Source organism: Leptolyngbya sp. GGD (assembly GCF_026735145.1).
Lineage (GTDB): Bacteria > Cyanobacteriota > Cyanobacteriia > Leptolyngbyales > Leptolyngbyaceae > Leptolyngbya > Leptolyngbya boryana.
The window spans coordinates 1-57,671 of sequence record NZ_JAPQKE010000001.1; the positions used below are offsets into that span (position 1 = coordinate 1).

General features: G+C 46.5%; 52 protein-coding genes and 1 riboswitch. Of the genes, 25 read left to right on the forward strand and 27 right to left on the reverse strand.

Annotation, left to right across the window (positions count from 1 at the left end; translation table 11 throughout):
- Nucleotides 1-148 precede the first annotated feature (148 nt).
- Nucleotides 149-532 carry a single-stranded DNA-binding protein gene (locus OU814_RS00005; protein ID WP_268179516.1) on the forward strand — a complete coding sequence of 128 codons (384 nt, stop codon included), beginning with the start codon at nucleotides 149-151 and terminating at the stop codon, nucleotides 530-532.
- Between the two features lie 50 nt (nucleotides 533-582).
- Here OU814_RS00005 and OU814_RS00010 read toward each other — a convergent pair whose 3' ends face one another.
- Nucleotides 583-1,995 (reverse strand): glycosyl hydrolase family 57, encoded by a 1,413-nt coding sequence (locus OU814_RS00010; RefSeq protein ID WP_268179518.1) that lies wholly within the window; start codon nucleotides 1,993-1,995, stop codon nucleotides 583-585.
- Between the two features lie 146 nt (nucleotides 1,996-2,141).
- On the opposite strand from OU814_RS00010, the gene glgA reads away from it, so the two are divergent.
- A complete protein-coding gene (gene glgA / locus OU814_RS00015; RefSeq protein WP_268179520.1) occupies nucleotides 2,142-3,617 on the forward strand; it encodes a glycogen synthase GlgA in 1,476 nt (491 codons plus the stop codon).
- A gap of 75 nt (nucleotides 3,618-3,692) precedes the next feature.
- On the opposite strand, the gene OU814_RS00020 is transcribed toward glgA, so the two are convergent.
- The 3 genes from OU814_RS00020 to OU814_RS00030 form a co-directional block, all read right to left on the reverse strand.
- Nucleotides 3,693-5,495 (reverse strand): M3 family oligoendopeptidase, encoded by a 1,803-nt coding sequence (locus OU814_RS00020; protein ID WP_268179522.1) that lies wholly within the window; start codon nucleotides 5,493-5,495, stop codon nucleotides 3,693-3,695.
- 96 nt (nucleotides 5,496-5,591) lie between these two features.
- On the reverse strand, nucleotides 5,592-6,500 hold the full coding sequence (puuE, locus tag OU814_RS00025; RefSeq protein WP_268179524.1) for an allantoinase PuuE: 909 nt from the start codon (nucleotides 6,498-6,500) through the stop codon (nucleotides 5,592-5,594).
- A complete protein-coding gene (locus OU814_RS00030; RefSeq protein ID WP_268179526.1) occupies nucleotides 6,500-6,922 on the reverse strand; it encodes a hypothetical protein in 423 nt (140 codons plus the stop codon). The genes puuE and OU814_RS00030 overlap by 1 nt, the downstream gene beginning before the upstream one ends.
- Before the next feature lie 151 nt (nucleotides 6,923-7,073).
- On the opposite strand from OU814_RS00030, the gene OU814_RS00035 reads away from it, so the two are divergent.
- From OU814_RS00035 to OU814_RS00045, 3 genes are all read left to right on the forward strand, one after another.
- Complete coding sequence (locus OU814_RS00035) at nucleotides 7,074-7,511, forward strand: DUF3574 domain-containing protein (RefSeq protein WP_199329389.1); 438 nt, start codon at nucleotides 7,074-7,076, stop codon at nucleotides 7,509-7,511.
- Nucleotides 7,512-7,829: 318 nt separating this feature from the next.
- Nucleotides 7,830-7,973: riboswitch (cobalamin riboswitch) on the forward strand.
- Between the two features lie 104 nt (nucleotides 7,974-8,077).
- Complete coding sequence (locus OU814_RS00040) at nucleotides 8,078-8,533, forward strand: hypothetical protein (RefSeq protein WP_268179530.1); 456 nt, start codon at nucleotides 8,078-8,080, stop codon at nucleotides 8,531-8,533.
- 37 nt (nucleotides 8,534-8,570) lie between these two features.
- Entirely contained in the window at nucleotides 8,571-9,392 is an 822-nt protein-coding gene (locus OU814_RS00045) for an acyl-CoA desaturase (RefSeq protein WP_017291172.1), read from the forward strand.
- Between the two features lie 153 nt (nucleotides 9,393-9,545).
- Here the strand turns inward: OU814_RS00045 and OU814_RS00050 are convergent, their stop codons facing one another.
- Both OU814_RS00050 and OU814_RS00055 read right to left on the reverse strand, forming a co-directional pair.
- A complete protein-coding gene (locus OU814_RS00050; RefSeq protein ID WP_017291171.1) occupies nucleotides 9,546-9,935 on the reverse strand; it encodes a RidA family protein in 390 nt (129 codons plus the stop codon).
- Nucleotides 9,932-10,360 carry an NUDIX domain-containing protein gene (locus tag OU814_RS00055; RefSeq protein ID WP_017291170.1) on the reverse strand — a complete coding sequence of 143 codons (429 nt, stop codon included), beginning with the start codon at nucleotides 10,358-10,360 and terminating at the stop codon, nucleotides 9,932-9,934. Before OU814_RS00055 ends, OU814_RS00050 begins: the two co-directional genes overlap by 4 nt.
- A gap of 102 nt (nucleotides 10,361-10,462) precedes the next feature.
- On the opposite strand from OU814_RS00055, the gene malQ reads away from it, so the two are divergent.
- The 3 genes from malQ to OU814_RS00070 all read left to right on the forward strand — a co-directional run bounded on the left by malQ (nucleotide 10,463) and on the right by OU814_RS00070 (nucleotide 13,193).
- Nucleotides 10,463-11,971 (forward strand): 4-alpha-glucanotransferase, encoded by a 1,509-nt coding sequence (gene malQ / locus OU814_RS00060; RefSeq protein ID WP_268179537.1) that lies wholly within the window; start codon nucleotides 10,463-10,465, stop codon nucleotides 11,969-11,971.
- Between the two features lie 120 nt (nucleotides 11,972-12,091).
- Nucleotides 12,092-12,460, forward strand: coding sequence for a response regulator (locus tag OU814_RS00065; protein WP_268179539.1), 369 nt, complete (start codon nucleotides 12,092-12,094; stop codon nucleotides 12,458-12,460).
- A gap of 205 nt (nucleotides 12,461-12,665) precedes the next feature.
- Nucleotides 12,666-13,193, forward strand: a complete 528-nt coding sequence (locus OU814_RS00070) for a nucleoside monophosphate kinase (protein ID WP_017291167.1) — start codon at nucleotides 12,666-12,668, stop codon at nucleotides 13,191-13,193.
- 20 nt (nucleotides 13,194-13,213) lie between these two features.
- Here the strand turns inward: OU814_RS00070 and OU814_RS00075 are convergent, their stop codons facing one another.
- Complete coding sequence (locus tag OU814_RS00075) at nucleotides 13,214-13,423, reverse strand: hypothetical protein (protein ID WP_017291166.1); 210 nt, start codon at nucleotides 13,421-13,423, stop codon at nucleotides 13,214-13,216.
- 56 nt (nucleotides 13,424-13,479) lie between these two features.
- Between OU814_RS00075 and OU814_RS00080 the strand changes: the two genes are divergently transcribed.
- On the forward strand, nucleotides 13,480-13,767 hold the full coding sequence (locus OU814_RS00080; RefSeq protein WP_017291165.1) for a DUF3288 family protein: 288 nt from the start codon (nucleotides 13,480-13,482) through the stop codon (nucleotides 13,765-13,767).
- Between the two features lie 56 nt (nucleotides 13,768-13,823).
- Here OU814_RS00080 and OU814_RS00085 read toward each other — a convergent pair whose 3' ends face one another.
- Nucleotides 13,824-14,522 (reverse strand): hypothetical protein, encoded by a 699-nt coding sequence (locus OU814_RS00085; protein WP_017291164.1) that lies wholly within the window; start codon nucleotides 14,520-14,522, stop codon nucleotides 13,824-13,826.
- Nucleotides 14,523-14,701: 179 nt separating this feature from the next.
- Here OU814_RS00085 and OU814_RS00090 point away from each other — a divergent pair, with 179 nt between their 5' ends.
- From OU814_RS00090 to OU814_RS00110, 5 genes are all read left to right on the forward strand, one after another.
- A complete protein-coding gene (locus OU814_RS00090; protein ID WP_190649741.1) occupies nucleotides 14,702-15,211 on the forward strand; it encodes a peptidoglycan-binding domain-containing protein in 510 nt (169 codons plus the stop codon).
- 60 nt (nucleotides 15,212-15,271) lie between these two features.
- Nucleotides 15,272-15,532, forward strand: a complete 261-nt coding sequence (locus tag OU814_RS00095) for a DUF4351 domain-containing protein (protein WP_268179543.1) — start codon at nucleotides 15,272-15,274, stop codon at nucleotides 15,530-15,532.
- A gap of 88 nt (nucleotides 15,533-15,620) precedes the next feature.
- Nucleotides 15,621-16,976, forward strand: a complete 1,356-nt coding sequence (locus OU814_RS00100; protein ID WP_268179545.1) for a serine/threonine protein kinase — start codon at nucleotides 15,621-15,623, stop codon at nucleotides 16,974-16,976.
- 70 nt (nucleotides 16,977-17,046) lie between these two features.
- Nucleotides 17,047-19,275, forward strand: coding sequence for a hypothetical protein (locus tag OU814_RS00105; RefSeq protein WP_268179547.1), 2,229 nt, complete (start codon nucleotides 17,047-17,049; stop codon nucleotides 19,273-19,275).
- Between the two features lie 57 nt (nucleotides 19,276-19,332).
- On the forward strand, nucleotides 19,333-20,232 hold the full coding sequence (locus OU814_RS00110) for an amino acid ABC transporter substrate-binding protein (protein WP_190649734.1): 900 nt from the start codon (nucleotides 19,333-19,335) through the stop codon (nucleotides 20,230-20,232).
- A gap of 230 nt (nucleotides 20,233-20,462) precedes the next feature.
- On the opposite strand, the gene metH is transcribed toward OU814_RS00110, so the two are convergent.
- The 3 genes from metH to OU814_RS00125 all read right to left on the reverse strand — a co-directional run bounded on the left by metH (nucleotide 20,463) and on the right by OU814_RS00125 (nucleotide 26,710).
- Nucleotides 20,463-24,095, reverse strand: a complete 3,633-nt coding sequence (gene metH / locus OU814_RS00115) for a methionine synthase (RefSeq protein WP_268179549.1) — start codon at nucleotides 24,093-24,095, stop codon at nucleotides 20,463-20,465.
- A gap of 245 nt (nucleotides 24,096-24,340) precedes the next feature.
- A complete protein-coding gene (gene ftsH3 / locus OU814_RS00120; RefSeq protein ID WP_017291153.1) occupies nucleotides 24,341-26,182 on the reverse strand; it encodes an ATP-dependent zinc metalloprotease FtsH3 in 1,842 nt (613 codons plus the stop codon).
- A gap of 213 nt (nucleotides 26,183-26,395) precedes the next feature.
- Nucleotides 26,396-26,710: an ATP-dependent metallopeptidase FtsH/Yme1/Tma family protein gene (locus OU814_RS00125; protein ID WP_268179553.1), complete on the reverse strand. Its 315-nt coding sequence runs from the start codon at nucleotides 26,708-26,710 to the stop codon at nucleotides 26,396-26,398.
- Between the two features lie 95 nt (nucleotides 26,711-26,805).
- Between OU814_RS00125 and OU814_RS00130 the strand changes: the two genes are divergently transcribed.
- Both OU814_RS00130 and OU814_RS00135 read left to right on the forward strand, forming a co-directional pair.
- Nucleotides 26,806-27,990: a TPR domain-containing glycosyltransferase gene (locus tag OU814_RS00130; RefSeq protein WP_268179555.1), complete on the forward strand. Its 1,185-nt coding sequence runs from the start codon at nucleotides 26,806-26,808 to the stop codon at nucleotides 27,988-27,990.
- Complete coding sequence (locus OU814_RS00135) at nucleotides 27,987-28,766, forward strand: aminotransferase class IV (RefSeq protein ID WP_268179557.1); 780 nt, start codon at nucleotides 27,987-27,989, stop codon at nucleotides 28,764-28,766. Before OU814_RS00130 ends, OU814_RS00135 begins: the two co-directional genes overlap by 4 nt.
- On the opposite strand, the gene OU814_RS00140 is transcribed toward OU814_RS00135, so the two are convergent.
- The 3 genes from OU814_RS00140 to OU814_RS00150 all read right to left on the reverse strand — a co-directional run bounded on the left by OU814_RS00140 (nucleotide 28,756) and on the right by OU814_RS00150 (nucleotide 32,458).
- Complete coding sequence (locus tag OU814_RS00140) at nucleotides 28,756-30,729, reverse strand: tetratricopeptide repeat protein (RefSeq protein ID WP_268179560.1); 1,974 nt, start codon at nucleotides 30,727-30,729, stop codon at nucleotides 28,756-28,758. The genes OU814_RS00135 and OU814_RS00140 overlap by 11 nt on opposite strands.
- A gap of 87 nt (nucleotides 30,730-30,816) precedes the next feature.
- The gene (locus OU814_RS00145) at nucleotides 30,817-31,704 is read right to left on the reverse strand and encodes a S1 RNA-binding domain-containing protein (protein ID WP_268179562.1); all 888 of its coding nucleotides are present in this window, start codon (nucleotides 31,702-31,704) and stop codon (nucleotides 30,817-30,819) included.
- A 40-nt stretch (nucleotides 31,705-31,744) separates the two neighbouring features.
- The gene (locus tag OU814_RS00150) at nucleotides 31,745-32,458 is read right to left on the reverse strand and encodes a dienelactone hydrolase family protein (RefSeq protein WP_268179564.1); all 714 of its coding nucleotides are present in this window, start codon (nucleotides 32,456-32,458) and stop codon (nucleotides 31,745-31,747) included.
- A gap of 393 nt (nucleotides 32,459-32,851) precedes the next feature.
- Here OU814_RS00150 and OU814_RS00155 point away from each other — a divergent pair, with 393 nt between their 5' ends.
- The gene (locus OU814_RS00155; RefSeq protein ID WP_017291146.1) at nucleotides 32,852-33,841 is read left to right on the forward strand and encodes a GntR family transcriptional regulator; all 990 of its coding nucleotides are present in this window, start codon (nucleotides 32,852-32,854) and stop codon (nucleotides 33,839-33,841) included.
- A gap of 80 nt (nucleotides 33,842-33,921) precedes the next feature.
- Here the strand turns inward: OU814_RS00155 and OU814_RS00160 are convergent, their stop codons facing one another.
- The 11 genes from OU814_RS00160 to OU814_RS00210 all read right to left on the reverse strand — a co-directional run bounded on the left by OU814_RS00160 (nucleotide 33,922) and on the right by OU814_RS00210 (nucleotide 48,852).
- Nucleotides 33,922-34,098, reverse strand: coding sequence for a hypothetical protein (locus tag OU814_RS00160; RefSeq protein ID WP_017291145.1), 177 nt, complete (start codon nucleotides 34,096-34,098; stop codon nucleotides 33,922-33,924).
- Nucleotides 34,099-34,350 (reverse strand): DUF2281 domain-containing protein, encoded by a 252-nt coding sequence (locus OU814_RS00165; protein WP_268179567.1) that lies wholly within the window; start codon nucleotides 34,348-34,350, stop codon nucleotides 34,099-34,101.
- 367 nt (nucleotides 34,351-34,717) lie between these two features.
- Nucleotides 34,718-35,197 carry a GNAT family N-acetyltransferase gene (locus OU814_RS00170; RefSeq protein WP_268179569.1) on the reverse strand — a complete coding sequence of 160 codons (480 nt, stop codon included), beginning with the start codon at nucleotides 35,195-35,197 and terminating at the stop codon, nucleotides 34,718-34,720.
- Between the two features lie 168 nt (nucleotides 35,198-35,365).
- Complete coding sequence (gene topA / locus OU814_RS00175) at nucleotides 35,366-37,507, reverse strand: type I DNA topoisomerase (protein WP_268179571.1); 2,142 nt, start codon at nucleotides 37,505-37,507, stop codon at nucleotides 35,366-35,368.
- 102 nt (nucleotides 37,508-37,609) lie between these two features.
- Nucleotides 37,610-38,026, reverse strand: coding sequence for an alternative ribosome rescue aminoacyl-tRNA hydrolase ArfB (gene arfB, locus OU814_RS00180; protein WP_190649715.1), 417 nt, complete (start codon nucleotides 38,024-38,026; stop codon nucleotides 37,610-37,612).
- A 221-nt stretch (nucleotides 38,027-38,247) separates the two neighbouring features.
- Nucleotides 38,248-40,698: an ATP-dependent Clp protease ATP-binding subunit gene (locus OU814_RS00185; protein ID WP_268179573.1), complete on the reverse strand. Its 2,451-nt coding sequence runs from the start codon at nucleotides 40,696-40,698 to the stop codon at nucleotides 38,248-38,250.
- A gap of 176 nt (nucleotides 40,699-40,874) precedes the next feature.
- On the reverse strand, nucleotides 40,875-41,051 hold the full coding sequence (locus OU814_RS00190; RefSeq protein ID WP_017291139.1) for a Sec-independent protein translocase subunit TatA/TatB: 177 nt from the start codon (nucleotides 41,049-41,051) through the stop codon (nucleotides 40,875-40,877).
- A gap of 78 nt (nucleotides 41,052-41,129) precedes the next feature.
- A complete protein-coding gene (locus OU814_RS00195; protein ID WP_268179576.1) occupies nucleotides 41,130-43,595 on the reverse strand; it encodes a beta strand repeat-containing protein in 2,466 nt (821 codons plus the stop codon).
- A 122-nt stretch (nucleotides 43,596-43,717) separates the two neighbouring features.
- Nucleotides 43,718-47,173, reverse strand: coding sequence for an AAA-like domain-containing protein (locus tag OU814_RS00200; RefSeq protein ID WP_017291137.1), 3,456 nt, complete (start codon nucleotides 47,171-47,173; stop codon nucleotides 43,718-43,720).
- Nucleotides 47,174-47,484: 311 nt separating this feature from the next.
- Nucleotides 47,485-48,429: an SPFH domain-containing protein gene (locus OU814_RS00205; protein ID WP_017291136.1), complete on the reverse strand. Its 945-nt coding sequence runs from the start codon at nucleotides 48,427-48,429 to the stop codon at nucleotides 47,485-47,487.
- A gap of 12 nt (nucleotides 48,430-48,441) precedes the next feature.
- Nucleotides 48,442-48,852, reverse strand: a complete 411-nt coding sequence (locus OU814_RS00210) for an NfeD family protein (RefSeq protein ID WP_017291135.1) — start codon at nucleotides 48,850-48,852, stop codon at nucleotides 48,442-48,444.
- Between the two features lie 176 nt (nucleotides 48,853-49,028).
- Here OU814_RS00210 and OU814_RS00215 point away from each other — a divergent pair, with 176 nt between their 5' ends.
- Together OU814_RS00215 and OU814_RS00220 are read left to right on the forward strand one after the other, a co-directional pair.
- Entirely contained in the window at nucleotides 49,029-50,900 is a 1,872-nt protein-coding gene (locus OU814_RS00215; RefSeq protein WP_268179579.1) for a PP2C family protein-serine/threonine phosphatase, read from the forward strand.
- 100 nt (nucleotides 50,901-51,000) lie between these two features.
- On the forward strand, nucleotides 51,001-51,222 hold the full coding sequence (locus OU814_RS00220; protein ID WP_017291133.1) for a ferredoxin-thioredoxin reductase variable chain: 222 nt from the start codon (nucleotides 51,001-51,003) through the stop codon (nucleotides 51,220-51,222).
- Here the strand turns inward: OU814_RS00220 and OU814_RS00225 are convergent, their stop codons facing one another.
- Nucleotides 51,223-51,450 (reverse strand): hypothetical protein, encoded by a 228-nt coding sequence (locus tag OU814_RS00225; RefSeq protein WP_017291132.1) that lies wholly within the window; start codon nucleotides 51,448-51,450, stop codon nucleotides 51,223-51,225.
- A 156-nt stretch (nucleotides 51,451-51,606) separates the two neighbouring features.
- On the opposite strand from OU814_RS00225, the gene OU814_RS00230 reads away from it, so the two are divergent.
- The 5 genes from OU814_RS00230 to OU814_RS00250 all read left to right on the forward strand — a co-directional run bounded on the left by OU814_RS00230 (nucleotide 51,607) and on the right by OU814_RS00250 (nucleotide 55,720).
- Nucleotides 51,607-52,950 (forward strand): sensor histidine kinase, encoded by a 1,344-nt coding sequence (locus tag OU814_RS00230; RefSeq protein WP_268179582.1) that lies wholly within the window; start codon nucleotides 51,607-51,609, stop codon nucleotides 52,948-52,950.
- Nucleotides 52,951-53,037: 87 nt separating this feature from the next.
- A complete protein-coding gene (locus OU814_RS00235; RefSeq protein ID WP_190649702.1) occupies nucleotides 53,038-53,766 on the forward strand; it encodes an LmeA family phospholipid-binding protein in 729 nt (242 codons plus the stop codon).
- 13 nt (nucleotides 53,767-53,779) lie between these two features.
- Nucleotides 53,780-54,304 carry a DUF2231 domain-containing protein gene (locus tag OU814_RS00240; protein ID WP_017291129.1) on the forward strand — a complete coding sequence of 175 codons (525 nt, stop codon included), beginning with the start codon at nucleotides 53,780-53,782 and terminating at the stop codon, nucleotides 54,302-54,304.
- A gap of 103 nt (nucleotides 54,305-54,407) precedes the next feature.
- A complete protein-coding gene (locus OU814_RS00245; RefSeq protein WP_268179584.1) occupies nucleotides 54,408-54,761 on the forward strand; it encodes a hypothetical protein in 354 nt (117 codons plus the stop codon).
- An 86-nt stretch (nucleotides 54,762-54,847) separates the two neighbouring features.
- Nucleotides 54,848-55,720 carry an SDR family oxidoreductase gene (locus OU814_RS00250; RefSeq protein WP_268179585.1) on the forward strand — a complete coding sequence of 291 codons (873 nt, stop codon included), beginning with the start codon at nucleotides 54,848-54,850 and terminating at the stop codon, nucleotides 55,718-55,720.
- Here the strand turns inward: OU814_RS00250 and OU814_RS00255 are convergent.
- A complete protein-coding gene (locus OU814_RS00255) occupies nucleotides 55,646-55,996 on the reverse strand; it encodes a hypothetical protein (RefSeq protein ID WP_268179586.1) in 351 nt (116 codons plus the stop codon). The two genes, OU814_RS00250 and OU814_RS00255, sit on opposite strands and share 75 nt — an antisense overlap.
- A gap of 384 nt (nucleotides 55,997-56,380) precedes the next feature.
- On the opposite strand from OU814_RS00255, the gene OU814_RS00260 reads away from it, so the two are divergent.
- On the forward strand, nucleotides 56,381-57,640 hold the full coding sequence (locus OU814_RS00260; protein ID WP_268179588.1) for an RNA polymerase sigma factor: 1,260 nt from the start codon (nucleotides 56,381-56,383) through the stop codon (nucleotides 57,638-57,640).
- The last annotated feature ends 31 nt before the right edge of the window (nucleotides 57,641-57,671 follow it).

The window sequence follows — 57,671 nt, forward strand, 5'->3', positions numbered from 1 at the left end:
ATCATTAGAAAGAAAACGTGCTTTAAGATTTTTCTTAGAGCGCGTTTTTAACTTTAAATCCGCTAGATAGCAAAATTTTGAGAGAAGACGGGCACTATGGTTCTACAAAGTTTATTTGCTAAACACGATTTAAAGCTGGAGATTTTTCATGTCGAGTGCTGGACTCAATCAATGGATTGTTAGCGGCAATTTAGCGGCTGATGCAACCGTGAAAACAGTAACGCTTAAAGATGGTAGAGAAGCGAAAGTTGCAGAAGCAACAATCTATGTTCGGAAGTCTCGCAATCGGGAAGAATCTTTTACAGTGTCTTTGAGCATTTGGGAGAAATCGACAGCTTGGCGAGTATTGCCATATTTGAAGAAAGGGTCGTTGATTATTTGTACTGGGGCAGTTGAGCCGAATCCATTCATTTCAAGTAATGGAAATGTTCCAAGAGCAGGATTGCAGATGACTGTTATTGATATTCATCTCGATCAGGTAAAAGAAGAAGAGATGGAAGATGCAGAAGAAGCTGTTGCAGTTCCGGCTTAGAAAAAATAATTTGAAATGAAAAGCGATCGCAGAAGTGCGATCGCTTTTTGCTAGCTTAATACAGACTTACCTCTGCGATAAATCTCACGTGCGTAATCCGTCCATGCTCCTTGTCCCCAATATCGAAAGCAACTTGTTTGAAGCAACAAGTTATAGAGTAAAGCTTCTTGATAATGAGGATGACTAGTATCAATTTGATGAAACAATGCGCTCAGTTCTGTCATCGGTTCTAGAACATTCTCATAGCCTTTTACCCAGCTGAGATCATTTGTCCAAGAAGCTCCATCAATGTGAAAGCGATCGTCATTTTGTTTGAGATTCGCGATCGCTTGCTCTACAGTTTCAGCATGATGATCAACTCGTTGCCAGATTTTGTGTTGTTGGACGGCTTGAACTTTTGGATAGTCGTTGGGGCTAATGCCTGATGCTTCAAGTAGCTCTAAATATTCAGTTCCATTGATTGCAACAATGCCTGAATTGTTATTGCCGGAATCTCGGATTTCGTGGTAAATGCGAAAGAAATCACGCGGATATTCATTCATCATTACGCCGCCATTTTCACCATCAGCAATTTGGGAAACTAAAGATGGAATTTGGGTGTGATTGAGTTGTTGTTTTGCTCGTGTTTTTGCCTCAAAGTAAGGCTGCATTTGAGCCACTAATTTTGTATCTGAACCTTGAGTTTTGATTAATGCAGTAATTGAGATTGTTTCGTGATTTGAATTGCGCGCGACCAGTTGATTAGGAATGTATTTCTGGTCATGAGGTAGGGGCGAACCATCGAGACATTCTACAGAATGTTCTTGGACAAGCAGCCATTGATAACCACATTCTTTTAAGGCTTTAATGTATTGAAAGAGTGTGTCGGGGTGATTTGGGAGGTGCATTTCTGGGGGAGAGAAGCCTCTGACACGCTTGAGAGCCTCGTCGCCGAAGATAGATGCAAAATGATGTTGCCAAGCCTGGATATGGAGTTTCAGGTCAGGAATGGGCGTAGAAGGGACAACGGCATGACTCCACATCGTTCCGAGCCATTCGACGTAGGGTTGAAATTCGCGATCGCAGGTAATTCGCTTGAGATGATTCAAAATGTCGTCACGCCCCATTTGCTGAAATCCCCAGAGGAGATTACCAGAATAGTCGAGCATAATGCGAGGATTGCAGCCTTGAGAAACCAGTTCAGGAATAAATTCTCCTATACGGCTATAGCACCAAGCGAAGGGAGCTGCGTTGTGGTTATCGCCATCGTTTGGATGCTCGAACATATGCTGGAGATTGCTGATCAATTCGCCGTTTCTGCCTGCGGGGATCGTGGGCTGGTGCATGTGGAGGGCACAAGCGAAGGCGGATTGGATAGAGTCAATGCGGAGATTTGTGGTGGGAAGGAAAACGGGATCAGAGGAATAGGAGATTTCCGAACCGCAGATCGGTGGGAAACTAGAGGTCGTCAGCGTGGTTGCCATGGGGAGATCCTTGAGTCTGTAGGGTCAGATCTTAGATCAGACGTTCTCAAAAGAGGTTTAAGTTTTGAGGCGACTTGCAAAAAATCAAGGTTACGTATTGAATAAAGACATCAAAAAATGAATTTTTGTTAACTAGGGGGATAGAAATGTATATTGTGCAAATTGCCTCCGAGTGTGCGCCAGTGATTAAGGCGGGCGGTTTGGGGGACGTGGTTTATGGTCTGAGCCGGGAATTGGAGAATCAAGGGCATTGTGTAGAGTTGATTCTGCCTAAGTATGACTGCATGCGGTACGACCATATCTGGGGGCTGCACGATGCATATCGAGATTTATATGTCCCCTGGTTTGATGGGTGGGTTCATTGTTCGGTGTATTGCGGCTGGGTGCATGGTCGGGTTTGTTTCTTTATTGAGCCGCATTCGGAAGATTTTTACTTCGATCGAGGAGTCTATTACGGTTGCGATGATGACAACATGCGGTTTGCATTCTTTAGCAAAGCGGCATTAGAGTTTTTGCTTCAAAGTAATAAGCGACCCGATGTAATTCATTGTCATGATTGGCAAACGGGCTTGGTTCCGGTGATGCTATTCGAGATTTATAAGTATCACGGAATGGCAAATCAGCGAGTTTGCTATACGATTCATAACTTTAAGCATCAAGGATTTGCGGGGACGCAAGTTCTCGAAGCAGTGCAGTTGAGACGACCTGAATACTATTTCAGCTATGACAAATTGAGAGATAACTTTAATCCGTTTTCGATCAATTTTATGAAAGGTGGAATTGTTTATGCAAATGCAGTAACAACTGTCTCACCTCATCATGCCTGGGAAGCTCGACATACAGATGTGAGCTATGGATTAGGACATACTTTAGAAGTCCATCAAGATAAGTTCTCTGGAATTTTGAATGGATTGGATTATGGCTTCTGGAATCCTGAGAACGATCGATATCTGCCTTATCATTACTCGGCGGAAACATTTGATCAAAAGGCTTATAACAAAAAGGCTCTGCGAGAGCGATTGTTGTTAGAAGATTCAGATAAGCCGATCGTCTGTTTCATTGGACGATTAGATGATCAAAAAGGGGTGCATTTGGTGCATCATTCGATTTACTATGCCTTAGAAAGAGGGGCACAGTATGTTTTATTAGGATCGGCAACGGAGTCGTCGATCGACAAATGGTTCAGACATGAGAAAGAGTTTCTGAATAATAATCCCGATTGTCATATTGAGCTTGGATTCAATGAGGAGTTATCGCACTTAATCTATGCAGGCTCAGATATGATTGTTGTGCCGAGTAACTTTGAGCCTTGTGGTCTGACACAGGTGATCAGTTTGAAGTATGGAACTGTGCCGATTGTTCGAGGCGTGGGAGGGTTGATCAATACGGTATTCGATCATGATTATGATCAAAATCACCCACCTGAAGAGAGAAACGGATTTGTATTCTATGACAAGGATAACTATGCCTTAGAGTCCGCGATGGGACGAGCTTTTGATCTTTGGGGACAGAATCGGCAGGTCTTTAATCAGTTGGCGATTCAGGGAATGAAGTATGACTATTCTTGGACGGAATCAGCTAAAGAGTATGCGGAATTATATAACAATATTCGGCATAAGTAGCAGTTGACAGAGCTGGATAAATTCTGAGAAGCTCCAGTGAATTACAGTTCACTGGAGCTTCTTTGTTTAAGTCATTTACAGGCTAGCTTGCAACTGATCTAGTAGCTTCTCAACATAGGTTAAAGCTCCCCGGATTGTTGCGGGATCTTCAATGTCAACGCCAACATACTGACGCAGTGCAGTCACTTGGTCTAGGCTGCCACCTGCGGCAAGTAGCTCTAAATACCCAGGAATAAAGTCTTTCCCAACTTCGAGATACTTCTGATAACAAGCAAGACTCACAATGTTTGATGCTGTGTACTGATAGCAGTAGAAGGGCTTGAAGTAGATATGTCCGATTCTTGCCCAATCGTATTGATGTTCAGGCAGAACTTCAACTGCATCACCACAAAGAGTTTGATATAATTTCATCCATTCTTGGTTGACAAAGGAGTGATCAAAACTGCTTTGAGCGGCACGTTCATGAACAGCTAGCTCTAGACGGCTAATTGTGCTTTGTCGGAATAATAGATTTAACTGATCTTCAAGTTGTCGTGTGATCAATGATTTCGTCAAAGCCTTATCGTCTTTAGCTTGTTTCAGCAGATAGTCTAGCAACAGCAATTCATTGAATGTTGATGCGATTTCAGCTAGCACCATTGGAGGATTGCTGTTGAAGTAGGTTTGTCGATCGTCAATCCAAGCAAAGTGCAATCCATGACCCATTTCGTGTGCTAGGGTGAACAACGAATTGTAGTCATCGGTGTATGACATCAATAGATAGCTATGTTTGCCGTAGGTGTAGGAACAGAATGCACCACCACGTTTGCCAGGGCGGACTTTTGCATCGACCCAGTTTTTCACGAAGAATTCTTCTGCTCGACGGGCATAGTTCGGATCAAACTGATCTAATGCAGAAAGTAGCGTTTCGACTCCTGTTTTATAGGTGACAGGTGGGGTTGCTTCAGTTCCCCAGGGAGCATAAAGATCGGCTGTGCGGATTTTTTGTCCTAGAGCTTGACCTTTTAGAGTGTAGTAGCGCTGGAAAAGATCAAAGCGATCGCCTGTACCCTGCATAATCGCTCGAAATACAGGTTCAGAAACTTCATCTGCTAGCAGTTGCTTCTGCAAAGTAGACTCATAGCCGCGCATCTGATTTTCGATCTTGTGATCTTGTGCTACGGAATTCAAAATGTAAGCATACAGCGAATTATGCTGTTTCATGACTTTCCGAACAGATTGATAGCCTGCGGTTCGGATTTCTGCGTCGGGGTGATAGAGCAATGCACTCAGTTCTGATTCGGTGCTGACGATGCGACCATCGGGAGTTGTTATAGGTTCGTATTCTTGTTCGCCCAGGTGAACTGATCTCAGTTGGATAAATGCTTGTCGTCCCGTTAAGCTATCTTGATTGCGAGTCTGTTCAACTTCTTCAGAGAGTGTATGGGGTCGATACTTTGCAATGCGATTGAGATAATGCTGATAGGTTGCTAGGATAGGAGCTTTTTGTAGGGTTTCAAATTTGGCAGCATCTAATTTTTGCAGTTCGAGATCAAAGAAAAGAAGCTGGTTTTCAACGCCTGTGAGCGCTTCCATGACTTTATCTAGAAATTGCTTGGCTTCGGTATTGCGGGTGTCGGCGGAGAAGATGAGCGAAGGAAACGCATAGAGATAGCCGGATTTTTCAGCGATCGCTTCTAATGTTTTAAAACACTCTGCTAATTGATCGGCGCTCAAATCTTTCACCTTGCCGCGATGTGCATCCCTAAACTCGCTGGCTTGTTGCTGCAACGACTCTAAATCTTGAGAGAAATTTGGATCGCTGAAGTTTTGATATAAATCAGATAAATCCCATTCTTGTGGATTGTCCAACTGCATCCGGTCAATCGCTTGTGTCATTCCATTAGCTCCTTAAACGGACTCATTATGATTACGCTTTGATTTCGATAGTAACACAGTAATCAATTTTGAACGGGAAGGCATCCGCGTTCTGGGTTATTTCGGTTGGTGATGTTCGTGCCAGTGTCGAGCAATATCAATTCGACGACAGAGCCAAACGCGATCGTGCTGCTGCACATAGTCCAAAAATCGCATCAGTGCAGCGGCTCGTCCAGGTCGTCCAACTAAGCGACAGTGTAAGCCAATGCTCATCATTTTTGGTGCAGTTTCACCTTCTGCATAAAGCACGTCAAACGCATCACGAAGATAGGCAAAAAACTGATCGCCAGAGTTAAACCCTTGAGACGTGGCGAACCGCATATCATTGTTGTCCAACGTATACGGGATGATCAGATGCGGCTTTTGGTCGGTATTGACCCAGTACGGGAGATCATCGGCATAGCTGTCAGAACTGTAGAGAAAGCCGCCTTCCTCAATTACAAGTTTGTCGGTATGCTCGCTGCTGCGCCCGGTGTACCAACCGAGTGGGCGACTGCCTGTGACACGGGTGTGAATGTCGATCGCTAATTTGAGATGCTCTCGTTCAGCTTCTTCTGAGAAGTCTTTGTATTCAATCCAGCGGTACCCATGACTGGCAATCTCCCAATCTGCGGCTTTCATCGCAGCAACGGCTTCGGGATTTCGCTCTAATGCCATAGCGATACCATAGACGGTGACTGGAATTCTGCGTGATGTAAACATGCGATATAACCGCCAAAATCCGGCACGGCTGCCGTATTCGTAACAAGATTCCATATTCATGTGGCGCATTCCCTGGAAGGGAGCCGCGCCAACAATTTCTGACAAGAATGCTTCCGAGGCGGGATCACCGTGGAGGACGCAGTTCTCGCCGCCTTCTTCGTAGTTGATGACAAATTGAACTGCGATTCTGGCTTGATCTTTCCATTGGGGATGGGGTGGATTTTGTCCGTAACCCACGAGATTGCGCGGATATGAATCAGGCATCAGCAATTGACCGATAAAAGTTGCTGATTCAGAAATATAACAAGATCTCGGACGGTATGCAGCATACCAATATCCAAACGATCGCGAATTTCAATGCCAAAGCGATCGTGAAAGTCCTCACATAAGGTACATTCCCAATCGAACCAGCACACCAGAGGAAGTTGAAGATCCTCGGTTAAGCGATCGCTTGGGGTAATTTTTGCGAATTGCAACCCGGAATACGCTTCCATTTGCTGATAAACGAAAATTGCCAGATCTTGAGAAATTGAAAGCGGTTGCCAAAATGAGCGATACCAATCCTCGGATGTGCGAGTGGGGCGAGTTCGCATTGCCTGATTGATCTGTCGTCGAATGCTGAGGTCAGGACTCAGATCGGCGTAGGTTCTGATATTTAGAACGATATTATCTAGCTTGCGCCACATGCTCCCTATTATCCGTTTGCCATCGGTTTGTCTCAGTATTCCCACTCAGAGATCGATTCAAGCTATCGATTTTTTGAGGTTTTACAAAATCTAGGGATTGCATGAAGAATTCCACTTCAACGTGAGAGAAGAGAGAGTTGAGGTTGATGTGATGAAATCTAGATTCCACTTAATTTTAGGAGTGGCAGTCGGGCTGATTGTGCCGCTGCTGGTTTTCGCAAAGGTTGATGAATCTGTGGATCAATCTTGCCAGTTGCAACCGCATGGCAAGGCTTTTATGCGAACAGAGTTATTTTTTGGATTCGCGAAACCCGATCGCTCAGAAGTGACTCAGGTTGAATTTCAGCAATTTGTCGATCGCGTTGTGACTCCGCTATTTCCTGAAGGGCTGACAAGGGTAGCCGCGAAGGGGCAATATCGGAATTCGCAGGGTAAGGTTGTGGCAGAAAACTCTCAACTTTTGACGCTACTGTATCCGATGAATGTTGAGAGTAGCAAGAAGATTGATCAGATTCGAGCCGCTTATAAACAGGCATTTCAGCAAGAATCTGTATTGCGCGTGGATGAGCGATCGTGTGTTTCGTTTTAATGGTCAACTTGATAGTTTAATTTCTGAACGAGTCTCATCTTTATCGGGCATAGCGTTAGAGTTTTACGCGACACGATAGCTCAGAGGCAACGGTTCCGAGGAATCGCGGCTTTTTAGATCAGCGAACAATAGGACGGCTAACTAGCGATTTGGTATTCTCGTCAACAACATGGAATGTAACCGATATGTGGATCTGTGCAAAATGTGAGAGCCTTCAGAGACTACTTTAGTAAACGATTTAGATGATTGGCTCATTTTCAATCCAGTTTGAGTGGGTGAAGTGCGGCAAAGATGAGTCTAATTTTGCTTGATCGTGCTACTCTCTAGATGAGTATCGGTTCTGATGGGAATCAGCCATTAGACGCAAGGGGGAAAGTTCGGTGCAAACCCGACGCTGTCCCGCAACTGTGATAAGAACTGTGTTCTTTGAGTCAGGATGCCCGCCGATGCATAGCGCCTCTTTAAGAGGTATGTCTGTTGTGTTTCATCTGCGAGGTACGGATGATGATGGTTCTTAGTTTCTTAAAACGGATTTGCTTCCCTATTTTGCAGTTCAGGGGAAGTTGATGAGGTTTCAACATTATGATTTGCGATCGCATTTTGATCACTGGCAAGATCTGGTTATTCAGCAGAATTTTTTGCAGATAGGGTTCACTAGCTGGAATGGCTATTTGAGACTAGGGCGAGGACTAGTAACCTGCAAGATTACGAATCGGATCAATGCTTCAATGAATTTGAGTATTGATTCTGTAGTCTTTGAGCAGGAGTTCGTCGCGCAGGCACAAGTCGAGCTATATTTGCGAATGCTTGAAGTTGATAGCCAAGCTGGGGTTGCGATTCACGAGGCAATCGCGACGTATGACCCAACTCAAGCGATCGTGCTTCTGGCGAGACGGGATCGCGAAGTTCAGGTCAGTCTACTGCAAAACCTAAAAGTCTCTCCTGCTGATTGCTATAAACAAGTGCAGCACCGTTGGAGTGAGTTTCAACTAGAAGCCACAGAGCGCAATCGTGCTGAGTGATCACGCTGATTTTATCCAAACCGTTTGAGCAAAATTCATGACCGATGTCCGTTTGACTTCTCCACGTCCTCGTTGGACTGTAATTACTGTTGTTGTTTTCTTGCATTTAGGAGCCTTACTTGCACTGTCTCCCGCTTATTTTAGTTGGTCAGCCGTTGGAGTTGCTCTATTCTTGCATTGGCTGACGATCGGACTAGGAATCTCTTTAGGATTCCACCGATTAGCAACGCATCGCAGTTTCAAAACGGTCAAATGGTTAGAATACTTCTTTATCTTGTGTGGCACATTGGCAGGTCAAGGAGCCGTGAAGGGTTGGGTCGGCTATCATCGAATGCACCATTTGTTTGCCGATCGTACGGGTGATCCACATGATTCGACTCAGGGATTTTGGTGGAGTCATATCAGTTGGCTGATGCACGAGGTTCCATCTCATTCAGAACTGCATCGATTCACTCAAGATATTGCTCATGATTCGTTTTATCAGTTTTGCCACAAGCACTACATTGCTTTACAGATTGCATTAGCTGTTTTGCTTTATGGTCTCGGTGGAATGCCCTTCGTAGTCTGGGGCATTTTTGCGCGATTGTTTGTTGGCTTTCACAGTACGTGCTTTGTCAATAGTGCATGTCATACTTTTGGCTATCGGAACTATGCGGTCAATGATCGATCGACGAATTGCTGGTGGGCAGCATTGCTGACTTTCGGAGAAGGATGGCACAACAATCATCATGCTTATCAAGCTTCGGCGCAGTTTGGCAAGCGCTGGTGGGAAGTGGATCTGATATGGTTGACGATTCGACTGTTGGAGAAATTGAAACTTGCAAAAAACGTCAAGACTGCTCATCTGGTAGAGTATTGAATCTCACACAACTAATTTCCAATATTCAAATCGACAAAAGCCCATACCCGTTCCAGAACAAGCATTTACCTTGTGATGTGAATCTTCCAGCCATCGCGCTTCGATGCGATCGCTCTCGCTTGTGAATCAGGTTCAAGAGCGATCGCAGTTCTCCTAATCTTTCAGTGTTGCAACACAGTCGATCTCAACCAAAACATCTTTTGGCAAGCGAGCGACTTCCACACAAACTCTTGCGGGTGCAGTTGCTTCATCAAAATATTTGGCATAGACCGCATTCATTGCCGCAAAATCGTTCATGTCTTTCAAGCAGACCATGGTTTTGACAACATCATCGAGCGACGAACCAGCCGCTTCTAAGATGGCTTTCAAACTGGTCATGGCTCGTTCGGTTTGAGCCGCAACATCGCCAGCACCGACAATTTCACCCGTCTGCGGATCGAGTGAGATTTGACCTGCGACAAAGACTAAACCTTGAGCCACGATCGCTTGATTGTAAGGACCAACCGGAGCCGGAGCCGCATCAGTCCGAATTACTTTTTTCATAATCTTGGGCGCATTCCATAATTTCTGTACTGTAAATAATCGTGCAAAATGCGATCGTGATCAAAACATAAATTCTCAGGGATCTCCCAAATCTCGACAATCCGCACATTTTTGGCATCATCACCTGCTTTGGGTTCGCCCTTGGCAGTGGCAATGTACGCAATGCTCATCGTATGTTGGCGCGCATCTCGATCGGGATCAGAATAAACTCCCAGTAAATCAATGAGTTCAATGTGCAGTCCAGTTTCTTCTTCGGCTTCAAGATGTGCGGTTTTCTCAGCCGAATTTCCGTAATCGATGAAACCGCCGGGAATTGCCCATCCATGTGGGGGATTGAGGCGTTCGATCAGCACGATTGGGCGATGGGGGCGATCAATGAGTTCGATGATAATGTCAACGGTGGGAGCAGGATTGCGATGAGCCATAAAAAATTACGATTTCCGAATTAATCTTGATTCTTCTTGCGGTGGATTTTGTCCTCTCCGCCTCATGTTACAGTTCTCACAGCCTTTTCCTGCTAGATTACTATGCCTTTAATGCGATCAAGTGGCGTTTTGCTGCATCCTACCTGCTTTCCCGGTCGATTTGGAATCGGAGAACTAGGAGCCGAAGCTCATCGATTTATTGAGTTTCTTGTGCAGAGTGGACAGCAATATTGGCAAGTGTTGCCATTAGGTCCTACGGGATATGGAAATTCTCCCTATGCATCTTATTCATCAATGGCAGGCAATCCGTTGTTGATTAGTTTAGAGGCGTTGCGCGATCGCGGCTTGCTAGAAGAATCGGATTTTGCGAATGCTGATGGATTTTGGATCGATTGTGTGGATTTCGATCGCGTCTATGCGTTCAAGGCTCCGTTATGGCGAAAGGCTTGCGATGCCTTTAAACATCAGAGTGATGAACAGCGCGATTTTGCCGATTTTTGTACAAGAAAAGCCTTCTGGTTAGAAGACTATGCGTTGTTCATGGCACTGAAGCATGAGAACGGCGGCAAGAGTTGGTATGAGTGGGAACCCGAATTGATGCAGTCGAAACCGGATGCGATCGAAGCTGCTCGAATCCGACTGCAAGAAGAAATTTACTACCAGAAATTTCTTCAATACGAGTTTTTCAAACAGTGGGTGGCGCTGAAAGAACATGCCAACGAAAATGGTGTGCAAATTATTGGAGATATTCCCATTTATGTTGCACATGATAGTGCGGATGTTTGGGCAAACTCGGAGAACTTTCGGCTTGATCCTGAGACCGGACATCCTGAACTGATGGCAGGTGTACCACCAGATTATTTTAGTGCAACAGGACAGCTTTGGGGTAATCCTATCTATGACTGGAACTATCTGGAATCGACAGATTTCAAGTGGTGGGTGCAGCGATTTGAAGCCATGTTAGATCTGGTGGACTGGATTCGGATTGATCATTTTCGTGGGCTTGAGGCTTATTGGGCAGTTCCGCAAGGTGAAGAGACAGCGATGAATGGGAACTGGATCGAAGCGCCAGGAGATCAGTTCTTTCAGATGCTCAATACGAAGTTAGGAAAGCTACCGATCTTGGCAGAAGATTTAGGTGTGATTACACCGGAAGTAGAAGCATTACGGGATAAGTATGAGTTTCCAGGCATGAAGATTCTTCACTTTGCTTTTGGGTCTGATCCGGGCAATCCTTATCTGCCATTTAACTATCCTCGTAATTGTGTCGTGTATACAGGTACGCACGATAACGATACAACGATCGGCTGGTATGAGCAGCTTTCAGACTATGAGCGGGGCAATCTTTGGAACTATATGGGCTGTATCGGACAGCAGGGAATTCATTGGGATTTGATTCGAGTCGCCATGAGTTCGGTTGCAGTTCTGTCGATCATCCCAATGCAAGATTTAATGGGGTTGGGGGCGAATACCAGAATGAATGTTCCGGGCCAGGCAGAGGGGAATTGGGGTTGGCGCTATCGATCGGAGATGTTGAATGACGAGATTCGCGATCGATTCGCAAGTTTGACGCATCTATTTGGGCGTGCACCTCACCGGAAGCGAGATTAACTCAAAATGTAAATTGAAGAACAGTAATGATGGTTCTCTAGTTTTCTACAATTTTCTGATAGGGTCAGCAACACGCATCAAGCTCTACAAATTGTTTTTCTAGTAATCATTACTGTCTCAATGATGATACAGACTATTCTGCTGATTGAAGATCATGCTGCGCTTCGAGCGAATTTGGCAGAGATGCTTGAGTTAGAAGGCTATCGAGTGATTGAAGCAGAAGATGGAAGCTCAGGAATCAAACTGGCAACGGAGGAACGCCCAAACCTGATTGTTAGTGATTTCGAGTTGCCTATTTTTGATGGATTTGATGTGTTGAGATTGCTCCGTCAAAATCTGGAAACCATGAATATTCCAATCTTGTTTTTAACCGGAGCAGTTGAGAATAACGATCGCTTGAAAATCCTCAAAGATCGAGGAGAAAAGTATCTATCTAAACCTTGCGCTCTCAGTAAGGTACTAGCAGAGATTAGGGAATGCTTATCTTAAGTTTCAGAATTGAATTCGTGATGAACAATGACACAATGTAACATTGCGTTCAGCATGAGCGATCAGTTCTCTAGTTTTTCACACTATTTCTCTATCGTTCTTTGATGTAGCAAACTTTATCATCAGATGTCAGTATGCTGAGATGAGCATGATTCGAGTTCAATCATTGATGACCGAAGTTTAGTCTAATCGTTTGAGGAATAATATGACAGTGCAGCTTATTTTCTTAGGACTTGAGACTGCGAGTGTGAATACACAGGCAGCAATCTTATCGAAACAACTCGGGATTCCCCATATCTCGATGATCCATTTGTTTTCGCAGTTTATGCGCGATCGCTTGTGCAGCGATCTGCAAGCCATCCTCCCTTCCGATACGATCTCGCCTGATACAGAAAAGCTGGCAATGCTGGAAGTCCGTTTGCGGCAATCTGATACTCGTCAGGGTTGGATTCTCACGGACTTTCCTCAGTGCTTTACTCAAGCGCAATCTCTGCACCTTCTGCTTGAATATATGGGCTATTCACAGCCTCAAGCACTTTATCTCAGTCTTACAAAACATGATTTATTAGAGCGATTATCGGCTGATCAATTAGCGTGGAATCAACGGCTGCTTTCTCCTGTTATCGAGTACTACCAGGAACTAGACTGCTTAATGATGGTTGATGCGAATACAACTCCCTCAATTATTAATGAAAAAATTCTGGATAGATTGCAAATTACGATATTGGCTTAGCGAAACAAGCTGCTTGGATCTCAACTGGCTTGGAACTCGGAGAATGTTACAAATCTTGCTTGTGGTTTGAACCAATTTAAACAGGTTTCTAAGCGATCGAGTAAGGCTAATCCATGGTCTAAACCTTCAGCCGATGCTTTGAATTTTATTGTTTTATCTAACGGTTGCCCGTACTCTTCTGGAACATCAAACCCTTCAACATCAAAGCTCAAAAGAATTAACTTATCCATCTCTCTGCAACCGCGTTCCCGTATTATACTGACGAGCGTGATTTCCACGGTGAGATATGGCGCAAGAGCAAAAAGACCAGGAGCATCCTTTGTGGAAGAGCGATCGTGAAATTGTCGATTCTCTACTGACGGGCGAAGCAACGGATTGGAATCTCGCAGAATTAGCCCGCTTGAGAATTCGCTATAACGGTTTCCCAGGGGCACGCGATATTCAAGCAGACTTAGATACAGTTCTCAAACAGTGGAACTTAACGGAGGATGCTTTGTTTGAAAAAACTCGCCACATTCATGTAGAGACGAAGCCTTATAAGGGGCGTGGCGCGAAGCGGGATGATTGGAGCTAGAAAGAAGTGGGGAGTGGGGAAGAAACAATCTCTACTCCCTACTCCCCACTCCCCACTTAGTAGGCATTCACTGCCAACGCAGAATTCAGACGCAAATTCAAATCAGACTGATTGACTGAAATCACCTGATTGCGATTTCGTCCAAGCAATAAGCCACCTAAAGCACCTGCACCCGTACCGATTAGAACTTTGCCCAACGTGATCCGACGATTCCCGGTGATGCCAGAGATAATCGCTGCTGCACCTGAACCGATTGCAGCTCCCTTCAGAATTGCATCTGTACTCACCCCTCGACGAATTTCTTCAGTCCGAGTGACTAAATCTGTTTGACCATTCAGTGCCACCTGATTGCCATTATTCAAAATCAAGGTATTTGCGACAAAGCGAGTTCCACCATCGGCAGGCTGAAACTCTCCTTTCACTTGGCTACCTGCTGGAATCAACAGGGTTCCATTCGAGGTGCGAATATTATTGGGAACAGTTAACGTAATCGGAAGGCGTTCATTCGGGGCAACCAAAATTTTCTCAGCATCTCGGTAAGCCAAGCGCAACGTTGTGCCTGCCGGAATTCGGAATGCACCTGTCGTTTGCGTCGGTGACGAGGGAGATGAGGGGAAAAGCTGCGCGACTTTCATTGGAGCAGGAGTAGCAGCGATCGCGTCTTTCGCAAATACGATCGGAGCGGCTCCAGTCGCCGTTACACCGATCGTCAGTGCGAGCGCAGTGCTAGTTTGCAATTTCTTCAAGTTCAACATAGATTTTTGTCCTTCAAGTCCGAGTCTAACGGCGATACTTTCAATGACTTTGCCGCCAGAGATAAGGTTCCTCATCTTAAAAATTAGAATTTGCGATCGCAAAAAAGTCCTATCTCAGGTCAGAGATTCAGGCTTTTTTCATTCATACTCAAATGTAAGAAGCTGAATCTAAAATTGCCATGAGCGCTGAAATTCCCCCCGATAAGATCGAACTGCCCGATTTGTATCCTTGGGATCAAGGAAGCGATGTTATGCAACTGCAAGCCTTATTGAGAGCACATGGATTTAACCTGAGAATCGATGGAGATTTTGGGAGTCGGACTGAAACAGCAGTTCGATCGTTTCAACATCGACATGGATTGAGAATTGATGGTGTGGTGGGTAAACAGACGTGGTCTGTACTCAACACAGACCTAGAACCAGGCACACGGCTCTTAAAACTGGGCTGTATTGGGACAGATGTGGCTGAACTTCAAGGACTCTTGTTAGTTCATGGCTTCGATGTTGACCGAAATCAGGTTTACGATGCTGCGACAGAAGCTGCGGTTCGACAATTTCAGCAGCGCTCCAGATTACGAGAGACGGGCATTGTGGATGATATAACTTGGACTTTTCTGAGAGGTCGAGGACTTCCTACGATGCCTCGCAAGCAGAATCGCTGGCTTAACAATCCGCGCAAGTGGTGGTGACTTTTGACTTGCCTTTGACACAATGAACACCTAGTAGTGGATTGTTCTCAAGAGGTACTGATGGCGTTTTCACAAGCTTTTTTGGAATGGGAGCAAGCAACCCGACAGGAAGGACGACAGGAAGGACGACAGGAAGGGCGGCAAGAAGGGCAAAGAACGCTGATTCTGCGTCTCTTGACTCGACAAGTCGGAAATTTATCAGAAGAAACGCGATCGCAAATTAACACTCTATCGATCGAACAACTTGAAGCGTTAGCTGATGCTCTACTCGACTTTTCAACCGTAACTGATTTAGAAACCTGGTTGCTCAATCACGGTTGAGCAGGACATTTAGAGAGACTCCCTGAGTAGAATGGAGCGCTCGTCAAAGAATAACCGGAATCGCTATGATCAGAGGCGAAGTGAGTCGATGACGATGCTAGGGGGATTCGGTTCGATGCTGACGGCAGGACAGACGCTGTACGATCGCTATCAACTCCAAGAGAAATTAGGACAGAGTGCTGGACGACAGACTTGGCTTGCACTGGATTTGAACGCTCAGTCTGAGCCGATTGTGCTCAAACTCCTGGCATTTGGTGCAGAGATGCAGTGGGAAGATTTGAAACTGTTTGAGCGCGAATCCCAAGTCTTACGTCAGATTGATCATCCTCGGATTCCGAAATGTCGAGACTCTTTTTCGATCGACGATCGCATTCTTTGGTTTGGCTTAGTCCAGGATTATATTCCAGGCACTTCGCTCAAAGAGTTGGTGCAGGATGGAAAACGATTTACAGAAGAAGAAGTGCGAAAATTCGCGATCGCAGTTCTAGAAATTTTGCGCGATTTGCATCAATTAAATCCTCCGCTTCTGCATCGCGATATCAAACCTAGTAATTTGATTTTGGGAAAAGATGAGCAGATTTATTTAATTGATTTTGGGGCAGTTCAGGATCATGTTCCGATTGAAGGTGGAACCTTTACAGTTGTTGGAACCTACGGCTATACGCCGATCGAACAATTTGGTGGTCGGGCTGTTGCTGCTTCGGATCTCTACGCATTAGGGACAACTTTGATTCATCTGTTGACGGGAACTGCACCTGCGGATTTGCCCCAGCGATATCTGAAATTGCAATGGCGCGATCGTGTCACTTTGACCCCTGCTTTTGCAGATTGGATTGATCGCCTGTCTCATCCTGATGTCGAACAACGATTTCAAACCGCAAATGAAGCGATTCAGGCACTCCATTTAGCGGGAGAATCTGCATTTGGTGCAGTGGAGCGTCCTAAAAATACGCGAGTTCAACTTCAGCGATCGAAAAAACGCTTAGAAATTGTCATCCCACAGCAAAATCAACAAGAAGAATCAGTTTTTGAGATGTTCGGCTTACTGATGGCAGGAGTCGCACTGCCTGCTCTGATGTTCTCGCTGCCGATGTTTATGATGCTGCTCGTTTTTGGGGTAATGAGCGCATCTGTCTGGGTTTTACTATTTGCCTTGATTGTATTTTTGATTTTTATTAGTCCATCGTTTCAGCGAACTTACGTCAAGTTCGATCGCAAAGAATTTGCAGTCGAAACCCAGCGATTTCGAGCGATGAGCAATCGAATGACGGGCAAGACTCGCCATATTCGAGATGTGCGCCGGGATAATGGCAAAATTACGATTACTTCAGGACCGTATCGGGATGGATATCACTTGCATCAATTTGGAGAGGAGCTAACTGATTTTGAGCAAGCTTGGGTGTTGAAAGAAATTCGATCGTGGTTAAAGCTCAAAGCAGAGTAAAAAACATTCTGGAACTTGTAGGGATGGGATGGTATCTAGCAAACGTCAAGCACTTTGCCCAAAATCGTTTATGTCTCGATCCATTCATCCCTGGCTTCTCCTGAGTATTTTTACATTGATTGCTCCCACTTTTTTAGTCGTCACACGACATCTAGTAGCACCTCATCCAGCTTCTGCTCAGCCTGCTTCGATAACTTGTAATCCTAATGAACAATTAGAAAGCAAGCTTGCAACTTTGACCAATCAAGCGCGTGAAGCTTTGGATCGACAAGATGCCGAAACAGCAGGCACAGCCTTACAAGAAGCAATTACGATCGCGCAGCAAGTAAAAAATACTCCTTTTCAAGCCGATTTAGTTCAATCCTGGTTAATCGAGCCTTATAACGGCTTCCCAACGTTACGGATTATTCAACTCAATCAGCAGCTCAAATCTCCACAAAAATCGCGCGCGTTACTTGAGCAGTTTCTAACCCTGACGAATCGTCTTCCATCTGCAAATAGTGCGGAGAAAGCTCGTGCTTTTGTTGCGATCGCACGTCAATATGCAGCACTCAAACAACTGCGAATTGCCAATAACTTAATGGCACGATCGCGGCAACTCGAACCTCAAATCAAAGCACCAGACTTACGTGCGATCGCGCTTATCGAGATGGCAGAAGCCTATGCTGAACTATCACAGCCTCAAGTTGCACAAACTACGCTTGCTCAGGTTGAGAAAGTTGTACCTCGGCTTGCAGTTGAAGAATCGAATCGAATTGTAGAACGCGCTGCTGTAACCTATGCGCGAATCGGCAACTATCTGAAAGCACAACAGACTTTAGAGCGCTTGTCGAAAGTTCCAGAAGCTTTTGCAAACACTCAAGAAAGCATCGTGCAAGCTTATCTGAGCAATGGTAAATTGGCGGATGCCGAAAAACTAGCTCAATCAATCTCTGCAATTCCTCAAAAAGTTTCTGCTTTAGCAAAAGTTGCGATCGCTTATCGTAAAACCCCAAGTCAATCTACTTCACTCTTCCGCCAAGCTACAACGCTTGCTCAATCTGTAGAAGATCCCTATCAGAAAGATACATTGCTGCAAAAGCTTGTCGAAGCCTATGTACAAGCTGAACAGTTAGACGCAGCATTGCAGCTTGCAAAATCAGTAAAAAATCTCCGCACCGACACGTTGAAGTCAGTAGTTGTAGCTCATCAAGAAGCTGGCAAAACCGCTCAAGCTAAAGCCCTCTTGTCTCAGCAGCTTGTAGCAATTAAAGCACTCAACGATTCTTGGGAACAAAGAGGTCAAGTCTGGACTGTAATTGAAATCGCGATCGCTGCCAATCAGTTTGACTGGATTCGCGAAGACTGGGCACAAATTTCGTCGATCGACTACGGTTTAATCGATTGGCAAATTATACAAATCGCAAAGGCTTATGCCCAAACAGGTCAACATTCTCAAGCAGCAGAATGGGTACGCAAATTGCCTTTAGAGAATCGTCCTTTGGAGCAGATTAGAGCACTGTCTGCGATCGCGCTCGTCACGGCTCAAGCTGGCAACTCTACCCTCGCCAATCAAATGCTTGAGCAAGCCTTACAAACGATTGAACCGCTCGATAAAGCTTATCGCGAGAGAATCAACCGTGAAGGCGGCGATCTCTTCAGTCTTGAACGCTTTAAACCCACTGCTTTAGCTAGTATTGCTTTGGTTTATTCTCAAACGCAGCAGCCTGAAAAAGCTCGCCAACTTCTTCAGCAAGTGGTTGCTTTTAGTTCAAAGATTGATGATCCCTCGATCGCATCTTTTACAGACAATCCTTTTGCTCAATTCATTGAAGCGAAACAATATTTAGGCGCATTGCAAATTGCGGAAGGAACTGCATTCCCAGAGGTGAAAAGTGCTCACCTACAAACTAGCGCGTTGGGATTGCTCACGATCAATCGGTTTGATTTAGTCCAACCGATCGCGAATCAGACAACAGAACCTGTGAGTAAAACGCAGCTTTTACTTGCGATCGCACAACGTTATACCGAGCTAAATCAATCTCAAAAAGCCGTGTCTTACCTTGCTCAAGCTTTCCAAGTTGCCCAAACGATTCCTGGAGAGGAATCGCAATTCGATCGCCTCGGTACAGATGGCGGTACTGTGATTCCGATCGAAACGGATCGTGGCAGTATGTTAGAAGCGATCGCGATTCAATATGCTCGCGTGAATCGGATGTCTGAAGCGATGAAAGTTGCGAACACGTTGAAAGAAAAAGCGACTCGTGACGAGGCAATTCAGAAAGCCCGCTGTGCAAGAACAACTTCGATGCGCGCTTGACAATGTGCCTACCTAAAGTGGTAGAAGATAAGGGCTAAATAATCCATCAGATTGATCATGCCCAAACCATTTTCTCTCGTTGTCCTGAGTACCCTTCTGTGTGCTGCACTGCCGCAGATCGCGAATGCGGAGACAGTCATGCAGAAGGTCGCTCGATCGGGAGTTTTGGTTGCAGGAACCAGCAGTGAAGCGATTCCATTTGCTTATCAAAATCGACAAGGCAAACTAGTCGGATATTCCGTCGATATGCTGGAATTAATTCGATCTCAGATGGAAAAAGAAACAGGCAAGAAAGTTCAATTGAAATTAGTTGCGTTACCGCCTTCGGATCGCGTCAAAAAGGTCGCCGATCGACAAGTGGATATCGTCTGTGATTTCAGTAGCTTTACTTGGGCGCGCAATCGACAGGTTGATTTTTCGCTGGTGTATGCGACGACGGGCACTCAACTTGCGGTCAAAAAATCAAGCAATTTAGGTACTCCAGAAGCCTTTAATGGCAAGCGTATCGGAGTGTTGCCGGGCACGACTAATGAGCTAGCAGTACAACGAAAATTACCGAAGGCAAAACCTGTCTATTTTCAAACTTGGGAACAAGGCTATCAAGCTTTGGAGAAAGGGACGATCGATGCGTTCGCCGCAGATAGTATTTTACTAGAAGCGCGATTAGCTGGAAAAATCAACCAGTACAACATTTTGCCGGACAGTCCATTATCTCAAGAAGGGATTGCTTGTATGGTTCCTGAAGATAACTCTAGGTTTCTGGATACGGTAAATTATGCTTTGTATCGCTACATGCAAGGCTTTGTGCGCGGAGAACCCAAATCAGTACAAATCTTCGATCGCTGGTTTGGTGCAAATGGAGCATTTCCATTAACAAGAGACATGCGAGATATTGCTGTTCAAACGATGCAGCTTGTTGTTGAATCGCGGGAAGAGATTCCGGCGGATGCAAAGTAGTTTGTCGATCGTGTGAATTTTTCGGAGTGGGTAGATGGGGAGAACCCAGACTAAATTGCTTCCTATCTCCCTATCTGATTGATTGTGGTGAACGAGTAACCTTCTCGAAGATTTACCACTCATGCTCTGAAGCAAAAAGCGAGATGCAATTCGCTCACATCTCGCTCCAGTCTTAAACCAATTGAAATGAACTCCCTATCTATCCTCTCTGGTAGATAGGGAGTTCAGCTCTAAGCACTAAAGTACTTCGCGGTCGGGTGATAGACCACAAAGGCGGTCGTCGATTGTTCTGGATAAAGCTGTTCACTTTCATCTATCGACATCTCAATCTTCTCAGTTCCTAGCAGTTCTAATTGCTTGAATTGATCCGCAACGTTCGGACAAGCTGGATAGCCAAAGCTATAACGTGAGCCTTGATAACGTTGAGCTAGCATATCTCGAATGTTATCTGGCTCAAGCTCTCCATAGCCTAACTCTTTACGAATCTGAGCATGTGACCATTCAGCCAAAGCTTCCGCCATCTGGACTGCCATACCGTGGAAGTAGAGATACTCTGTATAGTTATTCGCCTTGAATAGCTCTTGAGCGACTTCAGTGGCAATATGTCCCATCGTCACCGCTTGCATGGGTAACACATCGAACTGATTGTCTAACACTGGACGGAAGAAATCTGCAATACACAAGCGGCGTAAAGATCTCTGACGTGGAAATGTCCAAGTCACTAAGGGCGTTGCAGTTGCAGGAGTGAGGCCCTGCTCGATCACACTCGGATCATAAACATGCAGCGAATTCCCCTCAGCCGCACAAGGGAAATAGCCATAGATCATCCGAGGCTCTAACAGTTTCTCAGTCTGAATCTTCTGCTTCCAGCGCTCCAAGACAGGATAAACCTTCTCAGCTAAGAACGCATCATATTCCTCTTTCGATTGGTCTTTCGGCTTGCGGAATTGCCATTGTCCAACAATCAACGCCTGCAAATCCATGTGCCAGAAGAGTTCTTCTAAGGAGATATCTTCAGGATTGAGAACTTTAGTTCCCCAGAACGGCGGAGTCGGTCGATCGATATCCAACGCAACAGCTTCCGATCGCACTAAATCGATCACTTCCGGCTCATCCGATTTCTTCTCTGGTTCGCCGTTTAGTTCGCGTTCAGCTTGTTCGATCGCTTTACGCCCCTTCTGATTGAACTGAGCAAATTCGCCTTGGAAACCTTCGGTATCACTCCATTGCCCCTCTTTTTTCGCAGGCATAAAGCGATCCATAAACGTCAAATCCGCGAACGCATCGCGTCCGTAAATCACTTGCCCCTTATAAGCATTCTGACAGTCTTCGTAAACGAATTTTGGAGTCAGTGCTGCACCGCCAAGAATCACTGGAACACTGATCCCACGTTCATTAAAGACTTCTAAGTTCTCCTTCATGAATGCAGTCGATTTTACGAGCAATCCGCTCATCGCAATACAATCTGGTTGATGTTCAACGTAAGCATCGACGATCGCATCAACTGGCTGTTTAATCCCTAAGTTAATCACCTTGTAGCCGTTATTGGTGAGAATGATATCAACTAAGTTCTTGCCGATATCATGAACATCCCCTTTCACGGTTGCAATTAAGAATTTACCCTTGCCACTGTCATCGCTTTTCTTCTCCATGAATGGTTCAAGGAATGCGACCGCAGATTTCATGGTTTCCGCAGACTGCAACACAAACGGTAATTGCATTTGCCCCGATCCGAACAATTCACCGACAACTTTCATGCCATCAAGCAAGAATGTATTGATGATGTGCAACGGCTCATAGGTTTCTAATGCGATTTTCAATGCATCTTCTAAACCAATCCGTTCGCCATCAATGATGTGCTGCTTCAAACGTTCTTCAACGGGTAAATCTGCTAAAGAACTCGTCGATCGAGCATCTTTTGCACTTACGCCTTCAAATAGTTCCGTCAGCTTCGTCAGCGGATCGTAAATGCAAATATCCCCATCAAATCGGCGACGATCGTAAATCAGATCTAAACAGACTTCTTGATGCTCAGGCTCAATTTTCGCAAGTGGAAGAATCTTTGCCGCCGACACGATCGCGCCGTCCATTCCGACCTTCGTGGCTTCATGCAAGAACATCGAATTCAAAGTAATCCGAGCCGCAGGACTCAGACCGAATGAGATATTCGACACCCCGACCATGAAGTGAACGCCAGGAAGATTTTCCCGAATCATCCGAATCGACTCAACTGTTGCTTTTGCGTTCTCCCGATCTTCTTCAATCCCGGTCGAAATCGGCAGAGCTAATGTGTCAAAGAAAATTTCGTGCGGCGGAATTCCGAATTCTAGTGCATCGCGATACGCCCGTTGAGCGATCTGGAATTTCTTCTCAGCCGTCCGCGCCATGCCTTCTTCGTCGATCGTTCCGATTACGACTCCAGCACCGTACTCTTTCGCCAATTCCAGCACTTTGAAGAACCGCTCATCGCCGTCCTCATAGTTGGTCGAGTTGAGAATGCACTTGCCGCCCGCAACTTTGAGTCCGGCTTCCATCTTTGTCCACTCGGTCGAGTCGAGCATCAGAGGCAGGGTGACATTGGTAACGAGGCGGGAAACGAGTTCTTTCATATCGGATTCGCCATTGCGTCCGACATAATCGACGTTTACATCCAATACATGCGCGCCTTCTTTGACCTGGGATTTTGCGATCGCAATTAGTCCATCCCAATCATCCGCATTGAGCAATTCTCGAACTTTCTTAGAACCGCTGGCATTCAATCGCTCGCCTACAATCAGAAAAGAATTATCCTGCTCATAAGGCTGAGATGTGTAAATCGATGCGGCTGAAGGCGTATAGCTTAAAAGTGGTCTGGGTGTTTCTGATTCAAACACTTGACCATTCATCCATTCGCGCTCCCCGATCCGAACATTGCGTTCTTTCGGCTTCATCGTCGCGGCGGCTTCTGCTAATGCCTGAATATGCGCAGGACGAGTTCCACAACATCCGCCAATCACTTGCACACCCCAATCTTCGATGAATTTGTGCAATGCCATCTGTAATTCAACTGGAGTCAGCTTGTAGTGAGCATGACCGCCAATATTTTCTGGCAAGCCTGCATTGGGAATGCAAGACACGACAAACGGTGCGTTCTCCGTCAAATATTTAATATGCTCTGCCATGCGATCGGGGCCTGTCGCACAGTTTAAGCCGAGAATATCGATCGGGTACGGCTCCAAGATTGCCAAAACGCCGCTAATATCTGTCCCGACGAGCATCGTTCCCTGGACTTCCATCGTCACAGATACCATAATCGGACGACGCTCGCCTTTTTTCTCAAAGATAGCTTCGACGGCATTCAAAGCGGCTTTGATTTGCAGTACGTCCTGACAGGTTTCAATGATGAATAAATCAACGCCACCATCAAACAACCCTTCTGCCTGAACGGTAAATGCGTCTTTTAGCTCATCGTATGTGATGTGTCCTAAGGTCGGTAATTTTGTTCCAGGTCCCATCGATCCGGCGACAAATCTAGGCTTTTCAGGAGTTGAGAATTCGGCGGCGCATTGTTTCGCGAGTTCAGCCGCTTTCTTGCTCAAGTCATACGCTAGATCTTGCAGCCCATATTCTGCCAGCACAAACGGGCTACTGCCGAATGTATCGGTTTCAATCACATCCGCGCCTGCTGCTAAGAAATCGCGGTGAACTTTCGCGATCGCTTCTGGTTTCGTATGAATGAGATATTCGTTACAGCCTTCATATTCCGCACCTCCAAAATCCTCTGCTGTTAAATTCTGGGACTGAATATTGGTTCCCATTGCGCCATCGAAGACGAGGACAGGACGATCGGGACTGTGAAGACGGGTCAGAAAAGCGCTGCTCATAGGAAAAGGTTGAGGGACTAGACGACAAGATTGAGTAATTACCCTGAGTTCTCTTTAAGTTTTAGGGTGAATGAAGTCATGGCGGAAAGCGGCAACCATGACATTTCACACTAGCTATACATTTAAACTGTGACATATTTATTTAAGTTTTAGCGATCTGGAGTTCTCTGTAAAAAAAAGAGATGCCCCGGTGGAACATCTCTCGAATTTTCAGTGAAGTAGAAACTTACATGAGTATTCAGCGCTTACGCGATCGCTGCAATCTGCACGTCGCTATTGCCTAAAAGCTCTTGCAGTTCTTCAGCATCGACGGTTTCTTTGTCCACCAGCATTTCTGCCAGTTTATCCAGCACCGGACGATTCTGAACCAGCACCGCTTTTGCACGACGGTAAGCTTGTTCAACCAGGTTGCGAACTTCATCGTCGATCGCGGCTGCGGTTTCTTCGGAAAAGTCCCGCTCAGCAGCGATGTCACGACCCAAGAACATGTTGCCTTGCTGACGACCTAATGCGACTGGTCCTAAGCGATCGCTCATGCCGAATCGAGTCACCATTTGTTTTGCAACGCGTGCTACTTGCTGAAGGTCGTTCGATGCGCCTGTGGTAACTTCCTCTTCACCAAAGACGATTTCTTCAGCGATTCGACCACCTAGAGCAACGGCCATCTGGTTTTGCAAGTAAGAGCGAGAATACAAGCCTGAATCCATCCGGTCTTCGCTTGGTGTGAACCAGGTCAAACCGCCTGCGCGACCGCGAGGAATAATGCTGATTTTTTGAACAGGGTCATAGTCAGGCATCAAAGCACCGACGAGTGCATGACCTGCTTCGTGATAAGCCACAAGTTCTTTGCGCTTCTCACTCATTACACGGTCTTTCTTCTCAGGACCTGCCAAGACGCGATCGATTGCGTCGTTGATCTCATCCATTGAAATTTCAGTCAAATTGCGACGAGCGGCAAGAATTGCGGCTTCGTTCAACAAGTTCGACAAGTCTGCTCCGGTAAATCCAGGAGTCCGACGCGCGATTTTTTCGAGGTCAACGTCTTTCGAGAGCGTTTTGCCGCGCGCATGAACGTTGAGCACTTCCAAACGACCGGAATAGTCAGGACGATCAACGACGACTTGGCGATCGAAACGACCCGGACGTAAGAGCGCTGCATCTAAGACATCAGGACGGTTGGTTGCCGCGATGATGATGATTCCCGTGTTACCTTCAAACCCGTCCATCTCGGTTAAGAGTTGGTTCAAGGTTTGTTCACGTTCATCGTTACCACCGCCTAGACCCGCACCACGCTGACGACCAACTGCATCAATTTCATCGATGAAGACGATGCAAGGTGCATTCGATTTGGCTTGCTCGAACAGGTCACGGACGCGAGACGCACCCACACCGACGAACATTTCGACAAATTCAGAACCGGAAATCGAGAAGAACGGAACGCCTGCTTCGCCTGCAACAGCTTTTGCCAACAGGGTTTTACCAGTTCCAGGAGGTCCAACGAGTAGGACACCTTTGGGAATTTTTGCACCGATTGCAGTAAAGCGATCGGCGTTTTTCAAAAAGTCTACAACTTCGTTCAATTCCAGCTTCGCTTGGTCAATCCCTGCCACATCGTTAAAGGTGACTTGGGTTTGAGGCTCCATTTGCACACGGGCTTTGGATTTGCCAAAGTTCATCGCTTGGCTACCTGGTCCGTTTTGAGCGCGGCGCAACAGGAAGAACAAGCCCACAAGCAGCAAGATTGGGAAGAAAAGACTGCTGACTGCTCTGAGCCAGAAGTCATTGCCATCGGTTGCAGGTAGAACAGAAATATCGACGTTATTGCGAGTCAGAATGCTGATGAGTTCAGGATCGGTCGGCAGATTCACTAAGACGCGATTTCCGTCTTCAGATTGCACTAGGGCGCGAGTCCGATCGGCGCTCAAACTGACTTTATTGACATTATTTTTTTCAACTTCTTGAATAAACTGGCTATAGCGCCAGGTTTCACGAGTTTGGGGTTGCTTATCGAAGACCGCCGTTGCCAAAGCAATCACGACGATCGCTAAAAGCGCATATAGCCCTGCATTTCTCCACCGCTTGTTCACCGGGGTGTATCCTCCTGAAAATAGGAATAAATCGGGTTCTCGGATTTGTATTTGTAAACTTATATTACTCTGTATTAAGACTTCTTGCATCAATACGAGAGAAATCTGAGAATTACCGATTTATCCAATGTAACGTAAGGATTTACTATCGATCACGTTATGGGGTGGAGTTTTTAGTATCCTGGTCAGGAATCAGGCAGGAACGATTTGGGGCTAGAAGTCGCTGTCCTTGAGTTCAAGCACGATAGAGATATCGACCTGATTCCGCACCAGAGTGTTAATCAGTTCAGGATCGTCCGGCAGGTTGACTAAAAAGCGCTTTCCATCTTCGGATTGTGCCAAGATTCGAGTTCGATCGGCAGTCAAACTGACTTTGTTAACATTGTCTTTTTCAACTTCTTGAATAAACTGGCTGTATTCCCAGATTTCACGAGTTTGGGGCTGTTCAGCAAAGACTGCGGTTGATAGCGCGATCGTCACGATCGCGAAAAGTCCATATAATCCTGTGTTTCTCCACCGCTGGTTCATTAAAATGTATCCTTCTGAGAATATATAGAGTCGGATTTTCAGAATCGCTGATTCGATTCGTCCAATCTAACTTAAGGATTCACGATCACCACGTTATGCAACTGAGTTTTTGTATCATTGTCAAAAATGAGGCGGAAAATCTGCCGCGCTGCTTGTCTAGCGTTCAGAATGTGGTCGATGAGATGGTGGTTCTGGACACTGGATCGAGCGATCGCACAATAGAAATTGCCAAGTCTTTTGGTGCAGAAGTTCACTCTTTTGAATGGCGGAATGATTTTTCTGCCGCCCGCAATGAATCGCTGAAGTATGTTCATGGCGATTGGATTTTGGTATTAGATGCGGATGAGGTCTTAGTTCCAGAGATTGTACCGACCTTGAAACAGGCGATCGCGCAAGATGACTATCTTGTGTTTAATTTAGTTCGGCAAGAAATTGGAGCAGCTCAGTCTCCCTATTCATTAATTTCGCGATTATTTCGACGACATCCTGAGATTTGGTTTTCTCGTCCGTATCACGCGATGATCGATGATCAAGTTGAGGCGTTGCTGAAACGAGAGGCGCATTGGAAGATTGGAGCGATTTCGGAAGTCGCGATTTTGCATGAGGGTTATCAGGCGGATGTGATTGCTGGACGGGATAAGGCGAATAAAGCGCGATCGACCATGGAAGGCTTTCTGGCAACTCATCCCAATGATCCGTATGTTTGTAGTAAGCTCGGCGCGCTCTATGTTCAGATAGGCGAAACGGCGAAAGGCATCGAACTTTTAGAGCGAGGTTTGTCTACCGTCGAGGATGCTGCGACGCAATATGAACTGCATTACCATTTAGGCAGTGTGCATGTGCAACTGAATGAAATCGAGCAAGCTGCCCATCATTACCAGCAAGCCATTCAGCAGCCAATCCTACCGAAGCTGAAATTAGGAGCCGTCAATAATTTAGCGAGTTTACTAAAAGATGCCGGGGATCTGCGAAACGCCCAAATTCTGTTTCAGCAGGCATTAAAGATTGATCCGAATTTTGCGATCGCGCATTGCAATTTAGGCGCAACCTTAAAAGCAATGGGACAATTCTCATCGGCGATCGCGCATTACAATCAAGCGATCGCGCTGAATCCAAATTACGCTGAGGCTTATCAAAATCTGGGGGTCGTGTTACTGAAATTGGGACAAGTGCCTGAGAGTGTAGCAGCGTTTCAGACTGCGATCGATCTGCACCAACAGCAGAATTCTCCCGAAGCTGAGAGGCTGCAACAAGGCTTAAGAGAAATGGGGTTACTGTGAAATATTGGTACAACGGAAGCGCCATTGCAGGGGATCAAATTCAACTCTCCATCACTGATCCAGGTTTAATCTATGGTGCTACAACTTTTACGACCCTGCGAGTTTACCAATCCTTAGATCATGAATTGACAAATTGGAAGGGGCATTGCGATCGCTTAGAAACGACGATCGCGGATTTCCACTGGCAATCTCCTAATTGGGACAACATTCGATCTGGCGCGGAATGGCTCTCAAATGACTATCCAGTTCTAAGAATTGTCGTTTTTCCAGATGGACGAGAATGGGTTGCAGGTCGATCTCTGCCAGTTGATTTAGCAGAGCGTCAGCAAAAAGGCATTACAGCTTGGGTCGCAGGATCTGAACTTTCGCGATCGCTTCCTCAACATAAAACAGGAAACTACCTTGCTCCTTGGCTCGCTCTCCAAACGGCTCAGCGGTTGAATGCTCAAGAAGCAATTCTGACAGATTTAGATGGCAACTGGCTCGAATCGAGTACAGGTACGCTTTGGGGTTGGAAAGACAATGGTTGGTGGACTCCACCTTTAGTCGATGGAATTTTGCCAGGATTATTGCGATCGCATCTTCTCAGTTCGTTGAGCCATGTGATTGAACAAACTTGGCGACCGGATTTAGTGCGGGAATTTGAAGCGATCGCGTATACGAACTGTGTGATGGAAGTGATTCCAATTCACACAGTTCTCGATCGTGAGACTCAATTCCAATATGTTGCTGACCATCCTAGTTTTCAACTTCTAAGAGAGTGCTTCACCGTTTAAGACGCGTTACTGGGTCAAGATCATCGAGGAAAGATGAGGGTGCTAATCGTCTTTGCCATTGCTGCACATCAATTCGATCTGGCTCAACTCCAGCCCACAGATTCAGCCAAAGTTGGGCGGCTTTTGTCTCTTTCTGCGCCAGTAGTAACTGCAAATACGAATTAGAGAACGTTGCAAAATCATCGATATGCCAACGTTTTCTAGAAATCATTGGCTTCAGCAGTGTGTCAGCCGCTTCAATGTTTTTATTGTGTAAATGATATTGAGCCATCGAAGCACGCGCAGGGACGTAATTTGGAAATCGATCGATGATCTCCTGGATCAGTGCAAGCATGTCTTCAGTTCGCTCTTGGATGTCATAGGATGCAGCAATATTATTCAAAACATCCGGTGAATCAGGATACAGTTCTAGAACCTGTCTCAATAACTGCTCTGCCTCTTCTGCTTCTGCTTTGTCTCCAAATCGCAACTTGTTCAAAGCTGATCGCATCAGGTCATTTGCTTTTTTCGATCGCTTATAAGGCGACTCATCATAGAACTCATAGGAAATCAACGAAATCTCTCGCCATTCTCCTTGCAACCACATCCGAACATTTTCCGTCGGCAACAATCCAGCTTCAGCCACTTGAATGGCTGCCTCATGGCGCATCGAATCTGATCCCTGCTGACTCAATGCAAAATCCTTTAACATCTCTAGAAACTCAGGCGTTGCTAGATTTGAAGCGATCACAAAAGCCAGATGTCGTCCGGCTGGATTTCCACGATCGAACAAAATTGGGATAACCGCTTTGATTTCCGGGTGGTCTTGCAGGCAAATTTGCATCGATTTCTGAAAGGCTTTCTCAGAAGATTGTCCCGATCGCATTGCTTTTTCCACCGCTTTTAAAGCGATAGGTGTGAACCAATGACTGAACGGAAAAGCCCAAGCGGGTTCACCTGTCATACGATTCAGATTATCGAGATTCGATCGTGCTAGCTCAAATCCGGGAGAGACTTCTAACGCCTTCTTCCAATGCTTTCGAGCTTCTGAGGATTGTCCTAATCTTGCAAATGCCACCCCAGCCAAATGGAAGAACATTGCAGAAGCAATTTCAGGGTCGCCTTCTTTTTCGGCTTGTTGAAACACCTCAACGACACTTTGATCGTCTCCCAAGAAGCTCAATCCTTCCATTTTTTTCGTCCAAGCATCCCAGGCAGAAGCTTGACTTGCTTTCAAGCGATCGCCGATTTGCTGAGCCTCGTCTAATTTGCCGATTAAACAGTAATAACGCACTAAATTCGACAGCGCGTGAATGTTATTCGGTTGAGTTTCCAGAACTTGAGTGCAAACTGCGATCGCGCCTTCAAGGTTGTCTTGCAAGAATTCGATCAGACTCAAATTATTACTCGCAGCGACAAAATCTGGTTTGCGCTCTAAAACTTGCTCTTCGAGTTGTCTAGCTCTTGCATAATCGCCTACTTCTAGCGCAGCCTGTCCGCGTTCATGCAAGATCGCAATTTCAAACCCTGCTTCACCGACTAAGCCAGCTTCTCCAAGTAATTCATCCACTTGCGATTCAATTTTGCTGATGATCTCGTTGATCTCTTCAGCATTGGGATAATCTGACCAACGTGCGATCGCAGACTGTAGCGTTTGTAGCGCCAGTAAAAAATGAGAATTAGTGAGATAGGTTTGCCCTAAAGCAAACGCTGCATCTGCATTATTCGGTTCAAGCTCAACCAACCGTTCACTGACGCGCTGAAATGCCAACATATCCTGCATCTCATAGCAGCAATTGCTCAACATCAGCAGGATTTCTGTGTTGTTCGGATAATCCTCACTTAAGCGTTCTAAAATATCGCGCGCTTCAGCCCATTTTTCCCGCGCAGCTAGCCCGATCGCTTTTTGTAATTCAGGGGCTAAATTTTTTGTCCCAAATCCTTTGGATGATTTTGAGGATTGAGGTTTCTGCTTCTTTGCCATAAGAAAAGTGTTGCGATCGCGTTCAGAAAAATTGTAGCGACCCTAGATTTCTCCAGAGTCGCTGCTGCAACAAGATTTATCAGGAACCTATCCCAGTAAGTTTTTCTTGGCTCGTTCTTGCCGCGATTCTGCTTCGTCCATCAGTTTCGCAAAATCTTCGATCGCTTCTCCAGGATAGTTCTCAAACACCCGTGTCGAAAGCGAAATCCGACCGCGACCTTCGTCGAGATCCACAATCATCGCCTTAATTTCTTGCCCAACTTTCAGCAGTGAAGATAGCGATTCAACATAGTTCTTGCTGATTTGATTAATGTGCAATAACCCTGTTGTGCTATCAAACTCAGCAAACGCACCAAACGGTTTCAAGCTGGTAATCGTTGCAGTCACGACTTGCCCAACTTCGAGCTGACTGAAATTCACAGTCCGGGCTGCCAGACGGTTCGATAAAACAATCTTGTTGCGATCGCGATCCAATTCTAAGAACGTTGCGGATAGCGTTTGTCCTTTCAGCGCTTCTAAATTTTCACGCTCAACCAAATGCGATCGTGGAATAAAGCCTCGCAGTCCTTGAACATCTACAGTCACGCCGCCCTTATTCATGCCCGTGACCCGAACTTGGACACTCTGATTGTTCGCCTGCAAATCGGCTAAGCGTTCCCAAACTTTCCGCACCTCAAGCTGACGCAGCGAAATGGTTACTCGTCCATCCGCATCTTGTTCGCGAACAATAATGAATTCGCGTTCTTCATCCAAGGGCAGCACAGTCGAAACATCATTCACGCGCCGCACACTCGCTTCTTCGATCGGCAGAAACGCAGGAGACTTGCCTCCAATATCAACTAATGCCCCATCGCTTTCGTAGCTAAAGGCTTTACCCGTCACGAGTTTTCCTTTCTGAAACTCATAATCGTGTTGCTCTAAGGCTTTTGCGAAATCTTCCATCGAAAAGGAAGCATCTGTCGATCGAGATGGCATTGGAGATAGGTCCTAAGAAACAAAGTATCAGCTTTCCATTTTAGTCCTTCAATCTCGAAAACAACGCGTTAACTTTCTCCCAAGCATCAGCGGCGGCAGTCGAATCATAATCAGCCCGTCGATCGCAGAAAAAACCATGCCCTACTGGATACCGAAACACTTGGTGATCAATATGGTGCGCTTTGAGCGCCGCTTCAATTTGATCAATGTGTTCAACCGGAATTAACGGATCTTGGGTTCCAAAAAAGGCGTAGAGCGTTCCTTGAATGTCTGGAGTTCGAGAAACGGTCGGCTCCCCTCCACCTGGAGTCATCGTGACAATGCCTGCACCATAAAATGAAGCGGTGGCTTGAATGTCTGGCAGGGTTGCCGCTAAATAGGCAACGTGTCCACCAAAGCAGAAGCCGATCACCCCAATTTTCTGAATGCCTTTCGCTTTTAGATAATCGATCGTCGCTTGCAAATCGCTTAACAATTCGTCCGCTTGAGTTTGATCTTTATGTGATCGCCCAAGTTTTGTCTCTTCTTGGCTATATCCGACTTCAAATCCAGGAGCCGTTCGCTGAAAAATAGCGGGCGCGATCGCGATATATCCGGCTTGCGCGAATCGTTCTGTCACATCTCGAATGTGAGGATTCACACCAAAGATTTCTTGAATGACGATGATCGCCGCTGAAGTTGGCGAACTGGGTTCAGCCAGATAAGCATCAATGTCGAGAGATTGGTTAGAAATTTTGATCCAAGAGGAATTCACGATCGTTCACACTGTAACTCTCAGTATTTTTAACCAAAACTTGCCAAAAAAATCAGCAGAAGCTTTATTTATCTTTACAGTTCAAAAAAAAAGAGGAACCTAGATAACCTACATCACGGATTTTTTCAAAAAGGCAATCGAAATTCTACGAGTTATACTGTTGCCATTGGGGTGAGTAAAGGGGTTGAAAGCGAGTTAGATTCAAGGTTTAAGCAAGTCAGAAATAATACTGATGCGCCAAAGTAAATCAAATGACAAACCGAAAAAATACCCAACTTCTTTATCCAGTGTGGCACTTAAACTAGTGGACGATAAAAGCAGATTCTGATTAACGAATAATGTAAGGATTTGCACGGTAAAAATTATTTAGAGAACGTAGCTTGAGGCACGGGCATGGTGCAGTTTCATATTCAGCCAGATAGTGATATCCCGGCATCAACTCAACTCTATAACCAGATTTTATTCGCGATCGCATCGCGGCAATTTCCACCGGGACATCGCTTGCCGAGTACGCGTCAGTTGGCAATGCAAACCGGGCTGCACCGCAATACGATTAGTAAGGTCTATCGCCAACTTGAAGATGCAGGGGTCGTAGATGCCCAAGCGGGTTCAGGAATTTATGTACGCGACCAGGGACATGATGACACCGCAGCGCATATTAAATCGCCTCTGCTTGAGCAATATCCCCAAGCGCATAAAATTATCCAAACCAGCTTAGATGAGCTTGTGAAACAAGGATGTTCGCTCGGACAAGCACGAGAATTATTTCTAGCAGAAATCGATTGGAGATTGCGGTGTAGTGCTTCGGTTCTGGTCACAGCTCCGCTGCATGATATTGCCAATGGGGAAGTGTTGATGCGAGAGTTAGAACGCGCTCTGGCAATTCCGATGCAGCTTGTTCCCATGGAAGAACTGGCGCAAGTGTTAGATCAGACGCGATCGAGTACGGTGGTCACGAGTCGATATTTCATTGCTCAAGCGGAAGCGATCGCGATGCCAAAAGCGGCACGGGTGATTCCGGTCGATATTTACGACTTTGAGCAGGAATTGAAGATGGTGAAGACGATGCCGAAAGGAACTTGTCTCGGTATTGTCAGTTTGAGTGCGGGAACGGTTGGCGTGGCTGAGGTGATTATTCACAGTTTACGCGGGGATGATTTGTTGGTCATGACGGCGCAGGTGAACGATCGCTACAAACTCAATGCGATGGTGAGAACTGCACAGACGATTTTTAGTTTTGATCACGTGAGTTGTGCGACGGTGAAGGCGACGATTTCGGCTTCGCGGGATGATATTATTCGTCCGCCGCAAGTGATTTGTTGCGAGAATTTTATTGTCAGTAAGTCGATTAGTTTGCTGAAGCGCGAGTTAGGTTTAGAGTAAATCGACTGCGATCCAGTCAATTCGTTATTTCTGCTCTATTGACAGGCTGTGGGAGCAGTTTGAAGCTTGCTGATGAATCGTTAATACCAATCTGCGATCGCCAGTCCCGAAACTCGGGAAAACTCGTTGACATTATGGGTGACAAGAGTTGCCTGAAGTGTCAGGGTTGTTCCTGCAATTAAAATATCTAGTGAACCAATGGGCAGCCCTTGTGCTTTGAAGTAGTAGATCAGGGTATTGGTATCCAAAACATACATCTAAAGGCTCTCCCGCAGGGTGTCCTGTCCTGATTCAGCACGAATTGCTTCTAGGGTAGGAAAGTCTTCTGCCCATGCTTCATCCAGAGAATAAACGAACTCTGACCAGTCCGTTGAGCTTACTGTACTCAATGATTGATTATCCTTGAGATGTTTAGCATGAATAAATTCAGCAAAAGTCAGGACTTCGTTTGCTTGGTCTTGAGGAACAGATTTCACGAGTGCATAAATCTGTTCAGCAATTATCATCATTGAGGTTCCAGATTAAAGTGCGGTTTGACAATAAGCATTCTAGTCAGCTATTTTCCAAGCTATCCCTACAGTTTATGTTACTATTGCTCGGTAAATTTCAAGCCTCAGCAGGCTCACTCTAGCCGTTCAACTCGCTCTATCAACGCGACAAACTGTTTTACTGTTTTTTGTGCCTGCTAACCACCATTGAGTTCGAGAAAAGTACCTTGAAGGGTCTGTTACTCATTCTTGTCGAGAACGGAACGTATTACGGACTGTATAGTAAACAACCTAAATAACGCGAACTAACGATCCCGCTCACCCGCCGCTAGTAAATTTTCGTTCTCAACCAACCAACTCGATACGGTCGGTGTGCAACGGGATTATGTTATGCAGCAACACTTCTCAGTGACTTGCGAAAGACAATTTTATCGACACCGTCTGTGTAGAAATCGCGAATTCTCGCTTCCTCCACGTAATCATTGTTGCGGTAAAATGCGCGGACGTATTCAAAGTCGTCCGTTCCAGATGTTTCCACTAGTAGCACACGCTCGCCGCGCTCAGCGAGCATTTGCTCGACATATCGCAACAACACGGCTCCGCGTCCCTGTTTTTGGTGGTTGGGATGAATAGCAATCAGATAGAGATTCCATGTCCCGTTTGTCATACGTTCTGGCGCAACGTAGGCAACCCCCACTGGCTCATTATCGTAGTCGGTTAGCCATACACCTTGGCTATCTGTTTCGTTACTGAAATGCTGATTTAGCATTTGAGCGAGTTCTTCAATTTGATTTGACTCGAAAAGCCCTGTTGCCTCTGCCAAAGCAAGTAATGCACTTGTGTCATGGGGTATGGTCAATCGAATCATAGAAATTTTTAGTTAAGGCTTGTACATTTTACTCCATGGTTCAAGCACTAACGTTAAGATTTCCCATCGCCTTCATAATAAATTCCTGAGGCATTTGTGGCTAACCGATAACCTTTCAACTATTACCCCAACCGATAGATTGGTCTGCATAACAACACGATCGAACAATTAGGTTGGTTTTAGTTCTCCAAATTTTGGACTCCACCAACCTTTTTCTGTTTGGAAGTAAACCACATCTTTGTGCTTAGGATCTGTTCTGGCTTTGGGATTTGAACAACGGAGTAACGTTTTCGTCTGTCCTTCTTTTTGATAGTCATAGCGTTCTAAAGCTTTTCGGCAAACTGGACAGGAAAAATCGGTGAGTTGTGGTTTTGCTAACTCAGATCGATCGCTTTTGGCTTGTGGAGCTTCCCAACGTTTCGATCGCTCAGACCAAAACAAAACAACATTCTCACAACCTTCCACACATTTGAGAAAGTATTTCTTTTTGACTTTGCTACTTGGAACTTTAGCAAGCGGCTTTTCACAGCTTGGGCAGCGAGTTCTAGAGAGTTGAAGTTGCTTTGTCGATCGTGGAATGGGCGAATTCGTTAAATGTTGCGGAAGAATTCGCTCTGCTTTTAATAACGCGGGTTCAAAGTACGTCTCATTCCAAGCTGTGAGATACTTTTGCCAATTTTGCTGACCTGCTGCAATGTGATCGAGCGATCGCTCCATCTCAGCGGTGAATGCAGATTGAAGTAAATCCGGCAAAGCATCAGCTAAAAAGCGATCGACATCTAAACCTAGAGTAGTCGGTTGCAATACTCCTTTCACCACATCTACGTAAGCTCGTTCTTTCAAAGTAAGAATTGTCGGAGCATAGGTGCTCGGTCGTCCAATTCCTTGCCGTTCCATGACTTGAACTAATTTGGGTTCGCTGTAACGAGGCGGAGGTTGGGTTTGCTTTTGTTCGTGTGCTGCTTGCGCTAATGTTAAAGCCTGATTGGCTTGCAACAAGGGCAATTCAACATCAGCACTTAAGTTATTCCAGTACTTGCTGTAGCCTGCAAATTCAATCACTTGTCCTTTGGCTTGCCAAGAAATGTTGCCCGATCGGGTCAAAATTCGAGTCTGGCGCACCCGAGCAGGCTGACATTGAGATGAGATCGCACGTTTCCAAATCAACACATACAGGGCAAATTCATCACTTGAAAGTTCGAGTTTCAGTTGAGCCGACGCTCGATTGATATCAGTTGGACGGATTGCTTCGTGGGCTTCTTGTGAGCCTTTTACTTTGCGGTGACTGGTTACTTTCTTAGGAACATTGTCTGGATCATGGTCTGTGAGCCATTGCCGAGCTGCCTGGCAATACTCTGGGCTGAGTTCAATGCTATCCGTGCGCATATAGGTGATATGTCCCGCTTCATAGAGCGACTGCGCGACCTGCATCGTTTTTTCAGGACTAAACTTAAGGCGCGAGCCAGCCGCTTGCTGCAAGCTAGAAGTCACAAAGGGCGGTGGCGGGGTACGGTTTACGATTTTGCCCTCGATCGACAAAATGTGATGCGGATAAGCTTGGGCTTGTTGAACTAAGCGATCGGCTTCAGCTTGGCTGAGCACGCGAGTTGATTCGGGAGTGCTGCGTTCATTAGCGGGAGTTGCATCATCTGGTGTAGCTTCAGCTTCAGGCGTGTCTGAGCCGTGGTAGAAAGCGCGAAAGCCTTCTGCATATTCGACAAAGACATTCCAATAATCTTGTGGGACAAAAGCTTCGATTTGACGTTCGCGATCGCACAGAATGTGAAGCGTGGCGCTTTGGACTCGTCCCATTGATTTTGCTCCATTCTGCAATTTCCAGAGCAAGGGGGAGCCTTTGTAGCCGACGAGTTTGTCGAGGACGGTGCGGCAGAGTCCAGCATCGACGAGGTTTTGATTGAGAGGGCGGGGATGAGCGATCGCTCTTTTAACTGCAGGTGCCGTAATTTCGCTGTAAACAACGCGCTGCGGTTGTTTGAGGTGGAGCGCTTGTTGTAGATGCCATGCGATCGTTTCGCCTTCTCGATCGTCGTCGGTAGCAAGGTAGACGGTGTTGACTTTTTGGACGGCGGATTTGAGTTGCGCGATCGTCTCTTTGCCACGGGTTCCTCTGGGGACAAATCGGCACTTGACTTTGCCCGGTTCTAGCTCGAATCCGAGGGAGTCAATGCCATCGCTCGCGAGTTCCCGAACGTGTCCCATGCTGGCTTTCACCAGCCAATCTGAGCCGAGAATTTGGCTGAGCTTTTTCACTTTGCCGGGGCTTTCGACGATCAGGAGCTTGGTGGGCATGGGGAGAGTGAAACGAGATAGAACATAGGAACTATATTTTATTTCGTTTTGTGGGGTTTGGCGATTCCTTTCAGTGATTCAGGAGTGAATTCGGTATCAACGCTACTCATCGGTTACTTTTCCGCGCATCGATTTAATTTGACTGCGGCGAGTTTTGGAATCTAACCGTTTCCTCTGAGAACTGCGGGTCGGCTGACTGGGCTTACGAGGCTTGGGCACAATCATTGCACTCTGAATCAGTGCTCGAAGTCGCTGCAATGCTTCTTCCCGATTCTGCTCTTGGCTGCGATGCTCTTGCGATTTAATGACAATGACTCCTTCTTTTGTGATCCGATGATCACTGAGCTTCAGCAGTTTTTCTTTATAGCGATCGGGCAATGTAGAAGCCTGAATATCAAATCGAAGATGAATCGCTGTGGAAACTTTATTCACATTTTGTCCGCCTGCTCCCTGAGAACGAACTGCCCTCATCTCAATCTCATCATCGGGAATACTCACGGTTCTAGAAATTTGTAGCATTGTTCGCTTTTAGCTCTGATTCGCGACGATTTGTCCAAATCGCCGTCCAGAATGACAGGATTGTCTGAATGATAGCTTGTTCAAGTAGGCTTCGACGAGGCAGAAAAGGGATAACTTTCAAGCCTGTTGTGACTCTCTGAAACGAAGAACACAGAAAAAGCCCTATGTAGATACATAAGGCTTCTGATCAAAAGTATGTAGAGTAGATTTGCGAAGAAAACCTACGCAGAAGCGGCGATCGAGACGGGCATTTTCACAGCTTTGATCACCACTTGCTGATCATCATCGACATCGGCGATCGCGGTGTCTCCCCTCTGAATTTGACCTGCTAAGAAGGCTTCAGCCAAACTATCTTCGAGTAACCGAGCAATCGCGCGACGCAATGGACGTGCTCCATAACTGGGGTTGTAACCGTCTACAACGACTCGTTCTTTGAAGCGATCGCTGACTTCGAGGGAAATGCCTTGCTCCGCAATCCGAGTTGCCGCTTCTTGAATCATCAAGTCAGCAATCTCAATGATTTCGGGGCGAGTCAATTGACGGAATACAATAATCTCGTCCACACGGTTGAGAAATTCTGGGCGGAAATATTGCTTCAACTCGTCATTCACGAGAGTCCGGATGCGATTGTACTGGACGCTATCTGAGGAACCCGTTTCAGTCGCAAATCCTAAACTTGCGCCACCTTTCTCGATCACTTTTGACCCTAAGTTTGAAGTCATGATCAACAAGGTATTCTTGAAGCTGACCGTGCGCCCTTTTGCATCGGTCAAACGACCATCATCGAGTAATTGCAGCATCAGATTAAAGACATCTGGGTGCGCCTTCTCGACTTCATCAAACAGAATGACGGTATAGGGGTTGCGGCGAACCGCTTCGGTCAACTGTCCGCCTTCGTCATAGCCGATATAGCCAGGAGGCGAGCCAATCAATTTCGAGACGGTGTGAGATTCCATATATTCGGACATATCTAACCGAATCATGGCATTCTCTGAGCCAAACACCGCAACTGCCAAAGCTTTTGCGAGTTCAGTCTTACCGACCCCTGTCGGCCCTGAGAAAATGAAGGATGCGATCGGGCGATCGGCGCTTTGCAGTCCAACGCGAGCGCGCTTAATTGCTCGTGCGACTGCGCTCACTGCTTCATTTTGTCCAATGACTCGCTGATGCAGAACGTCGTCTAAATGCAGCAGCATCGCTGATTCAGATTCCGTCAGTTTGCTAACCGGAACACCTGTCCAAGATGCGACAACTTGCGCGATATCTTCTTCGGTCACAGTCGGCATTGCAGCCTCTGGAACTCCAGCAGACAATTCGCGTTCAAGTTCTAATTCTCGATCGCGGAGTGTGCCAGCTTTGTCAAAATCTTGCGCTGCGACGGTCGCTTGTTTTTCTTTCTGTACTTGCCGGAGTTCTTTCTTCAGAGCTTTTAAGGCGGGATTGGTATGCCGTAATCGCACTAAAGAGCCTGCTTCGTCGATTAAGTCGATCGCTTTATCCGGCAAGAATCGGTCGGTAATATAACGATCGGCTAATTTTGCCGCTGCTTCTACTGCTGCATCGTCAATGAGTAATTGGTGGTGTTGCTCATAGCGATCGCGCAATCCTCGAAGAATGTCGATCGTTTCTTCAACACTGGGTTCGCCCACCATGACGGGTTGGAATCGCCTTTCTAAGGCGGCATCTTGCTCAATATGTTGACGATACTCATCCAAAGTCGTCGCGCCAATGCACTGCAACAGACCGCGTGCCAAAGCAGGTTTCATCAAATTCGCGGCATCCATTCCGCCCCCGATCGAACCTGCGCCAACGAGGGTATGAATTTCGTCAATGAATAAAATGACGTTACCGGACTGCTGAACTTCATCGAGAATCTGCTTCATGCGTTCCTCGAATTCACCTCTAAAGCGAGTTCCTGCCAGCAACCCGCCCATATCGAGCATAAAGACTTGCCGATCTTGCAAAATCTCAGGCACGGCTTGGTCGTAAATTCGCTGGGCGAGTCCTTCTGCGATCGCAGTTTTACCCACACCCGGTTCGCCGACTAAAACTGGATTATTTTTGGAGCGGCGACCGAGAATTTGGATGACGCGATCGAGTTCCTTCTGCCGTCCAATCATGGGATCGAGCTTTCCTTCTGCTGCCATCTGGGTCAAATTTGTCCCAAACTCGTTCAGAGCGACTAATTTATTCGAGCCAGCCGCTTTTCGAGGTGCAGTCGGTTGTCCTACTGCCATCGGTTCCGCTTGAGCGCGGGTGATGTGGGCACGGATTTCAGCTGGATTTAGACCCAATTGGCTCAAGACTTTGATGGCAACGCCTTGGTTGTCATCGACTAAGGCTAATAAAATGTGTTCTGCACGAACGTAGCGCATTCCCATCATCTGGGCTTGTTGTAGCGCTCGTTCCAGGATTTGGCGCGTTTTGGGCGTAAAGGGAAGTTCTCCAAACGACGCACCATTTCCATAACCGACAATTTTTTCGACCTCTGAGCGCACTTTGCTTAGGTCTGCGCCCAATTCATGCAAGACCGATACGGCGATCGTATCATCCTGTCTGAGTAAGCCCAGCAAAACTGCTTCTGTGCCCACAGAGTTCTGCCGCAGTCGGCGGGCTTCTTCTTGGGCAAACATGATGGTCTCGATCGCCTGATCGGTGAAGTATTCAAACATCGGGCTTTCTCCACTATGCGAGGTCTGCGTTGACAAATGCGCCAACAGCAGAGGAGCGTGAACTACTTACAGTTGTAAACTTTCCTGTAGTTCTACACCCCACTCTACCGAGGGAATTTGCAAACCAACGAGGGAGGATAACCGTCTAATTTTCTAGGACGACCGTACTTAAGGATTTAGCGATCGTCGCCAGGTTCAATCTCGTCTGGCTCATCCGCTTGAGTCATACCTTCTTTAAAGTTCCGCAGCGTTTTGCCAAAAGTTCCCCCCAGTTCAGGAATCTTTTTCGGCCCAAAGATGAGCAGCGCAACGAGGCAAATGACTCCAATTTCAACCCAGCCTAAATTAAACATCGCGTTTCTCCAATGCCATGTCTTTAAATGTAGCGGTTTCGGGGCTTGTTTCACCGATTGATGCAGTTGACGGCTCGCTCAATCAACTTGTGAAGTGATATCAGAAGACACACTACAAGTTGCGAATAGGGTTGCGCGGTTAGGTCGAGCTGCGATTAGTTCGATGCGACCCGTCTGAGGACTGCGATGCCAGGTGGTTGCTTCGATTAAGGGTTCAGCGGGCAGTGTTGACGCTGAACGGGTAACGGATGTGTGACTGAGAGAGCGAAGATCAGTCCAAGGACGATCGCGCAAGATGTGTTCAGTAGGATTTTTAGGAATTCCCCCACGCCCGGTGATGATAAAACTGCCATTTTTCGCAGATGAACACCCTTCTGCAACCTGCTGACTCGTATCGATAAGCTTTTCCGATAACGTCATTAGCCCAGAATTCGGATCAACTCCGACATTTCTGACTTGAACAGAACCATTCACCCCAAATTCGGAACTCGCGGTAATGTCGTTGTCAGGGGTACGTTGCGGACGATACTGGAGTCCAACAATCCCCTGAGTCGTAATCTGAATATTGCCGCCCCGACCGCGAACTGCATTGGCAATGATGTCGCTATTTTCAAAGCCCGCAATGATTGGGGCATTGATCATAATATTGCCACCATTTCCTCGTTCACCGGCTCTTGCACTGATCAAACTCTGCTGCCGCATAATCAGTGAATCGCGTGCTGTGAGTTCTAGATTTCCCCCTTGACCTACAGTGGTTGAGGTTCTAATCTGACCCTGTCGCTCTAGTAAAATCGAGTCGGCTTTAATCTTGAGATCGCCAGCATTGCCACTGCCAACATTCTCAGCTGCAATAAATCCTTGATTTCGGATAGTGATATTCGGCGAATTGACCACTAAGTTCCCACCATTTCCTGTGGGTAGAGCCGGGAGTCCAAAGATCTGCCGAAATCGGGCGGAGAGCTGCTGCCCGGATGCTGAGATTCGGCTGGGTAAAGCTAAAGCCACATTCGAGCCGTCAATCTCGATCGATTCGCGAGCATTCACCGTTAAACTTCCTGCATTCCCAGTGCCAGACGTACTTGCAGAAATCGCCCCAGATGCTCCGAGGACAATCCGCCCCGTATCAATCACGATCGCGCCTGCATCTCCACCGAGAAAGGTTGAAGAAACAATGCTGCTATTACCAGCAATAACTGGATTTTCGCCGATTAGGGAAATGCTATCTGAGCGCAGCTGAATCGTCCCAGTGCCTCGTCCCCCCAGAACACGAGAAATGATGCCTGCTCCATTCCTAGCAATAAAATCTCCAGTCGTAATCGAGATGTTACCACCTCGACCTCCCCCTAAATTGGACGGTGCGCCAATGCCGCTAAAGCGAGTGCCATCAAAGGGTGAAACCCCAAAGAGTTGGATTGAGTCACGCGCATTGACTGAAATATCGCCGCCCATTCCTCCATTGCGGAATGTTGTAGAAAGAATTTCACCTCCATCGCGTGCCACGATCTGTCGGGCTGAAATATCGATGTGAGCACCGGGACTGCTGCCTAGATTCTCACTCAGAATTAAACTTTGATCCCGATTGCGGAGTGCACCGCTTAGTTCTAGTAAGTCTGCTTTGACTTGAATACGACCTGCTGCTTGTGTTCCGTAATGTTGAACAAACAGCATAGAACTGTTCTGAATCTGAATGTCTTTTCCCTGTAGATGAATTGACCCCCCAGGATTGCCACTCGTATCAAGGAGCGAAGCTTGCGTAAGCTGAATATTTGCTAATTTTGCAGTGGTGTCCACTTTGAAGTTCCATTGAGGCAGGGTGGAATCAAACTGAACTGTTCCTATGCTCAAGCTTGCTAGATTCACCTGCCCACTTTCTGCAATGAGCACACCGCCGTTAAGTTGAATTCCGTTGCCAATGAGCGCTAAAGTTCTTCCGGGTTGCACTTTTAAGCCGACCTGCTGAGGGTTACGAGTGGCAGGTTCTAAAAAGATAGGAAGATGCAGAATCTGATGACCTTGACCTTGAACCTGAATGCTACTCGAACTTTGTCCCATTTGCAGCCCGCTGGGGACGCTCATTGTTAACAGGGGGGCGGGATTGGGATCGGTTGCAACGAATTGAGAGCCATCTGCAAATTGAATGCGATCGGCGGTTGTCCCCACAAATGATCCGCCAATATTTAAGCGAGCATTTGTCCCAAATAAAATCCCTGCCGGATTAAGCAGAAATAGGTTGGCAGTTCCATTCGCCTGAAGGAGTCCATCAATGTTGGAGGCGGCTCCTCCACTCACCCGACTGAAGATATTAACGACATCAAGCGCATTATCAAACGTGGCAGAGCCACCTGTAGGAATAGAAAACTGGCTGAAGCTGTGAAATAGGTTGGAACCATTGTTTGGACGAGTGCCACCTGTAATTATAGAATTGGCACTGCCTGTAACAATTGTGCCGAGTGAACTATCAGCAACGACATTTTGAGCGTGAGCCTGTTCTAAGATTGAAATTGTGCCTAAGCTGACTAGCCCGATACAGAGCAATCCACGCATCATCTTTCTCAACTCTCTAAAGCATCGATCATTAGCTGTAGAGTGCCCTGCTGATTCTGCGATCGCGACGATGCTCTACGTCATCTATATTCAGGAGCAGTCTGAGCAGGAATCTATGAGCATTATTGTTGGCAGAGATTCCGGCGATCGTGAACTTCTGGATTTGTCCGCAGATAGTCTTTCACCCAATCACAAGCGTAGGCGAAAGGGTTGAGGACACGAATTGCGTGCAAATCCCAGAGAATGACCTGTCCATCATCATCACCCGAGATCAAATGACGACTATCTGCACTAAAAGCAAGGCTGATGACGATGCCACGATGACCGGGTAATGTTCTGAGCAACTCTCCAGTGATACTCCAGAGTTTTACGGTATTGTCTACTCCAGCCGTTGCGATCATTTGATGATCAGGACTAAAAGCAACTCGTGTTAATCCTCGGCTCTGCCCAGGAATGCTTTTAATTAAGCTGCCATCTGGTCGCCATAGCCTCAGCATATCGTCACGGCTGACCGAAGCAATCATATCCCCTTGAGCACGAATGGCAGCTCCCCAGATAGCTCCTTGTCCGGGTAGAGTTGCGATCTGCTGACCTTTTGTTGTCCAGAGTTTAGCGGTTCCATCTTCGCTGGCTGAAACAAGCATGTTCCCCTGCGGATTAAAAGTAAGCTTCCAAATTCTTTCTTGGTGAGCAATGAAGCGATGCAGCGGTTTGCCCTCGATCGTCCAAAGTCTGATCGTTTTGTCATCTCCGGCAGATGCAATTGTTTGACCATCGGGACTCATTGCGACTGCATAGACACTCGCTTCGTGCCCAGTTAGCGTTCGCAATCGTTGAAGCGAAAATTGTTTAGAGTCGTTCACCTTCCAGAGTTGAACCGTGCGATTCATATCCCCTGTGACCAGAATTCGACTGTCCTGGCTAAAAGCAACACTGCGGAAGCCCGCTTCTCTGCCTTGAATCGTTTGGATCAAAGTTCCGTTCATGTTCCATAGTTTGAGTGTGCCATCTCCACTCACGGTTGCAATCAGTTTTCCATTCGGACTCGTTGCAACTTCCCAAATGACGTCCTGATGACCATTCAGGGGTCTCAAGAGAGATTGATTTCGCTGCCAAAGTTTGACAGTCCCATCGTCACTCGCAGAAGCTGCCATCAGTCCATCAGCACTTAATGCCACACTGCGAATCACGGCATTATGCTGCTTTAGATGTCGAACTAAAGTTCCATCTGGCTTCCAAAGACTGACAAAGTTATCCGTCCCACTTGTGGCAATAAATTGACCATTTGCACTACAAGCAACGCCAATCATGGGACGTTCGCCTTGGAGAGTTCTGACAAGCTTGCCATCTCGGCTCCAAAGTTTTGCTGTGCGATCGCCACTCACCGAAACAATCAAATTCGTCTGTGGGCAAAATGTGACTTCCCAAACGGCTGCTCGATGCCCTTTGAGTGTTTTGAGCTCCTGCCCCTTCAGATTCCACAATTTGATGACACGATCGACCCCTGCTGAAGCAATTGTTTGTCCATCCGGACTAAAAGCAACGCCCCAAACGGCTTTTGCATGACCAGTTAAGGTCGATCGTAGCTTGCCATCTACTGTCCAAACTTTTACTGTTTTATCTGCACTAGCTGACGCGATCGTTTGTCCATCTGCACTAAAAGCAACTCCCCAAGCTGGAGACTGGTGTGCCTGAATTGTCTTTAACGGAGTACCATTGATGTTCCAGAGATTGACTGTGCCATCTAAGCCTCCGGTTACAACGCGAGAACTGTCAGGGCTGAACGCAACGCGATGCACTGTCGCAGTGTGCTTTAACGTTTTGAGTAAGGTTCCATCTTGCGACCAGAGCTTGACTGTTTTATCATTACTACCAGTAGCAATAACTTGGCTGTCTGGACTGATCGCAACTGTCAGAACTGAGCCTTGATGCCCAATTAAACGGTTAGTTTCATTAGTTGCATAGACTGCTTGCCGTAAGGCAGCTTCTACTTTCGTAAGAGTTTGAGGATCGACTTGCTGGAGTTTGCGCAAATGACGTTCGGCTTCGATCGCATTAATCATGGCATCTAGCTGTCGATTTGAGGCGAATAAGCCTTCTGAAGAAGAAGCTAAAGCTCGAATTTGGCTTAACTTTGACTCTTGATATTGATGCAACGCAAATCCGCTAATCCCAATCGCGATCGTAGACAGCACTGCTAAACTTCCAAGTAATGTCTGCTGCAACTTGACAACTTTGCGTTCTTGCAGCAATCGGGATTGGATTTCCCTGGCTTGGGTTGCTTCCAAAGCCTGTTGCATTTCTCGGCGATCGCATTGTTCACTACTTGACAAAAACCAATAATCTAAGTCGCTTAAATGTTTGCCTTGACTCCACTGCTGAGCATCTGCTAGCGCTTGCCCTCGTAACAAGCGAGAATCATCGGTTTGCTGAGAAACCATCCACGCATTGAAGGCTTCCGCATAAGGGCGCAATCGGCTCAAGTGTTGATTGACCCACTCTAAGGTGAAAACTTCTCGATAAATTCGATTTTTGACTTGTAGCGTCCCTTGTTGCTTCTTGACTAAACCAGAGAGCAATAATTCGGTCTGTTCCAAACTATCATCACAGGCAATCCCACGGTTTTGTAGCACTTGTTGATAGAGTCCGAGCAACCGTCCTGCCCATTCTTCTCGAAGCAATAAGCGATCGCGAATCGTTCTGAGATGTTCAGGTTCATCCTGACTTTCCCAATGTTGAAGTAAATGGGTCTGAACCAGTTGATCAATCCAGGCTGGCGAAGCTTCTTCAGGATGTTCAAGCAGGGTGTTTTGAACGAGGTTGCAGAGCTTTTGGGTCAGAAATGGCTGTCCGTCTGTCCAATCGAGAATGTGACGCAAAATCATTTCTGGATCGGGAAAGTTGAGCAAGCCACAGAGCAGTGGAGTCGATTCTGTTAATTGAAAGCCCTGTAGCGTGATCGCTTGTCCGATATTGAAGGGCGTACGAGCGCGATCAGCGATCAGATCACTGGGAGTCGTCACGCCGATCAAGCAAAAGGTTAACCGCTGATAGGCAGGATTATCTGTGCGTTTATTGAAGCAAGTCCGAATGAGAGCAAAGAAGTCATCTGACGGAAAATTCAGACCGAGAACACTATCGACTTCATCAATAAAAATTACAATCGGATCTTGAACTTGAGTCAGTAAAACGATTTCGATGAATTCACCCAAACGATTGACTCGTGAGAGATGAGCATGTGACTCCCACCACTGGGATAGATGAATATCGAGTTGAAATCGTCTGACAAGAAAAGCAGCGATCGTAGCGTACCATTGCTCGATCGTGATTTGTTGGGTACCGATTTCGGTCAGATCGATCGTGACGCAACTGACTCCTTCTGCTTGCAGTCGTAACGCAGTTTGCACCCGCAAGCTAGATTTGCCCATCTGCCGCGCATTAAGCACATAGCAGAACTCCTGATTGCGCAAGGCTTGAAATAAATCTTGATCGGCTTGCCGATAGACATAGCTGGTAGATCGAGGCGGTAGACTGCCCCCAACCTGATAGACAGGTTTAGGATGTTCAGAAGTAATCACGAGCGTTCGATAAGCTTGGGTAGATTTAGCACTCTATCAAACCTTGAGACACTCGATTTCAAATTTGCTCGCATTCTAAATCTTCTGTGGGAACAAGAAGATTTAATACTGAATCGAGCAGGTTTGCGAATGAGAGATTTCTCTCAATTTGTCGCATTTTAACTGGGCTGAGCGCTTAAACTCTGGCGTTTCCCCGGATTGAACACTGTTGCAACCAACTTTTGGCGGAAAATAGAGAATGACTTTCCGCACAATCTACCCGACAAAAGTTGGAGTTCTCTAAAAACTCCAACTTTTGATAGTTCGAGAAGCTAAGCTTTGCCGTTCTCATCCACGATCGACAGCATTCCCTGTAAGGTTGCTGGAATGCTGCGAGGATCCATAAACATTACCTTGCTGCTTCCGCTCTGACCCACAGTTTTGCCCATATCCAGATAGCCGAGTGCCAAGAGGACTTTACCTGCTTCAGCCGCACGTACATCATCTTTCAGGGCTTGAGTCACAATCTGAATTGCTTCAGCAGTTGCTTGAGCTTTCAACACGGCTTGCTGACGTTCTGCTTGAGCTTTCAGAACAATACTTTTCTGCTCAGCTTCAGCAGCCAAAATCACTGCTTTCTGACGCGCTTCTGCATCGAGAACTTGCGCTTCTGCTTTACCCCGAGCTGAGTTGACCGCAGCTTCTCGCTCACCCTCAGAAGTCAGAATTGCTGCCCGCTTGCGACGTTCTGCCGACATTTGCAATTCCATTGATTCTTGGACGGCTTTCGACGGCACAATATCTCGCAACTCAACCCGCGTAACTTTGACTCCCCAAGGATCAGTGGCAGTGTCGAGTTCTCGAAGTAAGATTTCGTTGATTTGCGATCGCGCCGTGAACGTCTCATCTAATTCCAACTGCCCCATCTCGGCTCGAATCTGCGTCAACACGAGATTCACCATTGCCGATTGTAGATTTTGCACTTTGTAATAGGCTTTCTCCATATCGACGATGCGCCAATAGACGACAGCATCCACCGTGATCGAAACGTTATCCCGCGTAATACAGCCTTGTGGTGGAATGTCGAGCACTTTCTCTCGAATCGTTTCTTGGAATGCCACGCGATCGAGTCCCGGCAAGACAAAATTTAACCCTGGCGAAAGTTTACGATCGTAGCTTCCTAACCGTTCAATCAGGGCTTCATTTCCTTGCTGAATAATTTTGACGCTTGAAACTGCACCGCCGCCCACGACTAACGCAATCAACCAACCCCACATAAATTTTTCTCCTTAAATATCTTCGGGCATGACAATTAAAGTTGTTCCCTTGCGTCCGACGACATAAACGCGGACACCTGCGGGAATATCGAGATGAGAACTTTCACAGCGCGCCGCCCAAGAGTTGCCTTCATAGCAAACTCGCCCCAGTTGTCCTGACCGGATTTCAGTGAGGGTTTCAGCTTCACTGGCATCGAGTTTTAAATTGGCACGGCGATTGACGAACCGACGGGAAAACAGCACCATCGCGATCGACAAGATCACCCAAACAATGGCTTGGAGATTCACAGGCAACCAGTGCGCCACCATTGCAACACAAAACGCACTAATCCCCGTGACAAAGGCGACAAATGCGGTTGGCAGAATGAATTCGACTAGACACAATCCCGCCCCAAGCAATAGCCATAGAACAGTAGGATTCATAGAGACATTGAGTTTCCAGTTTGAGGAATTAAAATGTAGCGTTCCCCCGATGAGAAGTCATGCTTTAATACAGACTTCAAACCGCAAATGCAACATTCCGGCAATGACTGTAGCTTTTCCACTCAGTCGGCGCTAAGATGCACTGCGATTCGCTTCTTCATCCTAGCTTCTCCCTTATGAATTCCACGTCTAATCTTCCCAACTATACGTCGGCGCTGGCGATCGATCGGTCTCAAGCGCAAGGGTTTCACTATCTCTGGGCAGTAGGAGCGACCGCCCAAAATCAGAAGCCTGGCACAACAATCGCGGCTCGTTATCAGGTGAAGGCAGCCCAAATCTGGCTAGATACCCAACCCGAAGTCGATCCTCAAGTGCCGCTTGCCGTCTCGGAAATCGCACAGACTTATATGCTGTTGTATCCGTATCGGCTGCATGTGCCAGAAGTGTATGGAGTTTGCCGAGAGGGCGGCGACGAGATTCTACTGTTGGAAAACGTGCCGCTCACTGAGAACGGGGAATTGCAGCCGTCGATCGCGCAAGTGTGGCATCAAGGCACTGCGACTCGGCAGGTCTATTGGCTCTGGCAAATGCTGGAATTGTGGACTCCTCTGTCTGAATTAGGCGTGGCATCGAGCTTGTTATCGCCGGAGCAGGTGCGGATTGAAGGCTGGCGGATTCGATTACAAGAGTTGATTTTTGACGAAGGACAGACGAGCGAATCCTTTAATCGACCGACGCTCGCAAATTTGGCGCAGAGTTGGCTCGTGCTATTGCCGGATGCCAAGCCGATTATTGCCGATAAGCTACAAGCGCTGTGTACGTTGATGCAGGCAGCAAATGTCAGCTATCGCGATATTTCAACGCAGTTGAATGCGTTATTGCTCGAACAGGCGGCGGCGTTGCCGTTGCGATCGCAAGTCATCGGGGCCACTGAAGTTGGAAAACGGCGATCGCATAACGAAGACACTTGTTACCCGTTACACACGAAGACGCAATCGTTTGATGAATTATCGGCGCGATTAACGATCGTCTGTGATGGAATTGGCGGACACGATGGCGGAGAAGTGGCAAGTCAACTCGCTGTGCAATCGATTCAACTGCAAGTCAAAGCGTTATTGTCGGAAATCGCGCATCAACCCGAACTTTTGCCGCCGGATTTGATTTGTGATCAACTCGCCGCGATCGTGCGAGTCGTGAATAATCTCATCGCCGCTAAAAATGATGCTCAGAATCGCATGGCGCGGCGACGCATGGGCACGACCTTAGTGATGGCGTTGCAGATTCCCCAATGCGTTACGCTCACGAGTGGGTCTGTTTCTAATAACGGTCACGAACTGTATATCGTCAATGTCGGTGACAGTCGCGCCTATTGGATTACGCCAGAATATTGTCACCAATTGACCGTCGATGATGATGTTGCGGTGCGAGAAGTGCGAATGGGTCGATCGCTGTATCGAGAAGCGCTGAAACGCCCTGATTCGGGCGCATTGACGCAAGCGATGGGAACTCGTGAAGGGCATCATCTCCATCCGAGTGTCAGACGCTTCATCATCGAAGAAGACGGATTATTAGTGCTGTGTTCAGACGGCATGAGCGATAACGGCTTTATCGAGCAATCTTGGGCAGATTATGCAGAACTGATCTTGCAGGATAAATTTTCGCTAGAGTCGGCAGTAAAATCTTGGCTCGACTTTGCCAATCAGCGCAATGGGCATGACAATGCTTCGATCGTGCTGACGCACTGTCAAGTTTCATCCTCGCTGCCGGAATTGCGATTGCCGATGTCATTTGTGACTGGGGAAGACGATCAGGATTTACCCGCTCCAGTCGTGATCCCGCCGACTGAAGTTGTCCCACGGAAACGCAAGAGCCGGATTTGGCTCAAAACTTTGCTGGTTCTGCTGTTGGGCGGTGGTACTGCACTGGGAGCTTGGTATTATCGAGATCCGGTGGGAATGGAGCAGCAAATTAAAGGGATGGAGCAGCAGATCAAGTCGAAAGTCGAATCATTGCATCAATTCGTGCCTAACGATTTGCTGAAGCGATAGAGCGATTGACACGCATTATGCAAAGATAAAAAGGTTATCTATCGTTCATACAGGGCAAGCGACTGTGGTGAATCTTGCGGAAAGAGGGACACTCAAGGTTATGAATATTGGCGATCGCGTTCGAGTTAAAGAATCAGTGGTGGTGTATCACCATCCAGAACACCGCAACGAGGCATTTGATATCAAAGGTCAAGAAGGTGAAATTATAGCGATCGTCAAAGAATGGCAGGGTCGTCCGGTGAGCGCAAATTTTCCTTATCTCGTCAAGTTTGCTGGCAAGTTTCGTGCTCACCTGCAAGAATTTGAACTTGAGGCGATCTAGCTAACTGGATCTGCGTCGAAACCATCTGAATACATTGACATCGCCGCGCATTGTTTCCAGTTCGCGGCGATGTTGCATTGAAACGGTTGCGTACCATTCACAATAGCGATCGTGCTCATCTCGCGATTGAACTTCATAGTAAAACTGATGTGTCGTTCGATATATCTGAAAGATTTCTGGTTCGACGGGCAATGTTGGCACGAACCAGCGATGATCTCGGATCGGCATAGATGAAGAGAGATTGGGTTGGCTTGTGAACAATCTAGCGTACTTTCTCAGAATCCTGCTCTCTTGATAGAGTTGTCTATCTTAAAAATTTGCAAAAATAGTCACAGAAATTTTTATATCTTTATTCATTTCGTATTTTCAGGGCGATCGGACATTATGAGCCATGAATCAGACAATCTTCGCGATCGTCAAAAAATTGCTGATCAATTAGATACGATCGATGAGCGATTTAATCAAATCCATGAAGCGGTCAATCAATCTGATTCTTCTGATACATTTTCAGATTATCTCAACGCGCTTTCAGAAGCATTATCAGAATTAAAAGTCCTTGAACAAGAAGTGTGCCGTCAAAATCAGCAGCTTTTTGAAACTCGACACGCGCTTGAAATTGAAAGACAGCGCTATCAAGAATTATTTGAATTTGCTCCGGATGGATATTTAATCACCAATAAACATGGCAAGATTCAAGAAGCAAATCGCGCCGCTGCTGAGCTATTTAACATAGAAAGAAAGTATATTATCGGCAAACTTCTGATGAATTTTGTCTCAGAGGAGCAGCGAAATATTTTTCGATCGCTCTTGGTTCAACTGCAATCGGTTGATCAAGTTCGAGAATGGGAGATGGGATTTATCACTCAAGATAGACAGAGATTTGAAGCAGCATTAACGATCGCGGCTGTCAAAAACAATCGGGGAGAAACGGCTGCTTTGAGATGGATTTTACGCGATATTTCGGCTCGAAAAGAAATCGAATCTCAACTGAGAGCCATTCAAAAACAGAATTTAGAATTAATTGAATCGGTACAGTTAAAGGAGCAGTTTATTTCAACGATGTCGCATGAATTGCGAACTCCTTTAACTGCCATTATTGGATTTTCCAATTTACTTTTAAGGCAGTTTCATCAGCAAGTTCCGCCGCATCATCTTCGATTAATCGAACGAATTTTTCAAAACGGGAAGCACTTATTGGGCTTGATTGAAGATATTTTAGATTTTTCTAATTTACGAGCCAATCGCTTTGAGTTGAGGCTAGAAACCTTTGATCTGATTGAGTTGATTCAAGCAACCGTTCAAGAAATGCGATCGCTCTCTGAGCAAAAGAGTTTAGACCTGGATGTCCAGTTTGAAAGTCACTCCCTTCTCGTGACGAATGATCGCATTCGGCTGAAGCAAATTATCGTCAATCTGCTCTCAAACGCGATCAAATTTACTCATTCAGGTTCAGTTTCTGTGAAAGTGGAAGTCAGGAAAACTGGGCGAATTGCGATCGTGGTTCAAGATACGGGAATTGGCATTGATGATAGTCAATTAGACGCGATTTTTCAGGAATTTCGACAAGTAGATCAATCTTCCACTCGACTACAGAATGGCACAGGCTTGGGGTTAGCAATTACAAAATCTCTCACGCAACTGATGGGAGGAACGATCTCCGTTCAAAGTCAGGTTGGGCTTGGCTCAATGTTTACAGTGGAACTGCCGACTCACGTTGCCTCCCTCTAGGCATAGGTCTAGCTCTATCAGTGTGCAGATTTAGAGCCGAGATGAGATGTTCTAGAGTAGCGCTGAATGATGGCACAGGAGAGGGACATGCCCGATTTAGGTGAACAGGCAGTCAGTAAAGTTGCAGAGCTAGGAATTAAAAGCCAACTGGATGAGGTGGAAACCTTAGACGTTGAAATTGAAACGGATCCGCTCAAAATCATGACAGGCGCAGTCGATTCAGTTGCGATCGAAGGCGAAGGCATGGTGATGAAGCAAGACTTGCGGATTGAGAAAATGGAACTCAATACGGGAGCGGTTGCAATTAATCCTTTGAGCGTGGCATTTGGAAAGATTGAGCTTGCTCATCCGACTGAAGCAGAAGCGATCGTGACTTTGACTGAAGCAGATATCAATCGTGCATTTAACTCTGATTTTGTCCGAGAAAAAATGCAGAACTTAAATGTGCATGTAAATGGTGAACCTGCCACCGTAGACATGCAGAAAATTGAATTTGGATTACCTGGAGAAGGAAAAGTTTCTTTAGCAACTGATGTACTTTTGCAAGCCAGCCAAGAAAGAAAACACGTTGCATTTACAGCAGTCCCAAAGATTAGCGAATCTGGACAGCAAGTCGTACTTGAAAATGTTGAACCGACTGATAATCAAGAACTTTCTCCAGAGCTAACTGAAGCGTTACTCAATCAATCCAAAGAGCTATTGAATCTAAGCAATTTTGAGCTTGAGGGAATGTCTTTGCAGTTAAAGCGGTTAGACGTTCAGACCGGAAGAATGATTCTGGAATCTGAAGCAATTGTTCATCAATTTCCAAGTTAATTAGGAGAACACTATGACGAAAACGACACCGGATATTCCTTTATTGATCGAATCAGATGAAGCAGAATTGCGCGATAGTGGCGTGCCTAGCACCGTTCATATTGCTAAGCATCCGCTGCATCCACTGATTGTGACTTTTCCGATCGCATTTCTCACAGGTACATTGGTAACAGATGCAGCGTATTGGTTTACTAGCGATCCATTCTGGGCAAGAGCTTCATTTTGGCTACTGGTTGGAGGACTGGTCACAGGTCTCGTTGCAGCAGCAACTGGAATGAGCGATTTTCTCAGAATTGGGCGCGTTCGGGAGCACAGTGCAGGCTGGGCGCATATGGTAGGAAATATTGCAGCTTTAACTTTATCTGCGATCAACTTATGGTTGAGATGGGGCAACGAAACGGGCGCAATTTTGCCGACTGGAATGATTATTTCGCTATTTGTGTCTGCAATTCTAGGAATTACGGGATGGTATGGAGCAGAGCTAATTTATCGCCATAAAGTTGCGGTCATAGGAGTAGGTCCGAATCGTCGTCCTTAGCTTTTATCTCACCTTTGAAAGATACGTTAACTCACACGTTTGAAAGAGGTAGAAATTGCCTCTTTTTTTTATGTTGGTACTAGGAAGAATTCAATTTTTTATTATGAATAAAGATTCAGCAGCAGAAACTCAACCTGGAATTAATCAACCGATGACCGCAGCAGAAGTTGATCCCCAGCAAAAATTAGAACAGCAAAAAGAGCTTGCTAAGGAATATTTAGCATCGAATCCGGGCGATCGCATTGATCCGTCGAAATCTCTCGAAGAAAAAGCACAGCAAGTTGCAGTCGATGCCCCTGACATCACTGGTGATCACATTACAGTCCCAACCTATTTTGTGTTTGAGACTCCAGATGGCGAAAAGAAAGCGTTACACCATGTCAAAGATGCGGAAGAAATTTCCGACATGATCCGCTTAGCAAGACTAGATGAAGATGGCAATCGAGTTTGGCGGTAGAGTCCCGGTTTTGGGCGAGTTCGTTTTGTTTCACATCCATTTCGCCCAATCCTCTACAGAACATCGAAAATAACAGGAGCAAGTCAATGGTACAAGCATCGCCAGAAAAGCAGAAGTCGCAGCCTCCACAGCAGCAAGACCAGCAGCCCGGACATGAGTCACAAATGACTCCTGCACCACAAAGCTATGGAGAGAGATATCAAGCAGCAGGGAAACTTTCCGGTAAAGTTGCACTCATAACTGGAGGCGATAGCGGAATTGGTCGTGCGGTGGCGATCTTGTTTGCGAAAGAAGGTGCAGACGTTGCGATCGCGTATTTGAATGAACATGACGACGCAAAAGAAACGGCTCGACTTGTCGAACAAGAAGGGCGCAGATGTCTTGCCCTTCCGGGCGATATTGGGGATGAATCGCTCTGCCAATCGATTGTCAAAAAGACGATCGATGAATTCGGTCATCTCGATATTTTGGTCAATAATGCCGCTGAGCAGCATCCTCAAGAATCGATCGAGAATATTACTTCAGAACAGTTAGAGCGAACTTTCCGCACGAACATTTTTAGTATGTTCTTTTTGACGAAGGCAGCATTGCCGCATCTCAAAGAGGGAAGTTCGATCATCAATACAACTTCTGTAACTGCTTACCAAGGTAGTCCACAGTTACTCGATTACTCTTCGACGAAGGGTGCGATTGTTGCATTTACGCGATCGCTCTCCCAATCTTTGATTGAAAAAAGAATTCGAGTGAATGGGGTTGCGCCAGGTCCTATCTGGACTCCCTTGATTCCGTCTACATTTCCTGAAGAGAAAGTAGAATCATTCGGTAAGCAAGTTCCGATGCAGCGAGTTGGACAACCTGATGAAGTTGCACCAAGCTATGTTTTCTTAGCATCCAGTGATTCGAGCTACATGAGTGGGCAAATCTTGCATCCCAATGGCGGCAATGTTGTCAACGGTTAAGTAAACTCGCCCGAATTTTAAGCACTCCAAAGTTTGAAACTTTGGAGTGCTTCTGCTATGCAAAACCAGCAGCTTCGGTTCAGCCTGAAATGCTTGCTTCAGTGCCTCAGGTAATTCCAGCATCCAATCCAAAAAACAGAATAAGTTCAGTATATGTTGTCGCTCATAACCCTGCTCATACAGCCGTCGCGTGAGCCGAAACTTCCACTCTTTCCGAGCTTGGGCATCGTTGCGTGTCTCCTTTGTTTTCAGATGTGCCATTACTGAGGAAATCATAGCCTTACCTCCAATCAATATCTGTAATTGCTCAACCTAGTAGCCAATCGGTCTGCAGTGAGGTAAGGATACGGGAAATAGCATCAAAATTAGATAAACCTGGTTGAGCAATTACCTTCAGTCACACGAACACATCTCTCACCCAAACAAATCAATCAACAAAGAACATTCCTTTGGCATAGTTGTAATGTGAGTAAAACTCTTGTACTATAAAACAGGCTTAATAGTTGCGATCTCTCATCCTGATCATGCAGTGCAAGAGAGGCTTTATGGAACAAACGATTTCGGCTGTGTTCCCGTTCATGGGGCATTTCCTAAACATCCAAGGTGATCAAATTCACTGTTAGTCCCTATCCCGATCTATAAGGCGTTGAGGTCTAAGTGATGGATGAACATTCGATCGAACAAGCTCGCCAGACGGTAGACCATTTCTATCGCACTGAGTCCCGTCGGGTTTTCGCAACTCTGATCCGACTGTTGGGGGACTTCGACCTTGCAGAAGAGGCGCTGCACGAAGCATTTGCAGCAGCAATAGAACAGTGGACACGGGACGGGGTGCCACACAATCCCATATCCTGGTTAGTTTCGACCGGACGATTTAAAGCGATCGATACCCTGCGTCGTCGATTTCGCTTTGATGCTTCACTGGGAGAACTGGGAGCGCGACTTGAACACGCAGAAAATTCCCTCGTGTTAGAAGACAATGAGGTTGAAGATGATCGGTTGCGGCTGATTTTTACGTGCTGCCATCCCGCCCTTTCGCTCAATACCCAAGTTGCCCTGACCCTGCGGGAGATCTGTGGTCTGAAAACGGAAGAAATTGCCAGTGCCTTTTTGTCCACACCCTCCACCATTGCCCAACGGATTGTGCGGGGCAAAGCAAAAATTCGAGATGCTCGCATTCCTTACGTCGTACCTGCGATCGCAGATCTTCCCGAACGGTTCGATGCGGTATTATCAGTCATCTATCTCGTCTTCAATGAAGGGTATTCCGCTTCATCCGGTGAGTTTGTGACGCGACCGGATTTGTCAACCGAAGCGATTCGCTTAGGGCGTCTCCTGGTTGAACTCCTGCCCGATGCAGAAGGCATGGGACTTCTCGCACTCATGCTATTTCAGGAGTCACGCCGGACTGCCCGCTCCTCACCGAAAGGAGATTTAATTTTGTTAGAGGATCAAGATCGTTCTCTTTGGAACCGAGAGCAAATTGCAGAAGGTCAGCGATGGGTGGAACAGGCGTTAGCTGCTCCACAGATTGGGGTGTATACGCTGCAAGCCGCGATCGCGGCTGTCCATGCTGAAGCACCCAGTGCAGAGGCAACCGACTGGGGACAAATCGTGGCATTGTATAACCTTCTCGCGCAGGTGGTACCTTCCCCGATCGTGCGGTTGAACCGAGCCGTTGCCGTGGCGATGCGAGAGGGTGCAGGGGCAGGACTGCAACTGGTTGATGGCATTTTAGAGCAAGGTGAATTGTCCGACTATCACCTCGCTCATGCGGCACGGGCGGATTTGTGCCGACGCTTGGGTAAGCTTGCCGATGCCAAAGAATCCTATCACCGCGCCCTTGCCTTAGTGCGACAGGAACCCGAACGCCGATTCTTGGAAAAACGCCTGCGCGAATTAGGTGAAAAAAATTTTTAACGGGATGTCGATTTATGGGAATCCCGAACGA

Excerpts from the sequence above, each read along its gene's own strand:
- OU814_RS00005 (WP_268179516.1), top strand. The coding sequence starts at position 149 with ATGTCGAGTGCTGGACTCAATCAATGGATTGTTAGCGGCAATTTAGCG.
- OU814_RS00010 (WP_268179518.1), bottom strand. The coding sequence starts at position 1,995 with ATGGCAACCACGCTGACGACCTCTAGTTTCCCACCGATCTGCGGTTCG.
- glgA (WP_268179520.1), top strand. The coding sequence starts at position 2,142 with ATGTATATTGTGCAAATTGCCTCCGAGTGTGCGCCAGTGATTAAGGCG.
- OU814_RS00020 (WP_268179522.1), bottom strand. The coding sequence starts at position 5,495 with ATGACACAAGCGATTGACCGGATGCAGTTGGACAATCCACAAGAATGG.
- puuE (WP_268179524.1), bottom strand. The coding sequence starts at position 6,500 with ATGCCTGATTCATATCCGCGCAATCTCGTGGGTTACGGACAAAATCCA.
- OU814_RS00030 (WP_268179526.1), bottom strand. The coding sequence starts at position 6,922 with ATGTGGCGCAAGCTAGATAATATCGTTCTAAATATCAGAACCTACGCC.
- OU814_RS00035 (WP_199329389.1), top strand. The coding sequence starts at position 7,074 with ATGAAATCTAGATTCCACTTAATTTTAGGAGTGGCAGTCGGGCTGATT.
- OU814_RS00040 (WP_268179530.1), top strand. The coding sequence starts at position 8,078 with ATGAGGTTTCAACATTATGATTTGCGATCGCATTTTGATCACTGGCAA.
- OU814_RS00045 (WP_017291172.1), top strand. The coding sequence starts at position 8,571 with ATGACCGATGTCCGTTTGACTTCTCCACGTCCTCGTTGGACTGTAATT.
- OU814_RS00050 (WP_017291171.1), bottom strand. The coding sequence starts at position 9,935 with ATGAAAAAAGTAATTCGGACTGATGCGGCTCCGGCTCCGGTTGGTCCT.
- OU814_RS00055 (WP_017291170.1), bottom strand. The coding sequence starts at position 10,360 with ATGGCTCATCGCAATCCTGCTCCCACCGTTGACATTATCATCGAACTC.
- malQ (WP_268179537.1), top strand. The coding sequence starts at position 10,463 with ATGCCTTTAATGCGATCAAGTGGCGTTTTGCTGCATCCTACCTGCTTT.
- OU814_RS00065 (WP_268179539.1), top strand. The coding sequence starts at position 12,092 with ATGATGATACAGACTATTCTGCTGATTGAAGATCATGCTGCGCTTCGA.
- OU814_RS00070 (WP_017291167.1), top strand. The coding sequence starts at position 12,666 with ATGACAGTGCAGCTTATTTTCTTAGGACTTGAGACTGCGAGTGTGAAT.
- OU814_RS00075 (WP_017291166.1), bottom strand. The coding sequence starts at position 13,423 with ATGGATAAGTTAATTCTTTTGAGCTTTGATGTTGAAGGGTTTGATGTT.
- OU814_RS00080 (WP_017291165.1), top strand. The coding sequence starts at position 13,480 with ATGGCGCAAGAGCAAAAAGACCAGGAGCATCCTTTGTGGAAGAGCGAT.
- OU814_RS00085 (WP_017291164.1), bottom strand. The coding sequence starts at position 14,522 with ATGTTGAACTTGAAGAAATTGCAAACTAGCACTGCGCTCGCACTGACG.
- OU814_RS00090 (WP_190649741.1), top strand. The coding sequence starts at position 14,702 with ATGAGCGCTGAAATTCCCCCCGATAAGATCGAACTGCCCGATTTGTAT.
- OU814_RS00095 (WP_268179543.1), top strand. The coding sequence starts at position 15,272 with ATGGCGTTTTCACAAGCTTTTTTGGAATGGGAGCAAGCAACCCGACAG.
- OU814_RS00100 (WP_268179545.1), top strand. The coding sequence starts at position 15,621 with ATGACGATGCTAGGGGGATTCGGTTCGATGCTGACGGCAGGACAGACG.
- OU814_RS00105 (WP_268179547.1), top strand. The coding sequence starts at position 17,047 with ATGTCTCGATCCATTCATCCCTGGCTTCTCCTGAGTATTTTTACATTG.
- OU814_RS00110 (WP_190649734.1), top strand. The coding sequence starts at position 19,333 with ATGCCCAAACCATTTTCTCTCGTTGTCCTGAGTACCCTTCTGTGTGCT.
- metH (WP_268179549.1), bottom strand. The coding sequence starts at position 24,095 with ATGAGCAGCGCTTTTCTGACCCGTCTTCACAGTCCCGATCGTCCTGTC.
- OU814_RS00125 (WP_268179553.1), bottom strand. The coding sequence starts at position 26,710 with ATGAACCAGCGGTGGAGAAACACAGGATTATATGGACTTTTCGCGATC.
- OU814_RS00130 (WP_268179555.1), top strand. The coding sequence starts at position 26,806 with ATGCAACTGAGTTTTTGTATCATTGTCAAAAATGAGGCGGAAAATCTG.
- OU814_RS00140 (WP_268179560.1), bottom strand. The coding sequence starts at position 30,729 with ATGGCAAAGAAGCAGAAACCTCAATCCTCAAAATCATCCAAAGGATTT.
- OU814_RS00145 (WP_268179562.1), bottom strand. The coding sequence starts at position 31,704 with ATGCCATCTCGATCGACAGATGCTTCCTTTTCGATGGAAGATTTCGCA.
- OU814_RS00155 (WP_017291146.1), top strand. The coding sequence starts at position 32,852 with ATGGTGCAGTTTCATATTCAGCCAGATAGTGATATCCCGGCATCAACT.
- OU814_RS00160 (WP_017291145.1), bottom strand. The coding sequence starts at position 34,098 with ATGTATGTTTTGGATACCAATACCCTGATCTACTACTTCAAAGCACAA.
- OU814_RS00165 (WP_268179567.1), bottom strand. The coding sequence starts at position 34,350 with ATGATGATAATTGCTGAACAGATTTATGCACTCGTGAAATCTGTTCCT.
- OU814_RS00170 (WP_268179569.1), bottom strand. The coding sequence starts at position 35,197 with ATGATTCGATTGACCATACCCCATGACACAAGTGCATTACTTGCTTTG.
- topA (WP_268179571.1), bottom strand. The coding sequence starts at position 37,507 with ATGCCCACCAAGCTCCTGATCGTCGAAAGCCCCGGCAAAGTGAAAAAG.
- arfB (WP_190649715.1), bottom strand. The coding sequence starts at position 38,026 with ATGCTACAAATTTCTAGAACCGTGAGTATTCCCGATGATGAGATTGAG.
- OU814_RS00185 (WP_268179573.1), bottom strand. The coding sequence starts at position 40,698 with ATGTTTGAATACTTCACCGATCAGGCGATCGAGACCATCATGTTTGCC.
- OU814_RS00190 (WP_017291139.1), bottom strand. The coding sequence starts at position 41,051 with ATGTTTAATTTAGGCTGGGTTGAAATTGGAGTCATTTGCCTCGTTGCG.
- OU814_RS00195 (WP_268179576.1), bottom strand. The coding sequence starts at position 43,595 with ATGCGTGGATTGCTCTGTATCGGGCTAGTCAGCTTAGGCACAATTTCA.
- OU814_RS00205 (WP_017291136.1), bottom strand. The coding sequence starts at position 48,429 with ATGTGGGGTTGGTTGATTGCGTTAGTCGTGGGCGGCGGTGCAGTTTCA.
- OU814_RS00210 (WP_017291135.1), bottom strand. The coding sequence starts at position 48,852 with ATGAATCCTACTGTTCTATGGCTATTGCTTGGGGCGGGATTGTGTCTA.
- OU814_RS00215 (WP_268179579.1), top strand. The coding sequence starts at position 49,029 with ATGAATTCCACGTCTAATCTTCCCAACTATACGTCGGCGCTGGCGATC.
- OU814_RS00220 (WP_017291133.1), top strand. The coding sequence starts at position 51,001 with ATGAATATTGGCGATCGCGTTCGAGTTAAAGAATCAGTGGTGGTGTAT.
- OU814_RS00225 (WP_017291132.1), bottom strand. The coding sequence starts at position 51,450 with ATGCCGATCCGAGATCATCGCTGGTTCGTGCCAACATTGCCCGTCGAA.
- OU814_RS00230 (WP_268179582.1), top strand. The coding sequence starts at position 51,607 with ATGAGCCATGAATCAGACAATCTTCGCGATCGTCAAAAAATTGCTGAT.
- OU814_RS00235 (WP_190649702.1), top strand. The coding sequence starts at position 53,038 with ATGCCCGATTTAGGTGAACAGGCAGTCAGTAAAGTTGCAGAGCTAGGA.
- OU814_RS00240 (WP_017291129.1), top strand. The coding sequence starts at position 53,780 with ATGACGAAAACGACACCGGATATTCCTTTATTGATCGAATCAGATGAA.
- OU814_RS00245 (WP_268179584.1), top strand. The coding sequence starts at position 54,408 with ATGAATAAAGATTCAGCAGCAGAAACTCAACCTGGAATTAATCAACCG.
- OU814_RS00250 (WP_268179585.1), top strand. The coding sequence starts at position 54,848 with ATGGTACAAGCATCGCCAGAAAAGCAGAAGTCGCAGCCTCCACAGCAG.
- OU814_RS00255 (WP_268179586.1), bottom strand. The coding sequence starts at position 55,996 with ATGATTTCCTCAGTAATGGCACATCTGAAAACAAAGGAGACACGCAAC.
- OU814_RS00260 (WP_268179588.1), top strand. The coding sequence starts at position 56,381 with ATGGATGAACATTCGATCGAACAAGCTCGCCAGACGGTAGACCATTTC.